The 51,874-nt window shown below is 71.7% G+C and carries 42 protein-coding genes, 1 tRNA gene and 1 pseudogene (1 of these 44 only partly in view); 25 read left to right on the forward strand and 19 right to left on the reverse strand.

The features are described from left to right. Window positions 1-60: the final stretch of a flavin reductase gene (locus ACLQ29_RS28830; RefSeq protein WP_393362624.1), read on the forward strand. The gene continues 195 nt to the left of window position 1, outside the view; only the last 60 of its 255 coding nucleotides appear in the window; its start codon lies beyond the left edge, outside the window; its stop codon occupies window positions 58-60. Window positions 61-76: 16 nt separating this feature from the next. Here ACLQ29_RS28830 and ACLQ29_RS28835 read toward each other — a convergent pair whose 3' ends face one another. The 4 genes from ACLQ29_RS28835 to ACLQ29_RS28850 are packed head-to-tail and all read right to left on the reverse strand — an operon-like array spanning window position 77 to window position 1,920. Beyond that, window positions 77-475: a hypothetical protein gene (locus ACLQ29_RS28835; protein ID WP_425774567.1), complete on the reverse strand. Its 399-nt coding sequence runs from the start codon at window positions 473-475 to the stop codon at window positions 77-79. Further along, entirely contained in the window at window positions 472-795 is a 324-nt protein-coding gene (locus ACLQ29_RS28840) for a hypothetical protein (RefSeq protein ID WP_425774568.1), read from the reverse strand. The genes ACLQ29_RS28835 and ACLQ29_RS28840 overlap by 4 nt, the downstream gene beginning before the upstream one ends. A 48-nt stretch (window positions 796-843) precedes the next feature. Beyond that, complete coding sequence (locus ACLQ29_RS28845; RefSeq protein WP_425774569.1) at window positions 844-1,539, reverse strand: hypothetical protein; 696 nt, start codon at window positions 1,537-1,539, stop codon at window positions 844-846. 3 nt (window positions 1,540-1,542) lie between these two features. Beyond that, a complete protein-coding gene (locus ACLQ29_RS28850; RefSeq protein WP_425774570.1) occupies window positions 1,543-1,920 on the reverse strand; it encodes a PadR family transcriptional regulator in 378 nt (125 codons plus the stop codon). 215 nt (window positions 1,921-2,135) lie between these two features. On the opposite strand from ACLQ29_RS28850, the gene ACLQ29_RS28855 reads away from it, so the two are divergent. From ACLQ29_RS28855 to malQ, 5 genes are all read left to right on the forward strand, one after another. Next, window positions 2,136-3,422, forward strand: coding sequence for an ABC transporter substrate-binding protein (locus ACLQ29_RS28855; protein WP_425774571.1), 1,287 nt, complete (start codon window positions 2,136-2,138; stop codon window positions 3,420-3,422). A 114-nt stretch (window positions 3,423-3,536) separates the two neighbouring features. Then, window positions 3,537-4,520, forward strand: a complete 984-nt coding sequence (locus ACLQ29_RS28860; protein ID WP_425774572.1) for a carbohydrate ABC transporter permease — start codon at window positions 3,537-3,539, stop codon at window positions 4,518-4,520. Between the two features lies 1 nt (window position 4,521). Continuing rightward, complete coding sequence (locus ACLQ29_RS28865) at window positions 4,522-5,358, forward strand: carbohydrate ABC transporter permease (protein ID WP_425774573.1); 837 nt, start codon at window positions 4,522-4,524, stop codon at window positions 5,356-5,358. A 10-nt stretch (window positions 5,359-5,368) separates the two neighbouring features. Beyond that, window positions 5,369-6,577: an ABC transporter ATP-binding protein gene (locus ACLQ29_RS28870; RefSeq protein WP_425774574.1), complete on the forward strand. Its 1,209-nt coding sequence runs from the start codon at window positions 5,369-5,371 to the stop codon at window positions 6,575-6,577. A 179-nt stretch (window positions 6,578-6,756) separates the two neighbouring features. Then, complete coding sequence (malQ, locus tag ACLQ29_RS28875; RefSeq protein ID WP_425774575.1) at window positions 6,757-8,958, forward strand: 4-alpha-glucanotransferase; 2,202 nt, start codon at window positions 6,757-6,759, stop codon at window positions 8,956-8,958. Window positions 8,959-8,961: 3 nt separating this feature from the next. Here the strand turns inward: malQ and ACLQ29_RS28880 are convergent, their stop codons facing one another. After that, the gene (locus ACLQ29_RS28880) at window positions 8,962-10,071 is read right to left on the reverse strand and encodes a winged helix DNA-binding domain-containing protein (RefSeq protein ID WP_425774576.1); all 1,110 of its coding nucleotides are present in this window, start codon (window positions 10,069-10,071) and stop codon (window positions 8,962-8,964) included. A gap of 126 nt (window positions 10,072-10,197) precedes the next feature. Between ACLQ29_RS28880 and ACLQ29_RS28885 the strand changes: the two genes are divergently transcribed. The 4 genes from ACLQ29_RS28885 (at window position 10,198) to wrbA (ending at window position 12,691) form a co-directional block, all read left to right on the forward strand. Continuing rightward, complete coding sequence (locus tag ACLQ29_RS28885) at window positions 10,198-10,590, forward strand: hypothetical protein (protein ID WP_425774577.1); 393 nt, start codon at window positions 10,198-10,200, stop codon at window positions 10,588-10,590. Window positions 10,591-10,669: 79 nt separating this feature from the next. Further along, window positions 10,670-11,428 carry a HipA family kinase gene (locus ACLQ29_RS28890; RefSeq protein WP_425774578.1) on the forward strand — a complete coding sequence of 253 codons (759 nt, stop codon included), beginning with the start codon at window positions 10,670-10,672 and terminating at the stop codon, window positions 11,426-11,428. Then, on the forward strand, window positions 11,425-11,793 hold the full coding sequence (locus ACLQ29_RS28895; protein WP_393362588.1) for a DUF3037 domain-containing protein: 369 nt from the start codon (window positions 11,425-11,427) through the stop codon (window positions 11,791-11,793). The genes ACLQ29_RS28890 and ACLQ29_RS28895 overlap by 4 nt, the downstream gene beginning before the upstream one ends. Window positions 11,794-12,073: 280 nt before the next feature. Further along, window positions 12,074-12,691 (forward strand): NAD(P)H:quinone oxidoreductase, encoded by a 618-nt coding sequence (gene wrbA / locus ACLQ29_RS28900; RefSeq protein ID WP_393362585.1) that lies wholly within the window; start codon window positions 12,074-12,076, stop codon window positions 12,689-12,691. An 87-nt stretch (window positions 12,692-12,778) separates the two neighbouring features. On the opposite strand, the gene ACLQ29_RS28905 is transcribed toward wrbA, so the two are convergent. Next, complete coding sequence (locus tag ACLQ29_RS28905; protein ID WP_425774579.1) at window positions 12,779-14,698, reverse strand: anthranilate synthase family protein; 1,920 nt, start codon at window positions 14,696-14,698, stop codon at window positions 12,779-12,781. Between the two features lie 207 nt (window positions 14,699-14,905). On the opposite strand from ACLQ29_RS28905, the gene ACLQ29_RS28910 reads away from it, so the two are divergent. The 3 genes from ACLQ29_RS28910 to ACLQ29_RS28920 all read left to right on the forward strand — a co-directional run bounded on the left by ACLQ29_RS28910 (window position 14,906) and on the right by ACLQ29_RS28920 (window position 19,365). Further along, a complete protein-coding gene (locus tag ACLQ29_RS28910; protein ID WP_425774580.1) occupies window positions 14,906-16,318 on the forward strand; it encodes an FGGY family carbohydrate kinase in 1,413 nt (470 codons plus the stop codon). Between the two features lie 99 nt (window positions 16,319-16,417). Continuing rightward, window positions 16,418-18,946 carry a sensor histidine kinase gene (locus ACLQ29_RS28915; protein WP_425774581.1) on the forward strand — a complete coding sequence of 843 codons (2,529 nt, stop codon included), beginning with the start codon at window positions 16,418-16,420 and terminating at the stop codon, window positions 18,944-18,946. Further along, window positions 18,943-19,365 (forward strand): roadblock/LC7 domain-containing protein, encoded by a 423-nt coding sequence (locus ACLQ29_RS28920; protein WP_425759934.1) that lies wholly within the window; start codon window positions 18,943-18,945, stop codon window positions 19,363-19,365. Before ACLQ29_RS28915 ends, ACLQ29_RS28920 begins: the two co-directional genes overlap by 4 nt. An 80-nt stretch (window positions 19,366-19,445) precedes the next feature. Here ACLQ29_RS28920 and ACLQ29_RS28925 read toward each other — a convergent pair whose 3' ends face one another. Further along, complete coding sequence (locus ACLQ29_RS28925; RefSeq protein ID WP_425774582.1) at window positions 19,446-20,789, reverse strand: GH1 family beta-glucosidase; 1,344 nt, start codon at window positions 20,787-20,789, stop codon at window positions 19,446-19,448. 845 nt (window positions 20,790-21,634) lie between these two features. Here ACLQ29_RS28925 and ACLQ29_RS28930 point away from each other — a divergent pair. Beyond that, a complete protein-coding gene (locus ACLQ29_RS28930) occupies window positions 21,635-24,541 on the forward strand; it encodes a glycoside hydrolase family 48 protein (protein ID WP_425774583.1) in 2,907 nt (968 codons plus the stop codon). 316 nt (window positions 24,542-24,857) lie between these two features. Here the strand turns inward: ACLQ29_RS28930 and ACLQ29_RS28935 are convergent, their stop codons facing one another. Further along, window positions 24,858-25,580, reverse strand: coding sequence for a DUF3159 domain-containing protein (locus tag ACLQ29_RS28935; RefSeq protein ID WP_425774584.1), 723 nt, complete (start codon window positions 25,578-25,580; stop codon window positions 24,858-24,860). A gap of 82 nt (window positions 25,581-25,662) precedes the next feature. On the opposite strand from ACLQ29_RS28935, the gene ACLQ29_RS28940 reads away from it, so the two are divergent. After that, a complete protein-coding gene (locus tag ACLQ29_RS28940) occupies window positions 25,663-26,550 on the forward strand; it encodes a phosphatase PAP2 family protein (RefSeq protein ID WP_425774608.1) in 888 nt (295 codons plus the stop codon). 8 nt (window positions 26,551-26,558) lie between these two features. After that, entirely contained in the window at window positions 26,559-27,227 is a 669-nt protein-coding gene (locus tag ACLQ29_RS28945) for a maleylpyruvate isomerase N-terminal domain-containing protein (protein ID WP_425774585.1), read from the forward strand. 42 nt (window positions 27,228-27,269) lie between these two features. On the opposite strand, the gene ACLQ29_RS28950 is transcribed toward ACLQ29_RS28945, so the two are convergent. Beyond that, a complete protein-coding gene (locus ACLQ29_RS28950; protein WP_425774586.1) occupies window positions 27,270-28,133 on the reverse strand; it encodes a DUF1028 domain-containing protein in 864 nt (287 codons plus the stop codon). A 39-nt stretch (window positions 28,134-28,172) separates the two neighbouring features. Then, window positions 28,173-29,387, reverse strand: coding sequence for a low temperature requirement protein A (locus ACLQ29_RS28955; protein ID WP_425774587.1), 1,215 nt, complete (start codon window positions 29,385-29,387; stop codon window positions 28,173-28,175). A gap of 153 nt (window positions 29,388-29,540) precedes the next feature. Between ACLQ29_RS28955 and ACLQ29_RS28960 the strand changes: the two genes are divergently transcribed. Continuing rightward, the gene (locus ACLQ29_RS28960; RefSeq protein ID WP_425760046.1) at window positions 29,541-30,524 is read left to right on the forward strand and encodes an LLM class F420-dependent oxidoreductase; all 984 of its coding nucleotides are present in this window, start codon (window positions 29,541-29,543) and stop codon (window positions 30,522-30,524) included. Then, complete coding sequence (locus tag ACLQ29_RS28965) at window positions 30,521-31,312, forward strand: SDR family oxidoreductase (RefSeq protein ID WP_425774588.1); 792 nt, start codon at window positions 30,521-30,523, stop codon at window positions 31,310-31,312. The genes ACLQ29_RS28960 and ACLQ29_RS28965 overlap by 4 nt, the downstream gene beginning before the upstream one ends. Here ACLQ29_RS28965 and ACLQ29_RS28970 read toward each other — a convergent pair. The 6 genes and pseudogenes from ACLQ29_RS28970 to ACLQ29_RS28995 all read right to left on the reverse strand — a co-directional run. Next, window positions 31,309-32,112 carry a class I SAM-dependent methyltransferase gene (locus tag ACLQ29_RS28970; protein ID WP_425774589.1) on the reverse strand — a complete coding sequence of 268 codons (804 nt, stop codon included), beginning with the start codon at window positions 32,110-32,112 and terminating at the stop codon, window positions 31,309-31,311. The genes ACLQ29_RS28965 and ACLQ29_RS28970 overlap by 4 nt on opposite strands. A gap of 117 nt (window positions 32,113-32,229) precedes the next feature. Continuing rightward, window positions 32,230-34,545, reverse strand: a complete 2,316-nt coding sequence (locus ACLQ29_RS28975; protein WP_425774590.1) for a transglutaminaseTgpA domain-containing protein — start codon at window positions 34,543-34,545, stop codon at window positions 32,230-32,232. Next, window positions 34,542-35,711, reverse strand: coding sequence for a DUF58 domain-containing protein (locus ACLQ29_RS28980; protein WP_425774591.1), 1,170 nt, complete (start codon window positions 35,709-35,711; stop codon window positions 34,542-34,544). The genes ACLQ29_RS28975 and ACLQ29_RS28980 overlap by 4 nt, the downstream gene beginning before the upstream one ends. 14 nt (window positions 35,712-35,725) lie before the next feature. Further along, window positions 35,726-36,721 carry an AAA family ATPase gene (locus ACLQ29_RS28985; RefSeq protein WP_425774592.1) on the reverse strand — a complete coding sequence of 332 codons (996 nt, stop codon included), beginning with the start codon at window positions 36,719-36,721 and terminating at the stop codon, window positions 35,726-35,728. Window positions 36,722-36,748: 27 nt separating this feature from the next. After that, a complete protein-coding gene (locus tag ACLQ29_RS28990) occupies window positions 36,749-39,373 on the reverse strand; it encodes a fibronectin type III domain-containing protein (RefSeq protein ID WP_425774593.1) in 2,625 nt (874 codons plus the stop codon). A 2,476-nt stretch (window positions 39,374-41,849) separates the two neighbouring features. Continuing rightward, a pseudogene (locus tag ACLQ29_RS28995) lies at window positions 41,850-42,279 on the reverse strand (tetratricopeptide repeat protein); the annotation flags it as partial. 230 nt (window positions 42,280-42,509) lie between these two features. Between ACLQ29_RS28995 and ACLQ29_RS29000 the strand changes: the two are divergent. Then, window positions 42,510-42,596: transfer RNA gene (locus tag ACLQ29_RS29000), tRNA-Leu, on the forward strand. A gap of 187 nt (window positions 42,597-42,783) precedes the next feature. Here ACLQ29_RS29000 and ACLQ29_RS29005 read toward each other — a convergent pair. From ACLQ29_RS29005 to ACLQ29_RS29015, 3 genes are all read right to left on the reverse strand, one after another. Continuing rightward, the gene (locus ACLQ29_RS29005) at window positions 42,784-43,911 is read right to left on the reverse strand and encodes a Fic family protein (RefSeq protein ID WP_425774594.1); all 1,128 of its coding nucleotides are present in this window, start codon (window positions 43,909-43,911) and stop codon (window positions 42,784-42,786) included. 491 nt (window positions 43,912-44,402) lie between these two features. After that, the gene (locus ACLQ29_RS29010) at window positions 44,403-45,542 is read right to left on the reverse strand and encodes a zinc-binding alcohol dehydrogenase family protein (RefSeq protein WP_425774595.1); all 1,140 of its coding nucleotides are present in this window, start codon (window positions 45,540-45,542) and stop codon (window positions 44,403-44,405) included. A gap of 355 nt (window positions 45,543-45,897) precedes the next feature. Continuing rightward, on the reverse strand, window positions 45,898-46,704 hold the full coding sequence (locus ACLQ29_RS29015) for an alpha/beta fold hydrolase (RefSeq protein WP_425774596.1): 807 nt from the start codon (window positions 46,702-46,704) through the stop codon (window positions 45,898-45,900). A 165-nt stretch (window positions 46,705-46,869) separates the two neighbouring features. Between ACLQ29_RS29015 and ACLQ29_RS29020 the strand changes: the two genes are divergently transcribed. The 6 genes from ACLQ29_RS29020 to ACLQ29_RS29045 all read left to right on the forward strand — a co-directional run bounded on the left by ACLQ29_RS29020 (window position 46,870) and on the right by ACLQ29_RS29045 (window position 51,801). Beyond that, window positions 46,870-47,343 carry a MarR family winged helix-turn-helix transcriptional regulator gene (locus ACLQ29_RS29020; protein ID WP_425774597.1) on the forward strand — a complete coding sequence of 158 codons (474 nt, stop codon included), beginning with the start codon at window positions 46,870-46,872 and terminating at the stop codon, window positions 47,341-47,343. 318 nt (window positions 47,344-47,661) lie between these two features. After that, window positions 47,662-48,204, forward strand: a complete 543-nt coding sequence (locus ACLQ29_RS29025; RefSeq protein ID WP_245722773.1) for an RNA polymerase sigma factor — start codon at window positions 47,662-47,664, stop codon at window positions 48,202-48,204. After that, entirely contained in the window at window positions 48,201-48,989 is a 789-nt protein-coding gene (locus ACLQ29_RS29030; RefSeq protein WP_425774598.1) for a zf-HC2 domain-containing protein, read from the forward strand. The genes ACLQ29_RS29025 and ACLQ29_RS29030 overlap by 4 nt, the downstream gene beginning before the upstream one ends. A gap of 66 nt (window positions 48,990-49,055) precedes the next feature. Beyond that, a complete protein-coding gene (locus ACLQ29_RS29035) occupies window positions 49,056-49,862 on the forward strand; it encodes an ABC transporter ATP-binding protein (protein WP_425759952.1) in 807 nt (268 codons plus the stop codon). Beyond that, window positions 49,859-51,190 carry an ABC transporter permease gene (locus ACLQ29_RS29040; protein WP_425774599.1) on the forward strand — a complete coding sequence of 444 codons (1,332 nt, stop codon included), beginning with the start codon at window positions 49,859-49,861 and terminating at the stop codon, window positions 51,188-51,190. The genes ACLQ29_RS29035 and ACLQ29_RS29040 overlap by 4 nt, the downstream gene beginning before the upstream one ends. 44 nt (window positions 51,191-51,234) lie before the next feature. Next, on the forward strand, window positions 51,235-51,801 hold the full coding sequence (locus ACLQ29_RS29045; protein ID WP_425774600.1) for a hypothetical protein: 567 nt from the start codon (window positions 51,235-51,237) through the stop codon (window positions 51,799-51,801). Window positions 51,802-51,874: the final 73 nt, after the last annotated feature.

Here is a 51,874-nt window from a genome sequence, read left to right on the forward strand (position 1 = left end):
GACCACCCGCCGGCCCGGATGACCGAGCGCTTCCTCTCCTGGGCGAGAGCCCGGGGCTGACGTTGCCCGCCGTCGGTCATCCCGGGAAGTGGATCAGCGGCACCCCGTCGGAGTATTCGGGACCTTCACTTGTCAGCACCGCGGAGTCATGGGTCAGGCCCGCCACGGCTGCGGCGGCCAGGTCGAAGCGGCGGGTCCTGCGCTGCCAGAAGGTCAGCTCCGGCAGATCCTCCGACCGCTCCGGCAGCAGCGCGCAGGAGGGCAGGGCCAGCAGCTTGTGCAGCAGCGCCAGGTCCTTGCCGGTCGTGATGGTCAACGCTTCGGTCGCTGCCACCACCGGCACCCCGAAACCCACCCCGTCCTCAATCACCTCGTGGACGGGCTCGCCCATGTGCACCGTCCGGAGGACGGCGTAGCCCAGCAGAGCCGACCGGTCCAGGATCAGCCGGACCGGTGGCGTCGTCTCCGAGGTCATGCGGCGTCGGCGCGGGGAGCGTCGTCGTCGCCGTCCATCTCGGCCGCCATGGCGGCGCGGATCTTGGCGCGCTCCGCCTCGAACCGCTCCGGGGACCACTCGGCGTCCACGCCCAGGCGACGGGCCCGCGCCTCGGCCACACCCTGCTCGGTGACGTGGATGCCGGAGGCGAGCAACAGCTCCTTGTGCTGTTCCACGCGCCTGCGCCGACGCACCGACTCGGTGACGTAGGCGCTGGCCATGCGGTTGCCCTGGCTCTCCAGGATCTGACTCACGTCCGGGGGGACCGAGATCGTGAAGCGACGCTGAGGCTCTGTCATACGGGCAGCTTACCCCTGTCATACTCCAAGCTGGCGCTGCTCGTACCGTCAGGCGGGTTTGATTCTGGTGGCCTCCGGGTGCGAGGTGTCGGCGGCGGTCCGGCCCTCGCGCAGTGACAGGCGACGCGCCAGTGCCGTGGCGCCCGCGAGCGCGGTCAGCACCATAGCGATCTCCGTGAGCACCACTGACGGGGCCAGGCTGTAGTCGGTGGCCCAGGCGAAGCCGACGGTGATCGGCGTGATGACGATGCCGGCCACCGGCACGAGGACGCTCATCAACCGGGCCGTCCGGCGGATCTCGGGCAGGTCGCGGAGCCGGGTCCGCACCGCGGCGACGGCTCCCGCGGCGACCACGGCGGCCGGTATGCCGTAGTAGACGGCGACGGCGAGCTGGACCGGTACGTCGATCGAGCGGGGTATGTCGACCATGCGGACGAAGGCCGGGTTGGCCGCCATCAGGAAGCCGTAGCCGAGCACGACACCGAGCAGCGCGCCGATCAGCGCGGTGCCGAGAACGCGGCCGTAGTCGCCGCGCACCCGTCGGACGCCAGCCTCGTCGGCGAGTCGGCGCGCGAAGCCGGCCACGTCATCGCCGATCAACTGCGCGGGATCGCCCCCGTCGGCTGCCGCGGCCCGCAGATCGAGGCGCAGGTCCGCGGCGAGTGCCGCCCGATCGGCCGAGCCCACCCCGTACCCGCGCCACGCCTGGTCGGCCTCACCCAGCAGGCGGTCGATGGTGTCCATGGGTCAACTCCTCGTGGGTGTGTGGTCGAGCGGGGTGAGCACGGCGTCGACGGTGTCGGTGAAGCGGTCCCACTGTTTCTGCCAGGCGTTTAGGTGGATCCGACCGGACCCGGTCAGCGCGTAGACCTTTCGGGGCGGGCCGGTCGGGCTGACCTGCTGTTCGTGAGCGACAAGGCCAAGTCGGCGCATGCGAGTCAGCAGGGGATAGATGGTGCCGTAGCTGATGGCGCCGAAACCGGCCGTCTCCATCCGCCGCACCAACTCGTAGCCGTGCGCGGGCTCGCGTGCCAGCAGCGCCAGCAGGCACATGTCCAGCGCGCCCCGCAGGAGTTGGGTCTGCCGGTCGTTGTCGTCGATGGACTGGCTCTCCGCCGCTACCATGCGACACATACTACCTCGCTAATTGGTCTCGCGATATACCGGAACGAGCTTCCGCTGTGACAGCCAGGTTTCGCGACGTCGCGGGTGGGGCAGAGTAGCCGCACAGAGCATCCGGGCCGGAGCGTTGTCGCAGCCCATCCAACCTGGACACGACTCGCCGTGCGCCGGGGCACGGACGCCCTCCCCGGTCTTTCGCCGAGGAGAGGGGGAGGGCGATGACGGACCCTGAAACGGCACCACACCGACGCCGATCGATTGTTCGGCTGGGCGCGGCGGCTGCCGCGCTGGCGCTTGTCGCACCGCTTGCCGCGTGCGGCGCGGACGACGATGGCGGCCCGCCGACGATCAACCTGTACTACCCGCCCGAGCAGAACCTGCAGAAGGTCGTCGACGACTGCAACGCGCAGGCGCAGGGGCGGTACGAGATCTCCTACCAGGTGCTGCCCCGACAGGCCGACGACCAGCGGGTGCAGATGGTGCGCCGGCTGGCCGCCCAGGACAGCGGAATGGACCTGCTCGGGCTGGACGTCACCTGGACCCAGGAGTTCGCCAGCGCCGACTGGATCCGCGAGTGGACCGGCCAGGACAAGGCCGAGGTCGAGCAGGGCACCCTCGCCGGGCCGCTGGCCACCGCCCGCTACGAGGACAAGCTGTACGCGGCGCCGAAGAACACGAACGTCCAGTTGCTCTGGTACCGCAAGGACCTGGTGCCGCAGCCGCCGACCACCTGGGACCAGATGATCAGCGCGGCACAGCAGCTCAGGGACCAGGGCAAGCCGTACCAGGTGCTCACCATGGGCGCCCAGTACGAGGGCCTGGTCGTCCTCTACAACACCCTGGCCGAGAGCGCCGGAGGAAAGATCCTCAACGACGACGGCACGAAGGCCGTGATGGACGACGGCACGGTCCGGGCGTTGGAGCAACTGAAGAAGTTCGCCACGTCGGGCGTGACCTCGCCGTCGTTCAGCAACGCCACCGAGGACCCGGTCCGGCTGGAGTTCCAGTCCGGCTCGGGCGCGTTCCAGGTGAACTGGCCGTTCGTCTACCCGGCCCTGCAGGAGGCCAACCCGGACCTGGCCAAGCAGGTCGGCTGGGCCCGGATCCCCGGCATCGACGAGGGCACCCCCAGCAAGGTCACCATCGGCGGGGTCAACCTGGCCGTCAGCTCCTACTCCACGCACCCGGAGATGTCCTTCGAGGCGGCCCGGTGCATCCGCAGCGCCGAGCACCAGAAGTTCTCCGCCATCAAGGACGGCGTGCCACCCACCATCGAGGCGGTCTTCGACGACCCGGAGATGACCGAGGCGTACCCGATGAAGGACACCATCCTGGAAGAGCTGAAGGAACCGGCGACCCGCCCCCTGACCCCGGCCTACCAGAGCATCTCCACGGTGATGTCGGCGATCCTGTCGCCCCCGTCGGCGATCCGTCCCCAGCAGACCGCGGACGAGTTGCGCGACGCCATCGCCGATGCCCTCCAGTCGAAGGGGGTCCTCCCGTGAGCGCGAGGAGTGAGCCGGTCCTGCGAGCCCCGCAGTCGCGAAAGAAGGTGGCACCGTGAGCGCGAGGAGTGAGCCGGTCCTGCGAGCCCCGCAGTCGCGAAAGAAGGTGGCACCGTGAGCATCAACGCCACGCCGACCGGCGCGGACGTCGCCGCGGAGGAGACCCGAGCGCCCGCCGCCGTGCCCACCCAACGCGGTGGTCGCCGTAAGCCGCAACTGAGCGCGAACAAGAAATCCGAACGCAGGCTGGGCTGGTTGCTCTGCGCCCCCGCCGCGCTGGTCATGATCCTGGTGACCGCGTACCCGATCATCTACTCGGTCTGGCTGTCGTTGCAGCGCTACGACCTGCGCTTCCCCGACCAGCGCGAGTTCATCGGTCTGGAAAACTACGTCACGGTGCTCACCAACGAGTTCTGGTGGACCGCGTTCGGGGTGACCGCGCTGATCACTGTGGTCACCGTGGCCGTCGAGCTGGTGCTCGGCATGGGTCTGGCGATCATCATGCACCGCACCCTGGTCGGGCGGGGCATCGTCCGCACGTCGGCGCTCATCCCGTACGGGATCGTCACCGTGGTCGCGGCGTTCTCCTGGCGGTACGCCTGGACGCCCGGCACCGGCTACCTGGCCGACGTGTTCAGCGACGGCGCGCCGCTCACCGAACGGGCCAGCTCCCTGGCGATCGTCATGCTCGCGGAGATCTGGAAGACCACCCCGTTCATGGCGCTGCTGCTGATGGCCGGGCTGGCGCTGGTGCCGGAGGATCTGCTCAAGGCGGCGTCCACCGACGGCGCCACCGCCTGGCAGAAGTTCACGAAGGTGATGCTGCCGGTGATGAAGCCGGCGATCCTGGTCGCGCTGCTGTTCCGCACCCTGGACGCCTTCCGGGTCTTCGACAACATCTTCGTGCTGACCTCCGGGGCCAACGAGACCTCGTCGGTGTCGATGCTCGCCTACAACAACCTGATCCGGGGGCTCAACCTCGGGATCGGCTCGACGATGTCGGTGCTGATCTTCATCAGCGTGGCGATCATCGCGTTCGTCTTCGTGAAGCTGTTCGGCACCGCTGCCCCCGGCAGCGACGACGGGGAGAGGCGCTGACATGGCTGTCGAAACCACCACCCGGGCCAAACTGCGCTGGGGGCTGCTGGACGTCGTCGTGGTCGTCTTCGCGCTCGTCCCGGTGCTGTGGATCGCCTCGCTGTCGTTCAAGACGCCGGCCACCCTCACCGACGGAAACTTCATTCCGCGGGAGTGGACGCTCGACAACTACAAGACGATCTTCGACACCGACCAGTTCGTCCGGGCACTCGTCAACTCGATCGGCATCGCCCTGATCGCCACGCTGATCGCGGTGGTGCTCGGCGCGATGGCCGCGTACGCCATCAGTCGGCTGGACTTCCCCGGCAAGAAGGTGCTCGTCGGCGTCTCCCTGCTGATCGCGATGTTCCCGCAGGTGTCGCTGGTGTCACCGCTGTTCGAGATCGAGCGGACGATCGGCATCTTCGACACCTGGCTCGGGCTGATCGCCCCGTACATCACCTTCGCGCTGCCGCTGGCGATCTACACGCTGTCGGCGTTCTTCAAGCAGATCCCCTGGGACCTGGAGAAGGCGGCCAAGATGGACGGCGCCACGCAGGCCCAGGCGTTCCGCCGGGTGATCGCCCCGCTGGCCGCCCCCGGGCTGTTCACCACGGCGATCCTGGTGTTCATCTTCTGCTGGAACGACTTCCTGTTCGCCATCTCGCTGACCTCCACCGAGCGGTCCCGCACGGTGCCGGCGGCGCTGTCGTTCTTCACCGGCGCGTCGCAGTTCGAGGACCCCACCGGGGCGATCTGCGCCGCGGCCGTCGTGATCACCGTACCGATCATCCTGTTCGTCCTCTTCTTCCAGCGCCGCATCGTGTCCGGCCTGACCTCCGGCGCAGTCAAGGGATAGGTGAGTAGTCATGGCTGACATCGTGCTCGACAAGGTGAGCAAGAGTTTCCCGGACGGGACCGTCGCCGTGCAGGACGTCGACCTGGAGATCGCCGACGGCGAGTTCGTGATCCTGGTCGGCCCCTCGGGCTGCGGAAAGTCCACCACCCTCAACATGATCGCCGGCCTGGAGGACATCAGCTCCGGCGAGCTGCGCATCGGCGGCCAGCGGGTGAACGACAAGGCCCCCCGGGACCGGGACATCGCCATGGTCTTCCAGTCGTACGCCCTGTACCCGAACATGACCGTGCGGGAGAACATGGCGTTCCCACTGCGGCTGGCGAAGCTGGACAAGGAGACCATCAACTCCAAGGTCGACGAGGCGGCCAAGGTGCTGGAGTTGACCACCCTGCTGGACCGCAAGCCGGCAAACCTCTCCGGTGGGCAGCGGCAGCGGGTCGCGATGGGCCGGGCGATCGTCCGCCAGCCCAAGGCGTTCCTGATGGACGAGCCGCTGTCCAACCTCGACGCCAAGCTGCGGGTGCAGATGCGCACGGTGGTGTCCCGGTTGCAGAAGCAGCTCGGCACGACCACCGTCTACGTCACCCACGACCAGACCGAGGCGATGACCCTCGGCGACCGGGTGGTGATCATGCGCGGCGGCGCGGTGCAGCAGGTCGGTCCTCCCCAGGAGCTCTACGACCACCCGCGCAACCTCTTCGTGGCCGGCTTCATCGGCTCGCCGTCGATGAACTTCCTGCACGCCGCCGTACAGGACGGCGGCCTGCACACCGCGCTGGGTGACGTGCCGCTCGGCGACCGCGTCCGCCGTGAGCTGGAGGCTGCCGACGCACCCCGGGAGCTGATCCTCGGCATCCGCCCCGAGCACTTCGAGGACGCCGAACTCGTCGACGACGACACCCGCCGCCGGGGCATGGAGTTCGAGGCGCCCGTCGACATCGTCGAGTCGATGGGCTCCGACAAGTACGTCTACTTCACCGTGGAGGGCGAGAAGGCCAGCGCCGCCGAGCTGGAGGAGTTGGCCGCCGACGCCGGCGCGGCCGACTTCGCCGGCGCCGGCGGCAACCTGGTGACCCGGCTGTCCGCGGAGTCACCGGTGGCCGAGGGACAGTCGCGCCGGGTCTGGTTCAACCTGGAGAAGATCCACCTGTTCGACCCCGCCACCGGCCGCAACCTGACCCTGCACGAGGGACGGGCCTCCGGCGCGCTCGCCGACTGACAACGCCACATCCCGTCGATCTTGCACTTTCTGTCGCCGATATAGGGCGGAATGCGCCCATTTGCCGGGACAGAAAGTGCAAGATCGACGTGCGCGGGGCGGGGGCGGGGGTGTGTTCTGCGGGTTGGGGTTGGTCGTGGCAAGGTGGTCGGAGGTCGCGTCGTGAGGCGGGGGGCGGGATGGACCGACAACTGGCCGCGCTGGCGAAGGCGCACGGGGTGTCCACCTGGTACGAGGACTGGCGGCACCGCCGCGTCGAGGTCGCGCCGGAGACCGTGGTGGGCGTGCTCGGCCTGCTCGATGTGGACGCCACCAGCCCGGCGGCCATCGCCGACGGTCTCGCCGCCGCTCGCGCGGTCGACCGGAGTGCGTTGCCGGAGACGGTCGTGCTCACCCACGGCGCCACCCGGGCGCTGCCCGGCCCCGGGGTGGTGATCCTGGAGGACGGCGGCCGGCGCGCGGTCGACAGCGAGCTGCCCGGAGACCTGCCGCTGGGCTGGCACCGGCTGGCCTGCGCCGGCCGCGAGGTGACGCTCGTGGTGGTGCCCCGCCGGCTGCCCGCGCCGCCGCGCACCTGGGGTTGGCTGCTCCAGCTCTACGCGCTCACCTCGGACCGCTCGTGGGGCATGGGCGACCTCGGCGACCTCGCCGATTTCACCGGCTGGGCCGGTGCCACGGGTGCGGGTCTGGTGCTGCTCAACCCGCTGCACGCGGTCGGGCCCGCGCACCCGGTCGCTGCCTCGCCCTACTCGCCCGCCAGTCGACGCTTCGTCAACCCGCTCTACCTGCGAGTGAGCGACACCGCCGCGTTCCGGGCGGCGGACCCGGCGATCCGGGCCGTGGTCGACGCCCTGCGCCCCGACCGTGGTGACCTGATCGACTACGACGAGGTGTGGACGGCCAAGCGGCACGCCCTGGAGCTGCTACACCCGTACGCCCAGCCGGTCGACCTCGCCGCGGACCCGGCGCTGGCGAGCTTCGCCACCTGGTGCGCCCTGGCCGAGCGGCACGGCAACGACTGGCGGGCCTGGCCGGCGGAGCTGCAGCACCCGGACGCCCCGGCGGTCGCCGAGCAGCGCCGCCAGCTCGCCGACCGGGTGGCCTTCCACGCCTGGCTGCAACACCTCTGCGACGAGCAGCTCGACGCCGTCACGGCGGCGGCGCGCGCGGCCGGGATGCCGGTCGGCGTGGTGCACGACCTGGCCGTCGGCATCGACCCGGGTGGCGCCGACGGCTGGCAGCTCGCCGACGTGCTGGCCCAGGGCGTGCGGGTCGGGGCCCCACCCGACGACTTCAACCAGCTCGGCCAGGACTGGGGGCTCGCCGCGTGGCGCCCGGACCGGCTCGCCGCGTCCGGCTATGCGGCATACCGGGACATGCTGCGCCGGACCCTGCGGCACGCGGGCGGCCTGCGGGTCGACCACGTCGCCGGCCTGTGGCGGCTGTGGTGGGTGCCGCCGGGTGGTGGGGCCGCCGAGGGCACCTACGTCCGCTACGACGCCGAGGCGATGCTCGGCATCCTCGCGCTGGAGGCGCAGCGGGCCGGCGCGGTCGTGGTCGGTGAGGATCTCGGGACCGTCCAACCCGCGGTGACCCGAGGGCTGCGCGGGCGCAACATGCTCGGCTCGACGGTGCTGTGGTTCGCACGCGACGACGAGGGTGACTTCATCCCACCGGCCCGGTGGCCGCGCAACGCTCTCGCCACGATCTCCACCCACGACCTGCCGACCGCGCCGGGCTTCCTGACCGGCGAGCACGTGCGGGTACGCGACGACCTGAAGCTGCTCGACACCGACGTGGCGGTGGAGCGGGTCCGCGCCGTCGCCGACCGGGAGCGCCTGCTCGCGATGCTGCGGGCCGAGAGCCTGCTGCCTGATGCGGCGCTGGTCGATGCGGCGCTGGTCGATGCGGCGCTGGTCGATGCGGCGCTGGTCGATGCGGCGCTGCCCGACCCGGCCGCGACACCCGACGCGGCGCTGCCCGCCCCGGCGTTGCTCGATCCGGCCGCGACACCCCACCCGGTATTGCCCGACCCGGCCGCGACACCCGACCCGGCGCTGGGCCGGCCGGCCGCGACATCACACGACGGCGAGGTGGTGGTGGCGATGCACGCCGCGCTCGCGGCAAGTCCGGCCCGGCTGCTCGGCGTCTCCCTCTACGACGTGCTGGGCGAGGTGCGCCAGCCCAACCTGCCGGGCACTGTCGACGAATATCCGAACTGGCGGTTGCCGCTGCCGGCCACCGTGGCGCAGATCCAAGCGGACCCCCGCGTGGGCCGGGTCGTCCACCTGCTCAACACGGCACGCCCACGATCGGGTGACGCGCGGCCGGCACGCCCACGATCGGGTGACGCGCGGCCGGCGCGCCCGACCGAGGACTGACGCTCAGGCTGGCCAGTCGAAGCGGGGCGGCAAGCCGAGGTAGTCGGCGTACCGCTGTAGTGCCTGCTCGACGCGGGTCCGCTCGTCGGCGGGCATCGGGGTGAGGGGCTGGATCGTGATGGTGACCGCGGCCCGACCCACCTTGCGCTTCCACACGCCCACGACCCGGCCGGCGCGGACCACGGTGGCCTGGAAGATGCCGTTGTTGCCCGGCACCACGGCCGCCTGGTGCGCCGGGTCGAGCATCAGTGTGCGGTCGCGGTAGCCGAGCAGGTACTCGTCGAAGCCGGGCAGCACCAGCACGTCGTCCAGTGCGCCGCGCGGTGCGTCGGCCAGCGCCGCGTCGACGTACATCGGCTCGCCGTCGACCCGGACCGGGCTCAGCAGGTCGCCGGCGGCGGTCAGCCCGCGCCGGGCGTCGGTCAGGGTGAGGCCGGTCCAGCCGGCGAACTCGCGGTCGGTGACCGGCCCGTGCCCCCGGACGTAGCGGTGGGCGAGCAGGGTCAGCGCCTCGTCCCGTTCCAGCCGACGTTGCGCGGGCGCCCACTCGTCGAGCAGGACGAAGGTCTGGTCGGTGCCGACGTTCGGTGCCACACAGGTCACCCCGCGCACGCTGGCGAACCAGAGCAGGTGGTAGCCGCGTTGACCGTCGGTGCCCAGGCCGGCGTCGCGCAGGGTCGCCAGGCACTCCGCGCGGGTGAGCCGGCCGCCGCCGGCCAACGCGGCGCCGAGGACGTCCACCGCCCGATCCGCGTCGGTGACCGTCAGCCCGAGCTGTGCCCGGCGGGTCGCCGCGCCGGCAAGCGAGCGAACGCCGGTCAGCTCCAGCATCCAGCGGGCGTCGGCGGGTGGGACGAGGTGCACGGTGCCCCGCATCGGCCAGGTGCGCAGCGCCTCACGCCGTTCCAGGGCCGCCTGCACGTCGGGGACGGTCCGGCCGGGCAGGCGCGCGCCCAGTGACCACAGCCCGCTGGCCAGGTCCTGTGCCTGCATCGCGCCGAACCACTCGACGATGTCGGCGACACCAGCGGGTCGGGCGCTCGGATGCGGGCGCAGCAGCAGGCTGGTCATCCGCAGCGCCAACGCGTCGGCCGCGCTGAGGTCGACAGGCATCGGGCGGTCCTCTCGTCGCTGGACGACCAGCCTAGGACACCCCCGCAGATCGGAGGCGTAACGGTGGTGGTCGGGGGAAAGCGGCTCGCCGGAAGTGCGCGCGCCGCGCGTACGGAAGGGACTCTCATGACTGCCGCAAGTGAGCCGGTACGGGGTGCCGGCGCACCGGCCGGATCCCGGAGCCATCGAGGGGACGCCCGCGCGAAGACGAGCGCCGCCGCGACCTTCGCCCTGGTGTTCGGGGTGGCCGGTTTCTTCAGCGTGTTGACGGCGATCCTCTTCTGGCTGGGGCTGGTGCTCGGCATCATCGGGATCATCCTCGGCATCGTCGGCCTCAAGATGGCGCGCCGACCCGGGGTCACCGGTCGTGGTGTGTCGATCGGCGGCCTGGTGTTGAGCATCCTGGCCGTGCTGATCGGCCTCGGGCTGGCCGCGGGCATCTCCACGTTCGTCAACAACGAGAACGCGGTGGACCGGCTCCAGACCCAGGTCGACAAGCTGCGCGACAAGCTCGACTGACACCGGCCCGGCACGCGCGTAGGGCCGAGTCGGCGGCACACGTGCCGGTCGCGGCCGGGACCCCAGTAGGGTGGGCGGCGTGCTCCGCCAGGTCACCGCGATCCGCTACGTCACCCCGCTGCGCGAGGGTGGGTCGCTGCCGGGCGTGGTGGAGGCCGACGACCTGGGCACGTACGTGGCGAAGTTCCGCGGCGCCGGGCAGGGGCCCAAGGCGCTGATCGCCGAGGTGATCTGCGGTGAGCTGGCCCGCCGTCTGGAGCTGCGGGTGCCCCCGCTGGTCGTGCTCGACATCGACCCGGTCATCGGGCGGGCCGAGCCCGACCAGGAGGTGCAGGAGCTGCTGCGCAACAGCGGCGGGGCCAACCTGGGGATGGACTTCCTGCCCGGGGCGCTGGGCTTCGACCCGCTCGCGCACCCCGTCGACGAGGTGCTGGCCTCCCGGGTGCTCTGGTTCGACGCGTACGTGGAGAACGTCGACAGGAGTTGGCGCAACCCCAACCTGCTGGTCTGGCACCGGGAGTTGTGGCTGATCGACCATGGGGCCGCGCTGTACTTCCACCACAACTGGCCGCGAGCCGGGGCGGCCGTGCACCGTGCCTACCGAGCTGACGACCACGTGCTCGCGCCGTACGCCTCCCGGCTGGCCGACGCCGACGCCGAGCTGGCTCCCCGGATCACCCCGGAGCTGCTCGGCGAGGTGTTGGCGCTGGTGCCGGGGGAGTGGCTGACCGCCGCCGACTTCGAGACGGCCGACGACGCTCGTGCCGCGTACCTGGACCATCTGTCCCGCCGGGTCGCCCGCACCGCCGACTGGCTGCCGCAGGGGAGCGCCGCATGAGGCAGCCCTTCGAGTACGCGCTGATCCGGCTGGTGCCCCGCATCGAGCGCGGCGAGCAGATAAACGTCGGGGTGTTGCTCTACTGCCAACAGCGTGACTTCCTGGCGGCGCGTACGCACCTGGACGCCGACCGGGTCCGCGCGCTGGCGCCGGACGTCGATCTGCCGGCGGTGGCCGCGGTGCTCTCCTCCTGGGACCGGACCTGCTCCGGTGACGGGCCGGCGACCCGGATGCGACTCGGTGAGCGGTTCCACTGGCTCGCCGCTCCGCGGAGCACGATGATCCAGACCGGGCCCGTGCACACCGGGCTCACCGCCGATCCGGCGGCCGAGTTGGAACGGCTGATGGCGGCCCTGGTCCGCTGAGCGGCGGCAGCCGGGACACCCCCTGATCGCGCTACGCCAGCTCCGTTGCTGGCGGAGCGCGATCCCCCGTTCAGGTGCTCGGTGCGGGGCGACGGTTGTTTCCCGCCGGCACCGGTGACATCAGGATCGCCGTCCGTAGGGGTCGTGGGGCCGAAACAGTCGGGAAGTTGCGGAAAATTTGAGCCGGCGGTCCGGAACAGGGGTCCGCGGGCCCTGCCGTTAGAGGTCGCGCCCACCGGGTAGTCGCGGGAGCTGACCCGAGACGAGAAGGGGACATCTGATGGCTGCCCAGACCAAGGTAGCGGTGATCTACTACAGCGCCACCAGCATCACGTACCAGATGGCGCAGGCCGTCTGCGAGGCCGCCGGAGACGCGGGCGCCGACGTGCGCCTGCGCAAGGTTCGCGAGCTGGCGCCGGACGAGGCGATCCGCTCGAACTCCGGCTGGCAGGCACACCATCTGGAGACCCAGGACGTGCCCGAGGCGATGGTCGACGACCTGGCCTGGGCCGATGTGGTGATCATGGGCGCCCCGACCCGGTACGGCATGATCGCGGCCCAGTTGAAGCAGTTCATCGACACCACGGGTCCGCTGTGGGCACAGGGTGCGCTGGCCAACAAGGTCTACGCCGCCTTCACCTCGACGGCGACCGCGCACGGCGGTCAGGAGACCACGCTGACCTCGCTGTTCAACGTCTTCTACCACTGGGGTGGCGTCGTGGTCGCCCCCGGTTACACCGACACCAGCCAGTTCATCGCCGGCAACCCGTACGGCGCCTCGCACACGAGCAACAACGGGGAGATCGCCCCGGACGCCGTGGCGCTCGGGGCCTGCGCGCTCACCGCCCGACGTGCGGTGCTGCTCGGGACCGCGCTGAAGGCGGGCATGGCCGGCTGACGACGGCTGACGACCGGTGGCGCGGGCGGGGGCTCTCGGCCCGTCCACGCCACCGGTCGGCTTCGGCCGTACCCGGCGACGGGACGGCTATGCGCGCCCGCCCGTGGCGGACAGCTCGTCGGCGCGCGGCGCCGGCAGCAGATCGGTCAGCAGCTCGGTCAGCACCGCGAGCCCGTCCGGGCTGAGCACCGACTCCGGGTGGAACTGCACCCCGGCGAAGCCGCGCCCCCGCAGGGCGTGCACCGCGCCGTCGCCCGCGTCGCGGGCCAGCTCCACCGGCCCGTACGCGCTGGTCAGCCGGTCCGCGTCCGCGCGCGCCGTGAACGTGGAGTAGAACCCCACCCGGCGGACCCGGCCGAACAGCGACACCTCCCGCTGCGTGCCCTGGTAGGGCGCCTCCCGGCGGTGCAGGGCCAGCCCCAGCAGCCCGGCCAGCACCTGATGGCCGAGGCAGACCGCGAGGGTGGGCCGCCCGGTCGCCAGCAGTTCGGTCAGCAGCTCCCGCAGCGCCACCATCTTCGGCTCGTCCCGGCTGCCCGGGTCGCCCGGCCCGGGACCGACCACCACCAGGTCGTAGCCGTCGACGGGGCCTCCCGCGTGCCACGGCCGCAGGCTCACCGCGAGGCCCAGCGCGCCCAGTTGGTGGGCCAGCATCGCGGTGAAGGTGTCCTCGGCGTCCACGATCAACACCTGGCGGCCGACCAGACCGGGCAACCCGGCCGCGTTCGGTGCACGCTGGTCCAGCCAGAACCGCGCCAGCGGCGTGTTGCGTGCGGCCAGCGCGTCGCGTACCTCCGGGTCGTCGGCCAGCCGCGCGACCGGGCCGGCGCCGCCGGACGCCGCCGGCCCGAGACCGAGCGCGGCCAGCACGCCGGCGGCCTTGGCGTGCGTCTCCGCGACCTCGCCGGCCGCCGTCGAGTGCCGGACCAGGGTGGCGCCCACCGGCACCCGCAGGTGGCCGGTGGGGGAGATCTCGGCGGTACGGATCAGGATCGGCGCGTCGAGCGTCTGCCGACCGGCCTCGTCATGGCCGAGCAGGGCCAGCACACCTGCGTAGTAGCTCCGGCCGCGGCCCTCGTGTCGGGCGATCACCCGGCAGGCGTTCTCCATCGGGCTGCCGGTCACCGTCGGGGCGAACATCGTCTCGCGCAACACCTCCCGGACGTCGCGGGTGCCCCGCCCGGCCAGCAGGTACTCGGTGTGCGCCAGGTGCGACATCTCCTTCAGGTACGGGCCGATCACCTGACCGCCGTCCTCGGCGACGGTGGCCATCATCTTCAGTTCCTCGTCGAGCACCATGTACAGCTCCTCGACCTCTTTCGGGTCGGCGAGGAAGCGCAGCAGCGCCGCCCGGTCCGGGGTGCCACCGCCGGACCGGAAGGTGCCGCTGATCGGGTTCATCATGACCAGCCCGTCGTCGACGCTCACGTGCCGTTCCGGGCTGGCGCCGACGAGCGTCCGGGTGCCGGTGTGCACGACGAACGTCCAGTAGGCGCCGCGTTCGGCGACCAGCAACCGGCGTAGCGCGGCCAGCGCGGCCACCAGCGGTCGGCCCTGCACGGTGGCGTGCAGGGTGCGGTGGATGACGAAGTTCGCGCCCTCGCCGCGGCCGATCTCCTCGGTGAGCACCCGCTGCACCGTCTCGGCGTACTCCTCGTCGCTGACGTCGAAGGCGGCGTCGGTGGTGCGGACCGGTTCGTCGGGAAGCGTGGCCAGGGCGTCGGCCAGCGCGATCCGCCGATGCTCGCGGACCTGGAGGCACTCCAGCGGAGCGCCGTCGTCGACGCAGGCGAAGCCACGTTCGGTGATCTGGCGGTACGGCACCAGGGCCAGCGTCCGCGCCCCGGGCGTGCCCGGCGGCAGCGGGATGTCGGCCAGACGCTCGACGGTGTCGACGGGGCCGGTGAACAACTCCAGCTCGTCCGCGCCGTCGCGGCGCAGCAGCGCGAAGGGGCCCGGGTCGACGCCGCTGGTCACGGCGGTGAGCAGGTCGGTCAGGTGGGTCATCGAGGTCTCCGTGGGGCCGGGCGCCGCCGGTCGGGGCGGCCATCCGGGCCGGGAGAACCGGCGGCCGCCTCGATGGCGGCCGCGTGGATGGAGCTACGCGCGGAGGGTGGCCGCCGGGTCGGCGGGCCACCAGCAGGTCAGATGCGCGAGCATGTGATCCACCCTACGCGCCCGGCGCCCGCCTGGCACCGGGTAACTTGACCGGCGATGAACATTCTCGCGCTCGATCTGGGTACCTCCTCGGTACGCGGGCTCGTGCTGGACTCCGACAGCCGTCCGTTGCCCGGCGCCCTGGCCCGGCGCAAGGTCGACCTCGCCATCGGCGACGACGGCACCGGCACGCTGTCCGGCCCCGGCTACCTCGCCTGTCTGATCGAGTGCCTCGACGAGTTGGCCGACGCGGGGCACCTGCACGAGGTGGACCTGGTGGCGGTCTCCGCCCAGTGGCACTCGGTGCTGCCGCTCGACCGCGACGGCGCCCCGATCGGCCCGGTGGTCACCTGGCTGGACACCCGGCCCGCGCCGGTCGGCGGCACGGCCGGCCCCGCCGACCCGGACGGCTTCCATCAGCGCACCGGCTGCTGGTGGCACCGCTCGTACTGGTCGATGCGGTTGCCCTGGCTGCGCGAGCAGTCCGGCAGCCCGATCGCCCGGTTCGTCGGCCTGCCCGAGTACGTGCTGGGCGAGCTGCTCGACGACGCGCCCATGTCGGTGTCCCAGGCCTCCGGGACCGGTCTGCTTGACCTGCGCACCCTGCGCTGGGACGAGGAGGCGCTGACCCTTGCCGGCGCACGGCCAGGGGACCTGCCGGCCCTCGGCGGGTTGGACTGGCACGGCCGGCTCCGGGCCGAGAAGGCCCGCCGGTGGCCGCAGCTGGCGCAGGCCCGCTGGTCACCGCCGGTGGGCGATGGCGGGGCGTCGAACGTCGGCTCGGGCTGCGTCGATCCGAGCCGGGCCGCGGTCACCGTGGGCACCTCGGCGGCCGTACGGCTGATGCAGCGGATCCCGGCCGGCGAACCGATGCCCCGGCTCCCCGAGCGTCTGTGGCGCTACCGGGTCGACCACGACCACGTGGTCACCGGCGCCGCGTACGCCTGCGGCGGCAACCTGTTCGCCTGGGCGAATAGGGAGCTGCGGTTGCCGCAGGGCGCCGAGCTGGACGCGGCGCTGGCGCTGGTGCCGGTGGGCGGTGGCCGACCGGCCGACCCCCGCTTCGGTGGCGACCGGCCGCCCGGCCTGCTGCCGGCGGGCAGCGGACAGCTCCGCGACCTCAGCTTCAGCACCACCGCGGTGGACATCCTGGCCGGGCTGATGCAGGGGCTGTGTGAGCTGGTCGCCGAGGATCTCGCGGTGCTGGAGTCCACGATCGACAAACCGGTGGGTGTGGTGCTGGGCGGTGGCGCGGTGGCCGCCTCGGTGTGGTGGCGGCAGGCCTTCGCCGCCGCGCTGGCGCCGCGTCCGGTGTCGCACCAGCGCAACCCGGAGATCGGTGCCACCGGCGCGGCGCTCGTGGCGTTGGGTCGGTTCGGAGACGCGATCGGGCTCGCCGACATCGGCCGGACGGACGAGCTGGTCTTGCCGACCACGGCAGGACGTTCCCACCCGCAGTATCCTTCCTGAACCTCCGCGTCGCCCGGGCCGTTGACAGAGCTCCCGAGCCTGGTTGGATGGACTGCGCTCCCCGGACCGCGGTGGACGCGGTAGGACCGAGGAGGCAGGGTGGCGGTGGGTTCCGGCCCGGCGAACGGCACGGTGTCGAACCACCGCCGACGCCGCTTCGACGTCCGAGTCGTACCGCATCGACGGCGGTCGCCGTTCCGGCTGCGGGACTGGCGGATGAGCACGAAGCTCGCGACCGTGCTGATGGTGCCGTCGATGGCGTTCCTGGTGCTCGCCGGAGTGCAGACCAGCGCGCTGGTGGGGCGGACGACGGCGTTGAACGACTTCTCCCGCCAGGTCGGCATCGGCCGGCAGATCACCGCCGCGGTGCACCAGCTCCAGCAGGAGCGCGACCGCTCGGCGGGGGAGTTGGGTGACCGGCGCGGGGGTGGCGACCGGGACAACACGGTGACCAACCTGAAGCCGCTGCAGACGGCGACCGACCGGGCGATCGTGGACCTGCGTCGGGCCGCCGAGCCGCTCGCGGACGCCGACGCGTCCTGGCGGGTCGCCTTCTCCGAGGCGATGGAGGCGTACGACCAGGTTGTCGACATCCGAGCGGCGATCCAGCCGGCGGTGCTCAGCAGCGAGACAATCCTGAGCAACTACCACCGGGCGGTCGGCGCGATGCTCGACCTGCTGGCGGAGCCGAACCCCGGTCAGGACCAGCCCGCGTTGAACAACGCGGTCCTGCGCTACGTGCAGCTCGCCCGGGTCAAGGAGCTGTCCTCCCGGCTCCGCGCCCAGCTCTACGCCGCCTCCCGCGCGGGCGGGTACGGCACCGAGGACCGGGTGCTCCTCGCGGATCTGCGCGGCCAACAGTTGACCGCGCTCGGCGCGTTCCGGGTGGCCGCGACCGACGACCAGATCCGCCGCTACGACCAGACCACCGTGACTCCGGAGTTCGTGGTCGCCACGCGGCTGGAGGAACGCAGCCTGCCGGCCAGCGACGCGGCGCCGAAGGTGCTGCCGTCGGAGCAGTGGTGGGCGGCCAGCCAGCAGCGCCAGGACCTGTTGCGCCAGCTTGAGGCGGGGGTGCTCGACGACGCGGTCCGGCAGGCCGACGACGCCAGCAGCGGTCAGCTACGGGCCACCCTGCTCGTCGTCGGCGGAGTCGTGGTGGTCCTGCTGGTGGCCCTGCTGATCTCGTTGCTCATCGGGCGGTCGGTGGCCCGTTCGATGCGGTTGCTGCGGAGTCAGGCGTTGCGGATCGCGCAGGTCGAGCTGCCGGAGGCGCTGGACCGGCTGAAGACCGTCACCGGTGGGGTGCCCGCCATCGACGTCGCGCCGGCGGTGGTCCGTTCGCTCGACGAGATCGGCGAGCTGGCGGAGGCGTTCGTGGCGGTGCACCGCAGCGCCGTCACCGTCGCCGTCGAGCAGGCGCTCATGCGGCGCAACGTCAACGCGATGTTCGTCAACCTCGCCCGCCGCAGCCAGGTGCTCGTGGAACGGCAACTGGAGCTGCTGGACGACCTGGAGCGTGAGGAGGGCGACCCGGACCAGTTGGAGAACCTGTTCAAGCTCGACCACCTGGCCGCCCGCATGCGCCGCAACGACGAGAGTCTGCTGGTGCTCGCCGGCACCGATTCGACGCGGCGGTGGAACCGGCCGGTCGGCATCGGTTCGATGCTGCTGGCCGCCGCCGCGGAGATCGAGCAGTACCAGCGGGTCCGCATCGAGTCGGTGGCCGACGTGTATGTGGTCGGGCACGCCGTCGGCGAGCTGGTGCACCTGTTGGCCGAGTTGTTGGAGAACGCCACGGCCTTCTCCCGCCCGGACACCCTCGTGGTGGTGACCGCCAAGGTCGAGGCCGCGACCACCCTGATCGAGATAGTCGACAGTGGTCTCGGCATGAGCCCGACCGCCTTGGCCGAGGCGAACGCGGTGCTGGCCAGTCCCCCGGCCGCGGACGTCGCGGCGGTGGAACGGATGGGTCTGTTCGTGGTCAGCCACCTGGCCGCCCGGCTGGGCGTCTCGGTGCGCCTGCACGGGGGCCAGGACGGCCTGGTCGCCCGGCTCGTGCTGCCCGCCACGCTGTTGGCGCCGGCGGGCGCGGTGGAGCTGGATTCGCCCGCGCCGGCCCGGATGCTGGCGACGAGCGCCGCGCGGGGAGTGGCCGCGCCGTCCGAGGGTGCCCGGGAGGCAGAGGCGCCGGGGCCGGGCTTCGACGCCAGGGAGCTGCCGGTGGCCGGCCGGCGGCCGGGAGTGGCCGTGCCGCGTCCGGCCCGTCCGGCGCGCTCCGCGGATGTGTTGGCCCCGGCCGCCCCCGGCGGCGGTGCGGGCTGGTGGTCGCGGCAGGGTCCGTCCGCGCCGGCGGTGCCCGCGGCGGCGATGCCGCCGGCCATTCCGGTGACCGCCGGCACGAACGAGCGGGGGCTGCCGGTGCGGGTGCCGATGGCGCAGTTGAGCGCGGTCACCCGTACGGCGCAACCGACCTCGACGCCGACCCGCGTCGACCTGGACCCGGAAGCGGTCGGCGGCATGCTGTCCCGGCTCTACAGCGGGGTGCGGCGTGCCGAGGCCGAGGACACCACCGAGATACCCGTGCCACCGTCCGGGGGGCACGACGAAGGGGGACGAGGACAGTGACGACGTTGAGCCAGGAGGCGCGTGACCTGAGCTGGCTGGTGAGCGCGTTCGCGGACCGGGTGCCGGGCGTGGCGCACGCGGTGGTGGTCTCCTCGGACGGGTTGTTGGTGGCGATCTCCGACCATCTGCCCCGCGACAACGCGGACAAGCTCGCGGCGGTGACCTCCGGGCTGATGAGCATCACGGCGGGCGCGGCCTCGATGTTCGACGGCGATATCGTCAAGCAGACCGTGGTCGAGATGGGCCGCGGCTACTTCCTGGTGATGCAGATCCGCGACGGTTCGATCCTGGCCACGCTGGCGGCCGGGGACGCGGACATCGGCGTCGTGGGTTACGAGATGGCCCGGCTGGCCAAGCAGGCGGGGGAGATGCTCACCCCGGCGCTGCGAGCGGAGTTGCAGCAGGCGCTGCCCCGCTGACCTGCCGGTCCGGAACCCGGACGGTCACCGGCTCACCCGAGCCGAGCCGTCCGGGCCCGGCATTCCGGGTGGCGGCCGGCTCAGAAGCCGCCGTCGGTGATGACGGAGCGGTACCAGGTGGCGCTGCTCTTGAGCACGCGCCGCTGGGTCGGGTAGTCCACGTAGACAAGGCCCCAGCGCTGGTCGTATCCCGCGTCCCACTCGAAGTTGTCAAGCAGCGACCAGACGTGGAAGCTCTCCAGCGGCACCCCGGCGGCGATGGCCCGGTGCACGGCGGTGAGGTGGTCGCGCAGGAAGCTGATCCGGCCCGCGTCGTGGACGGTGTCGTCCGCCGTCAGGGTGTCCGCTGTGGGCAGGCCGTTCTCGGTGATGGTGAGGGGGATCGGGCCGTAGTCGCGGGTGACCCGGGTCAGCAGGTCGTACATCCCCTCGGGGTAGATCTGCTGCCACTCGGCCTCGGTGGTCGCCCAACGTCGCACCGTGCTGCCGTCGCCGGTGACGTAGATCGGTGTGTAGTACTGCACGGCGAGCAGGTCGATCGGCGCCGAGATGATCTTCAGGTCGCCGTCGCGGATGCCCCGGACCATCCGGCTCTGCGGGCCCAGGTCGGCCAGCAGGTCCTCCGGGTAGCTGCCCCGGAGCACGGAGTCGAGGTAGAGGCGGTTCTCGTAGCCGTCGTAGAGGTGGGCCGCGGCGGCCGCCTGGGCGGAGTCGTCGGCGGGGTAGCAGGGGTGCAGGTTGAGCGCGGGGCCGATCCGGCTGTCGCTGCCGCTGGCCCGCAGCGTGCCGACGGCCAGCCCGTGCGCGAGCTGCAGGTGGTGGGCGACCAGGTAGGCGGCGTCCGGGTCCTGTCGGCCGGGGGCGTGGTGGCCGGTGAGGTAGCCGTTCTGCACCACGGTCTTGGGTTCGTTGATGGTGAGCCACGCCGGCACCCGGTCGCCCAGGGCGCGGAAGACCACGTCGGCGTAGTCGGCGAAGCGGTGGGCGGTGTCGCGCGACTCCCAGCCGCCGGCGTCCTGCAGCGCCTGCGGGAGGTCCCAGTGGAACAGGGTGGCCATCGGGGCGATGCCGCGCTCGTGCAGGCCGTCGATGAGCCGGCGGTAGAAGTCGAGCCCGCGCTGGTTGGGCAGGCCGCTGCCGTCGGGCTGGATCCGTGGCCAGGAGATGGAGAAGCGGTAGCTGCGCAGCCCGAGGTCGCGCATGAGGTCGAGGTCCTCGGCGTACCTGTGGTAGTGGTCGGCGGCCACGTCGCCGGTGTCGCCGTTACGGGTGCTGCCCGGGACGCGACTGAAGGTGTCCCAGACGGATTCGCCGCGCCCGTCCTCCTTGGCGGCGCCCTCGATCTGGTACGCCGAGGTGGCCGCGCCCCAACCGAAGTTGTCGGGGAAGCGCAGTGGGCCGGCGGGCCCGGTAGGTATCGACATGGATTCTCCTCGTGGATACGGGGCCACCGCCGAGATTCGGGAGCGCTCCCAGAATAGGCCAGGGGCGGCCGGCCCGGTCAGCTGACCGTCATGGCGGCCGGCGATGGCGGGTCGAGGCGGTTGGGGGCCCCAGACAGCGAACGAGGCCGCCGGGCGGCGCGGCGCGCCTGTCCCGTCGGCCTCTTTTCCCATCGTGTACGGGGGTTTAGTGTGGGGACGGGGGAGGGCAACCCCCGTCCCCACCGTAACTGCACACACACGGGCGAGATTTGGGTCCTGCCGTGCGTGTCGCGCGGGAGCCGGGCCACGCGAGTGGCTCTGGTTCCACCTCCCTCCGTAAGGCGGGACGATGGCTGACGACGGCGTCCGGGCTGGCCCGTCGTCGGCCCTCGGGCTGGTTCGCCAGGCCCGTCAGAAACGACCCTAGCGATCTTCTTGTTGGAACCTTGTCGATGGAAGCGCTCCCATCGACCGATGTTGCGACTGTAACGCCCGTCACGGCTTTGTGAAAGACCCAAAACGAGATCGAAACAACGAGCTGAACGAGTGGCGTCTGCGCTTGTTGTGGGAGCGCTTCCATGGCAGACTGTCGATTCAACGCGACAGGAGCCACATCGCGTGAGCGCGGGTTCACCGAGGGCAGCCGGCAGCACCATCCCGGTCACGGTCACCCCGATCGCAGCCGGCGGGACCCCCTCCCGTGCGGGCCGCACACCGCCCTACCCCGGCCGGGCCCGGGGGAGACCACCTTCCCGGCGCCTCGAATCTCCCGCGGACCACCACCCTCGCGGGCAGGCGCCTTCGCCGGGGACCGTCCCGGCCTGGTCCGAGGAGACACCGCGCACATGAGACAACTGGCAAGACGCCGTCGCGTGGCGATCATCGCTGCCGTCGCGCTCGCCGCCGGCGGGGTGACCCTGCCCGCCGGCGCCGCACAGGCCGCGCCCGCCTGCGACGTGGTCTACGCGACCAACGACTGGAACACCGGCTTCACCGCCAACGTGACGATCAAGAACCTGGGCGACGCGGTCAGCAACTGGACGCTCAAGTGGACCTTCCCGAACAGCAGCCAGCGGGTCACCCAGGGCTGGTCGGCCAGGTTCAGCCAGTCCGGCAGCGCGGTCACCGCGACGAACGAGTCGTACAACGGCAACCTCGCCACCGGTGCCTCCACCACCATCGGCTTCAACGGCTCCCACGCGGGCAGCAACCCGAAGCCCACCTCGTTCACGCTCAACGGCACCCCGTGCAACGGCACCCCGGCGAACCAGCCGCCGACGGTCTCCCTCGGCCTGCCGAGCGGGCCGTTCACCGCGCCGGCCGACGTGCCGCTGACCGCCACCGCCAGTGACCCGGACGGGACGATCAGCAAGGTCGAGTTCTACCGCAACGGCCTGCTGATCAACACCGACACCTCCGCGCCGTACGCGTACACGCAGGAGGACCTGCCGGCCGGCAGCTACACCGTCCAGGCCAAGGCATACGACAACGCCAACGGCATCGGGGTCGACGAGAAGGCGTTCACCGTCGGCGCCGCCAGCGGCCCGACACTCGTCGCCACGCCGTCCGCGGTGAGCGTCAGCGAGGGTGGCACCTCCACCTTCAACCTGAAGCTCAGCGCCGCGCCGACGGCCAACGTGCCGGTCACCCTCACCCCCACCGGTGACGCCGACATCACCGTCTCGCCGGCCACCGCCACGCTGACCCCGAGCAACTGGAACACCGGGGTCACCGTCACGGTCGCCGCGGCGGAGGACACCGACACCCTGGGCGGCGCCGCCACCATCACCGCCGCCGCCACCGGTCTCGCCTCGCTGGCGGTCACCGCCACCGAGATCGACAACGACACCCCAGGTGGCGACAACACCTACATCGCGAAGTTCCTCGAGCAGTACGGCAAGATCAAGAACTCGGGCTACTTCAGCCCCGAGGGCGTGCCGTACCACTCGGTGGAGACGCTCATCGTCGAGGCGCCCGACCACGGGCACGAGACGACCTCCGAGGCGTTCAGCTTCTGGCTCTGGCTGGAGGCGAACTACGGGCGCGTCACCCAGAACTGGGCGCCGTTCAACAACGCCTGGACGGTGATGGAGAAGTACATCATCCCGACGCACGCCGACCAGCCGACCGCCGGCTCCGCGGGCACCCCGCAGTACGCGGCGGAGTACAACCTGCCCAGCCAGTACCCCTCGGCGCTGAACCCGAACATCTCGGTCGGGCAGGACCCGCTCCGCTCGGAGCTGCAGTCGACCTACGGCACCGGTGACATCTACGGCATGCACTGGCTGATGGACGTCGACAACACCTACGGCTTCGGTCGCTGCGGCGACGGCACCACCAAGCCGGCCTACATCAACACCTTCCAGCGGGGCACCCAGGAGTCGGTGTGGGAGACCATCCCGCAGCCCTCCTGCGACACCTTCAAGCACGGCGGTCAGTACGGCTACCTCGACCTGTTCGTCAAGGACACCGGCGCCCCCGCCAAGCAGTGGAAGTACACGAACGCCCCGGACGCCGACGCCCGCGCCGTGCAGGCCGCATACTGGGCGCTGACCTGGGCCAAGGCGCAGAACAAGCAGGCTGACGTCGCGGCGACCATCACCAAGGCCGCCAAGATGGGCGACTACCTGCGGTACGCGATGTTCGACAAGTACTTCAAGAAGATCGGCAACTGCGTCGGGGCCAGCACCTGCCCCGCCGGCACCGGCCGGGACTCGGCCCACTACCTGCTGTCCTGGTACTACGCCTGGGGCGGCGCGTACGACGCCAGCCAGAACTGGTCCTGGCGGATCGGCTCCAGCCACAACCACTTCGGCTACCAGAACCCGTTCGCGGCCTGGGCGCTGACGAACACCCCGGAGCTCAAGCCGCAGTCGTCGACCGCGGTCTCCGACTGGACCAAGAGCTTCGAGCGGCAGCTGGAGTTCTACACCTGGTTGCAGTCCGCCGAGGGCGGCATCGCCGGTGGCGCCACCAACAGCTGGGACGGCAGTTACGCCCAGCCGCCGGCCGGCACCAGCACCTTCTACGGCATGTTCTACGACGTCGACCCGGTCTACAACGACCCGCCGTCCAACCAGTGGTTCGGCATGCAGGCCTGGTCGATGCAGCGGATCGCCGAGCTGTACCTGCAGACCGGCAACGCGAAGGCCAAGGCGCTGCTGGACAAGTGGGTGCCGTGGGCGATCGCCAACACCACGCTCGGCACCAACTGGTCGATCCCGTCGGACATGGCGTGGACCGGTCAGCCGACCACCTGGAACCCGTCCAGCCCGCAGCCCAACACCAACCTGCACGTCGAGGTGATCAGCAAGGGCCAGGACGTCGGCGTCGCCGCCGCCTACGCCCGGATCCTGATCGCGTACGCCTCCAAGTCGGGCAACGCGGCGGCCAAGACCACCGCCAAGGGTCTGCTCGACGGGCTGTCCGCCGCCGCCGACGCCAAGGGTGTCTCCACCACCGAGAAGCGTGGCGACTACCGGCGCTTCGACGACACCTACAACGCCTCCACCGGGCAGGGCGTCTACGTCCCGCCGGGCTGGACCGGGAAGATGCCGAACGGCGACACCATCGCCGCCGGCAAGAGCTTCCTGGACCTCCGGTCCTTCTACAAGAACGACCCGGACTGGCCGAAGGTGCAGGCGTACCTGGACGGTGGCGCGGAGCCCAGCTTCAACTACCACCGGTTCTGGGCACAGGCTGACGTCGCCATGGCGTACGCCGACTACGGCAGCCTGTTCCCGAACGGCTGACGACGACCCGGGATGGGCGGCGTGGACCGCCCATCCCGGGATCCGGCCCGGGGTCCGAGGAACGACGGACCCCGGCCGGCGGACGGCCTGACACCCACGGTCAGGCCGGGGTGGGCCGGCCATCTGGCCGACGCAGCGGATCGGCTGGCCCACCCCACCGCCCGGACTGGAGCCAACCGCGAAAAAGCCCAGAAATTCGGGCCGTCACGGGATCACGCCGAGGTCCGGAACGGAGTAACGTACGTCACCGGAGAGGCCGCTCCCCCCGTGGCGGCCTCTCCACTTTTTGCCCGCAGCGCCCCTGCTCGGCCCTGGTTCAGCCCGGCGGCGCCGGCGTCTCCGCGCCGACCGGATGACGCAGACCGGGGTGCCCGGCCGGCAACGACCGCCGCAACACCACCCAGCTCACCGCCAGCGCCGCGGCGACCAGCGGCCAGGTCAAGGCCACCCGGGCCACCACCAGCGCGAGCACCTGCCCACCCAGGTACAGCGGCACGAACACCGCCAGCCGCACCAGGTAGGTCGCCGTCCACACCCAACTCGCCCGGCCGTAGCCGCGCAGCAGCGCCCGGTCGCGCCGCCACCGGGTGCGCTGGCCCAGCACCCCACCGACCACCACACCGAGCAGCGGCCAGCGCACCACGATGCTGACCGCCCAGGCGAGAGCGCTGGCGGCGTTGGACAGCACCTGAATGAGGAAGAAGTCCTCGGCCCGGCCGGTGCGCACCGCGATCAGCGCCGCGACGCAGACGGCCAGCAGACCGACGAGCACCGAGCGCGGCCGGTCACCCCGGCGCAGCCGTACGCCGGCCACCGTCGCGCCCACGGCCAGCGCCGCGCCGATCCCACCCCACAGCGACTCGCCGCCCAGCAGCCAGCCCGCCGCGAACGCGAGCGGTGGCAGGGTGGCGTCGACGGCCCCGCCCCGCCCGCCCAACAGGTCCGCGAGCGACTCGGCGCGCGCCCGCCCGTCGGGGCCCATCCGCTGGTCCGGACCGGGTGTGGCCTGGCCACCGCCGTGCTCGGGTGTTCCGCCCATCGCCGCCTCCTCGCTCTGGCACAACCTAACCGTCGGCGGGCGGCGGGCCACCGGTCGGCAGTCCGACACCTGCCGCTACGGTGTGCGGATGCGCGCGACGGCACGGGGTTGGACCGCGGTCTGGTTGGTCGTTCTGGCCCTTGTCCAGACGGCCGCTTTCCTCGCCGTGTGGCGGGTGGCCCTGCACACCGAGATCGGCCAGTGGGTGGACACCGTCGCCCTCACCGGCAACCGGATCGGGCAGGACACCATCGAGGGTCCCGTCGACCGGATCCTCAACGCGATGTCGGTGGTCTCCCTCCTCGCCGCCACCGCGATGATCGGGTTCATCGCGCTGATCCGCGGACGGATCGCCCTGGCGATCACCGCGACCCTCCTGATCGCCGGGGCGAACGTCTCGACCCAACTGCTGAAGTACGGGCTGAACCGGCCCGACTACGGCGTCGACCCCGAGCGCGCCGGGGTGGGCAACAGCCTGCCCAGCGGGCACACCACGGTGGCCGCGGCGGTGGCTGTCGCGCTGGTGCTCGTGTTGCCGGCCAAGGTGCGGGCGGTCGGTGCCTTCCTCGCCGCGGCCTATGCCGCCACCGCCGGCGTCGCCACCCTCTCCGCCGGCTGGCACCGACCCAGTGACGCGATCGCCGCGTACCTGGTGGTGGGTGTCTGGGCGGCGCTGGCCGGGCTGGTCCTGCTGATCACCCAGCGGGAGCAGGCCGAGGTCGCTCCCGGCGACGCGCACCGTACGGTCGCGCTGGTGCTCGGGGGGGCCGGGGTGCTCGCCCTGGTCGCCTGCGGGCTGTGCCTCACCTGGCTCGTCGGCCTGCGCGACACCGGCCCGGACGAGTTGAGCCGCCAACCCCTGTTCGTCGCGTACGCGGGCAGCGCCACCGGGATCGCCGGCACGATGGCGGTGGTGATGGCGTTGGTGCTCACCGTCGTGCACCGGCTGGTGCCCAGGGTCAAGGGCTGAGCGGACCGATGGACCCGGTCGGCAGGGCGTTCGTCGCGGAGTGCGCGCGGCTCACCGAGATCCTCGCCGAGCTTGTCGACGCCGACCTGGACCGGCCCACCGACTGCCCACCGTGGACGGTCCGGGAGCTGGTCGCACATGTTCGCACCGGAGTCGGCCGGCTGACCGACATGCTCGCCGCGCCGGCCCCGCCCCGCGCCGAGGTCGACGCCGCCGGTTATTTCGGCCTGGCGAGGTTCACCCCGCCTGTCGACGCCGACCGGATCGCCGGAGCCCGCCGCGACGCGCTGCCGGTAGACCGGGCGGCGCTGGCGACCGAGTTCGACAGCGCCTGGCGGGCCACCGACGCCGCGGTCGCCGCCGCGCCGCCCGGCCGCGTCGTACGGACCCGGCACGGCGACGCGATGGGCGTCACCGAGTTCCTGCGGACCCGGGTCGTCGAGGTGGGCGTGCACGGCCTGGACCTGGCCGCCGCGCTGGGCCGGCCGGCCTGGCTCACCCCACCGGCGGCCGAGGTGATCGCCGACCTGCTCACCGGGGGCAGACCGGCGCCCGCCGGGCTGCGCTGGGACCAGCTGACCCTGATCCGCAAGACCACCGGACGGGCGGCGCTGACCGTCCCGGAGCGGTCCGCGATCGACGCCGCAGGCTTCCGCTGGCTCACCTTCGGCCGCTGACCCGCCCACCGGGGGCATCGGTCACCGTTCGTGCGGTGCCGGTCAGCTCGCGGCGCGGGGTGCGGGGACGTGCGGGGCAACGCCGCGCAGGTGGGTCAGCACCACCGGGTCGATCCGCCCCGGCACCAGCCGCTCCTCCAGGTTCTCCAGCCCCGCCCAGGAGACCAACGCCGCCTCCGTGCCGCCGTCGGCCACCGGATGGCCCAGCGCGGCGAGCAACGCCGCCACCTCGTCGGCGACCGCGCCGCTGAGGTCGAGCAGGGTGGCCGGGTCGGGCCGGCTGAACAGCATGGTGTGCACGGCGAGCAACCGACCCAGCTCGGCGACCGGGTCCGGGTGATCGTCCACCCGAAGGTCGACGAGCACGTCGCTGGTGCCGCCGTACCCGCCGCCGCGCTCGACCACCAGCAGCCCGGCGCTCTGCCGGCCCCGCCGGTCGCCGCCGGCCTCGTCGCCGGCCCGCAACGCGGCGACCAGCCGCTCGGCGAACGGCAGCGCCGACCCGGCCAGCCAGGCGTCGCCAAGCGCGTCGACGACCTCCGGGCCGGTGAGCACGTTGCCCTGCGCGGCCCAACCGTCGCCGGTCCGCCCACCCGCCCACGGGTGGCAGGCCGGCCCGGTCCACGTGGCGCCCGGTCCCTCGACGCCCACCACGCCGAGCTGGCGGTGCTCCCGCTCGGGGTCGGCGGCGACCAGCCCGGCCACCACGTCGGCCGGGGTCACCCCGGTGCGCAGCAGGGTGAGGCCCTGCGGACGGTACGCGAGGTTGACGTGCGCCTGGGTGGCAAGCGCGCCGACCTCGGCGGCGGCAGCCGGCACCAGCGCCCCGGCGGCGAGGAACTTGCTGGCGACGACGACGCCGTGCAGGCGGGCGTCGGCGGAACGGGCGACGAGCGAGAAGGTCACCCGCCGAGCCTAGGGCGTGTGTCGTCGGGCCGTGCTGGCTCAGAAGGGTGGCGCGGCGGCCTCCGGTGGGGCGCCGTGCGCCCGGCGGGCGTCGACGACCACGACGACGGCCAACACCAGCACCCCGACCGCGCTCGCCGCCACACCGGGCAGGAACAGCAGTGGCACCGCCGACGCCGCCAACACCAGCAGTGCGATCCACCGGGACGGGGACACGCGCGCGAACACCTCGTACTCCAGGCGGGCCCGCCCGGCCAGGAACAGGGCCGGGCCACCGAGCGCCATGGCCAGCCACGGCCCCGGGATCTGTTCCAGCGGATGCTGGATGATCAGCTCGTAGCCGATCGCGGTGGCCGCGAGACCGACCACCATCACCAGGTGGGTGTCGGCCGCCGACCGGCCGATGGTGGCGGGGTGCCGGGCCTTCACCACCGCCTCGCCCAGAATCCGCCCGGCCCGCTGCACGTAGATACGCCACAGCAGGATCGAGGTGGCCAACGCGAGCGCGAACGCCCACACGTGCCCCGACTCGTACGGTCCCTCGCTGTACGCGAAACCCGCCACCAGGATCGTCTCGCCGAGCGCGACGAGGAAGAACTGCTGGTACCGCTCCGCCAGGTGTTCCCCGGCGATCTCCCACTTGGAGATCGTCGAGCGACCCAGCCCCGGCACCGGCCAGCCACACCGGGCGGCCAGGTACTCGAGGAACAGCGCCGCCGTCCAGAGCGTGACCTGCATGTTGGTGGGCAGCAGCGCCCCGGTGATCCAGAGGACCCCGCTGACGGAGAACACCACGGCCATGCGGACCTTCAGCCGGCGGTACGGGTGGGCCCCCAACGCGAGCGACAGGATCACCGGTCGGGCCACCTGCGCGACCACGTACGCCACCGCGAACATCAGCGCGGTCTCGCTGAACGCCCGGGGGATCGCCACCCCGAGCAGCATGCTGCACACCAACGCGGTGATCACCACGGTCTGCAGCGGCACCCGGTAGGGGTCGTAGCGGCTCGTCGTCCACGCGGTGCCCTGCCAGACCGACCAGAGTGCGAGCAGCAGCAGCAACGTCTTGCCGCTCCCGGTGATCGCCGCCATGACGTGCTCCCGAGCCGGCCCGTCGGTCAGGTCCTCGAACGCGCGCGCCGAGATCCGGGTGAGCGCGAAGACGTACACCAGGTCGAAGAAGAGTTCGAGGAAGGTCGCCCGGCCCGGGTCGCGTTTGGCCGGCTCCAGGTGCCCCGCTGCCCCGGAACCCATGGTCAGCGGCCTGCGCCGTTGGTCCGGTCCACCTCGAAGTCGTAGCATCCGCGCCGGCACGGGCGACCGGAAACCGGCGATTCTGCCCAACCCGGGGATCTTGCCCGTACCCCCGTCAACGGGCACGATCGATCGGTGACGAATCGATGGGGCATGACGGTGCCGCTGGGCGGGCTCGCCCTGGCGCACCACGACGCGGCCTATGCGGCCCTCGACGAGGCCGGGTTCACCGACGTCTGGTCGTCCGAGGTCGCCGGGACCGACGCGTTCACCCCGCTGGCGCTCGCCGCGGCCTGGCAGCCGGGCCTGCGACTGGGCACCGCGATCGCGCCGGCCTTCACCCGGGGCCCCGGGCTGCTGGCGATGAGCGCGGCGGCGCTGGCCGAGGCCGCGCCGGGCCGGTTCGCCCTCGGCATCGGCGCGTCCTCACCCGTGCTCGTGCGGGACTGGAACGCCGTGCCGTTCGACGAGCCGTTCCGCCGCACCCGCGACGTGCTGCGCTTCCTGCGCGCCGCGCTGCGCGGCGAGACCGTCGACGAGGCCTACGACACGTTCACCATCCGCCGGTTCACGCTCGAACAACCGCCGGCGGTGCCCCCGCCGATCCTGCTGGCCGCGCTGCGCCCGGGGATGCTCCGGCTGGCCGGTGCGGAGGCCGACGGTGTCATCCTCAACTGGCTCAGCGCCGACGACGTGCCGCGGGCCCTCGCCGAGTTGGGCGAGCGGCGCGCCGGATTCGAGGTCGCCGCCCGGATCTTCGTCTGCCCCACCGAGGACGCCGCGTACGCCCGAGCGCTGGGCCGCCGGCTCATCACCAGCTACCTCACCGTCGGAGCGTACGCCGAGTTCCACCGCTGGCTCGGCCGGGACGAGGCGCTCGGGCCCATGTGGGCGGCCTGGGCCGCCGGTGACCGGCGCGGCGCCAACGCGGCGGTGCCCGACGACGTGGTCGACGCGTTGGTGTTGCACGGCGCACCGGAGCGGTGCCGCGCCGAGGTGCGCCGTTACGCCGACGCCGGTGTCGACGTGCCGATCATGGCGCTGCTGCCCACCCCGGAGATCACCGCCGGCGGCGCGACCGCGCTGCTCAACCTCATCGCCCAGTTGGGGGCCGACACCGTGGGAGCGTCCGCGTGAACCTCACCGACCGGATCGTGGTGGTCACCGGCGGGGCCGGCGGCATCGGCGCGGCGCTGTCCCGCCGCTTCGCCGCGGAGGGGGCCGCCGCCGTGGTGGTCGCCGACCTGGACGCGGCCGCGGCGGACGCGGTGGCCGAGGGCATCGGCCCGGTCGCGCACGCCATCGCCCTCGACGTCACCGACGAGGAGCAGGTACGCGACCTGGTGGCCGACACCGAGGAGCGCTACGGCCGGATCGACCTGTTCTGCGCCAACGCGGGAGTGACCACCGGCGGGGGAGTGGAGGTCGACGACGCCGGCTGGGACCGGGCGTGGCGGGTGAACGTGCTCGCCCACGTCTACTCGGCCCGCGCGGTGTTGCCCGGGATGCTCGCCCGGGGTGGCGGTCACCTGCTGCACACCTGCTCGGCGGCGGGCGTGCTGACCGCGGTGGGCGATGCCGCCTACACCGCGACGAAGCACGCCTCGGTGGGGTTCGCCGAGTGGCTCGCCATCACCTACCGGGACCGGGGCATCCGGGTCAGCGCGCTCTGCCCGCAGGGGGTGGACACTCCGATGCTCACCGACGGGATCGTCAGCGGTCATCTCGGTGCCCGGGTGGTCGCCGCGTCCGGGGCGGTCCTCACGCCCGACCAGGTCGCCGAGGCGGCGATCGCCGGGCTGGCCGAGGAACGTTTCCTGATCCTGCCGCACCCGGAGGTCGCCGACTACGCCCGCCGCCGCGCCGAAGACCCGGACGGCTGGCAGGCCGGCATGCGCAAACTCATCCGCCGCCTGACGCGTTAGGGCAGTGGGACGCGTCCGGCGGCGAGGAGATGGGCACTCGAACTGATCAGCGCCGGCTCGCTGCTGTAGAGCCGGGCGAGCTCCAACGCCGCGGCGAAGACCGTGTCCGGTGCCGGTCCGCCCACCGCCGCCTCCGCCGCGGTCCACGCCGGCCCCTCCACCCCGTGTACGACGACGTCGGTCAGCCCGGCGGCCGAACACTCGTCGGTGATCTCCTCGATGCGATGGAAATAGGCATGGGTGAAACCGATCCGTGCGTCGTTGACGCCGTCGGTGAGCAGCGCCCTGGCCTCGTCGAGCAGCCTCCGGTCCAGTCGCCCGGTGGCCGCGAAGTCCAGCGGGCCGGCGAAGCGTGAGATGACAGCGGCCACGACGTGACCGCCGGGACGCGTGACCCGGACGGCCTCCCGTAGAGCCTGTAGTCGATCGACGCGGCGCACCAGGTGGTAGAGGGGGCCCAGGAGCAGCGCGGCGTCGTACACCCCGTCGGCATCGGGCAGCGCACGAGCGTCGCCGACCTCCGCCTCGACCGGAGGCTGTCCGGCGCGGGCCTGCGCCACGTGGCTCGGCACCAGGTCGACCAGGCGGACCTGGTGGCCGGCGTCCACCAGAGCCCGCGCGTACTCGCCGGTGCCCCCACCGATGTCCAGCACCCGGGCACCCGGGCCGGGCAGGAGATCCCGCAGCAGCTCAATCGTGCGGATCCACTCCAGTCGGGCCTGCGGCCGGGCGGACAGGCGCAGGTCCTCGCGGTAGCGCACCGTGTAGTAGTCGACGATGTCGCTCGTGTGCTGATCCACCCCCTGATCCTCAGCGTCGCGGGATCAGACCGCCACCGTGTTTCGGCCTCCGGGACCCGCGCCGGTGATCAAGAAGTTCGCGTCAGGTTCGGGCCGCAGTCGACGCACAGCTCGTGATCACCGCGGGGACCGGCGGGCGCGGCGCAGGGGAGTGGGGTGCACCGACCAGAGGAGGCGACGCCACCAGGGACGCGCGGAGCGAAGGGTGTGCACGTAGGCCATCGCCACCTCGGCGGCGCGGGCGGCCTGGTCGGGCGTCGCGGCGCCCGGGGCGAAGCCCACCTGGTTGAGCAGGGCCGCCAGATCGTCGACGGCCGGCCCGTCGGTCGTACCGTCTGCGGTCGTGCTGTCGGCGGTCATCCCCGCACGGGCGTCGGCGAGGGTCTGGCGGGCGTGTCCGGCGACCTCGGTGGCGGCCAGGTCGTCCCCGACCGGGCGGCCGGCCAGCCGGAGCGCGTCGGTGACCTCCCGCCAGGCGCCGGCGATGCGTTGGCCGGGGTCGCCCCGACCGAGCCGGGCGCGGGTGAGCGAGCGGCGCATCGCCAGCAGGGTGAGCAGCAGCGCCCCCACCAGCAGCACCAGGCCACCGCTGCCGCCAGCGACAAGCAGCGGCGTGGACACACCAGCCCGGCCGGGCGGTCCGTCACCGGCGGCGACCGGCTCCGGTGACGCGCTCGGCTCCACGGTCGGCGCGGGCGCCTCCGACGGCGGTGGATCCGCAGGTGCCGGGCGGAAATCCTCCTCCACCGGCCTCGGCTCCTCGTTCGGGCGGGGCAGCGGGTGGAACGGCACCCAACCCAGCCCGTCGAAGAGCACCTCCGGCCAGGCGAACGCGTCACCGGCGAGCACCGGCCCCTGCTTGCCGGCCCGGAAACCCACCACGACCCGGGTCGGCAGCCCGGACAGGCGGCCGAGCACCGCGAACGCAGCCGCGAACTGCTCCGACGTGCCCTCCTGCCCGCCGCCGGTCCGGGGACCGAAGAGGAAGAAACCCAGATTCGGGTACGCGTGCCCGCTCGGCGCGTCCGCCACCACCCGGTAGTGCTCGGCCAGGAACTGCTCGATCGCCTGCGCCCGCGCGTACGGCGCGCCGTTCTCCTCGGCGAGCTGCGCGGCCAGCCGGCGCATCGGGTCGGGCACCCCGTCGGCCACCCGCAGCACCCGGGCCACCTCCGCACCGGCGGGCACGTTCGCACTTGTCAACAGGTTGGGGTCCGGCCGCTCCTCGGCGGAGGTCACCGCGTACCGCAGCCCCGGCGTCAACCCCTCCGGCCGGATCAACGTCCCGCTCGCCGGGTCGTACGCCACCCGCGCGCCGCTGACCTCCCGGGGCGTCGCCACCGCGGGCAGCAGCCGACCGCTCAACTCCGCCACGGTGATCTGCTGGCGGACCGTCTCCACAGTGCTGTCGCGGGACGGGGCGGCGGCCGGCAGGATGCGCCCAGCGTTGCGGTACGTCGCGCCGACCCGCCAGGTCACCCCGTCGTAGTCGCTGAGCACGGCCAACCGGATCCGCGCACCGCCACCGGCGTCGCCGGCCGGCTCGGCCCCCGGCGGGACGCCATCGGACACCTGAGGTGAGACACCGGCGCGCTCGGTGCTCACGTCGAGGAGCTTCTGCTCCGGGCGCAGCGCCCAGCCGGAGATCCGGATCAGCGGGTTCTCGTCGAGTGTCTGCACCTGCGGCGGCTCCACGTACCGGCGCGGGTCCACCGGCCGCCCGTCGACCTGGTCGGCGACCGTCGGTCCGAGCAGCGCGACCAGCCCGACCACGAGCGCCACCCCGAGCGCCGCGCTGGTGGCCAGCCGCAGCCGCACCGCCGCGCGTACCCGAGGGGCCAGCTCGGCGGGAGCCGACGCCGCACCGGTGGGGGCCGCCAGACCGACAGCCGCGACCGCGACGAACGCCACCGTCACCCCGACCGCCGGGGCGGCATTCGGGCCCACCACGTAGAGGGCGGCGGCGTAGAGCCCCGCCGCCGGCAGGTAGCCCAGCAGCACCCGGCCGGTGCGCAGCGCGACCTCCGCGCCGGCCAGCCCGGCCAGCCAGGCGGCGACCACGGGCACCAGCACCGTGTCCGGGGTGGGCTCCACCGGGATCATCGCGGTCAGCAGCCGCGGAATACCGTTGCGCGCGGCGTCGCCGGTGATCTCCAGCAGACCGCCCGGAAGCGCGGCCCGGTCGGCGGCCAGCCGCAGCGACCACAGTGTCCAGCCGACCATCGCGGCCACCGACACCGGTGCCACCAGCCAGGACGGCAACCGACGGGCGGCCACGCTGACCAGCACCGAACCGGCCGCCGCACCGACGACCAACCCGGTCAGCAGGCCCCCCGCGTACACCCGGCCCAGCACCACCCCGGCGAGCGCGGTCAACCCGATCAGCGCCAGCGGGACCACCGCCGCCCGCAGCACCCGAACGGCGCCCGTCACCACCGGCGTACCCCGTCCCACTCGGCGGCGAACTGCGCGCCGTCCGCCGCGTCGACCACCACCAGGCCGGCCGCGCCCGGCGGCGTCGGCTCGGCCGCGCCGAACACCCCGACCACCACCGACGGGTACGCCCCCCGCAGCGCCCCGACGTGCCCCAGGTCGTCCCGCCCACCCGGCCCGGTCAGGAAGATCAACGTGTCACCGAGCCGGTCCTGGCGCAGCCGGGTGGTTGCCGCGCGGACCGCGTCGTCGGCGTCGGCGAGTTCGGCGGCGGCGAGCCGGTCCAGCGGACCCAGCGCCGAGCCACCCTCCGGCACCCCGCCCGGCGCGGCCGGCTCCCCGCTGGCGAACAGCAACACCACCGGTAGGTCGGCGCGGTGCGCGGCGCTGACGATCGACGCCGCCGCCTCACAGGCCGACTCGAACGACTCCGCCACCTGACCCACCCGCTGCGGGTGCGCGGCGGCGCGGTTGTCCACGAGCACGATCAGGTGCGGCAGGCTGGTGTCCACGTTCTCCCGTACCATCAGCTCACCCACCCGGGCGCTGGTCCGCCAGTGCACCCGACGCAGCTCGTCGCCGACCACGTACTCCCGCAGCGAGTCGAACGTGATCGAACCGTGCGGCACCCCGTCCACCCGGCCGTCGAGGCTGCGCCCGGCACCGCGTGGCACCGCCGTCAGCGGGTGCACCCGGGGGTAGACCCAGACCGGCACCGCCGCGCCGTACGGGCGGGCCAACGCCACCAACCCCAGCGGATCGCGCCGGGTCACCCGCAGCGGCCCCACCGGCACCACCCCACGCCTGTGGGTCGGCACGTCGTAGCGGACCTCGGTGTCCCGGCCGGGCCGCAGACGCAACACCGGCACCGGCACGCCGCGCTCCCCGCACCGGTCCTCGGCCAACAGGTTCGCCGACCGCAGCCGGCCCGCGTTGCGCACGGTCAACGTCATGCTCGCCGGCTCGCCACGCGCCACCCGGTCCGGATCGGCGTGGCGGGTCACCGTCAGCCGGGGCCGCCAGGCCGCGACCAGCGCGGCGTAGCCGACGGCCGCCCCGGCCGCCGCGCCCAGCAACGTCAACTCGGGGTACGCGAACCGGAAACCCGTCCCCAGCAGCACCACGGCGGCGACGAGCAGCCCGATCCCACGGGCGGTGATCCCCATCGCGCTGCTGCCGGTCAGCCCTGCACCGGAGCGGGCTGCCCCGACGGCAGGGGCACCGGCACCGAGGCGACGGCCTGACGCAGCACCTCGGCGGCGGTCATCCCGCGCACCTGGGCGTCCGGCGTCAACAGCAACCGATGCGCGAACACCGCCTCGACGAGCGCCTTCAGATCCTCCGGCATGATCCAACCCCGCCCGTCGATGAGCGCGTACGCGCACGCCGCACGGGTCAACGCGATCACACCCCGGGGACTGACCCCGACCCGCACCTGCGGGTGGGTACGGGTCGCGGCGGCCAACCGGACCGCGTACGCGTAGAGCGGCTCGGCGATGTGCACCCGGCGTGCCATCCGGACCATCTCCCCGACGGTGGCGGTGTCGGTGACCGGGGCGAGCGCCTCCGGGGAACGCACCGTCGCGCCGCGCAGCACCTCCACCTCGACCGCCTCGTCCGGGTAGCCGACGGACAGCTTCACCAGGAAACGGTCCAACTGCGCCTCGGGCAACCGGTAGGTGCCGTCCATCTCCACCGGGTTCTGCGTGGCCACCACCAGGAACGGCGACGGCACCGGGTGCCGGACCCCGTCCACGGTGACCGTGCGTTCCTCCATCACCTCCAGCAGCGCCGACTGGGTCTTCGGCGACGCCCGGTTGATCTCGTCGGCGATGACGATGTTGGCGAAGACCGGCCCCGGATGAAACTCGAAGTCCCGGCTCGCCTGGTTGAAGATGGTCACCCCGGACACGTCCGACGGGAGCAGGTCGGGCGTGAACTGGATACGCCGCCACTCACCCTTCACCGTGGCGGCGATGGCCCGCGCCAGGGTCGTCTTACCGACCCCCGGCACGTCCTCCAGGAGCACGTGACCCTGCGCGAACAGCGCGGTCAGCGCCAGCCGCACCACCTGCGGTTTGCCGAGCACCACCGCGTTGACGTTCTCGGCCAGCCGGGCGGCCAGGGCGGCGAAGCCCTGCACCTCCGGCTGGGTGAGCGGCTCGTGGGTGTTCACGGTCGGCGGTGCTCCTTGGCTGGTGGTTCAGCAGGTGGGCAGGACGTTTATGTCGTCGCCGCCCTCCAGGTTGAGCCAGGCCCAGGGAATGTAGTTCTTCCCGCTGTACTCGACCTGCACCCACCATGTGCTGTGCTTCTGGTTGTTGTAGATCCACGAGTCGACGTCCTCGCCGGTCTTCTTGCAGTACGCCTTCAACCGGGTGCCGGGCTCCGCCCAGCCGGCCTGCTTGTCGTTGTCCTGCTCGGCGACCTTGAAGATCTCGTTGCCGTTGCGGCCGTCGACCTCCCTGTTGCAGTAGGTGCGCTGGGCGCCGTCAGGCCCGTTGTTGCAGGTCGCGATCCCGTACAGCGCGGGTGTGGCCTGGTCCCTCGTCGCCGTGCCCCTGCCGGCGGCGTTGGTCGCCGTCACCGTGAACGTGTAATCCGTGCCCGGCGTCAGGCCCGTCATCGTGATGCTGGAGCACGCTCCGGCCTTCGTCGGCTCACCCGGCGTGCTCACCGCGCAGGTGGCCTGCCCACCGCCCGCGTCCACAGTGAACGTCACGGTCGCCCCGACGGCCGTCGCCGACGAGCCGGTCACCGTGACCCGTGGCTCGGCGACCGTGCGGGCGGTGGCGGTGGCCTCCGGACCCGGTCCGGCCTCGTTCACCGCCCTCACCTTCACCGCCACGTTCTGGCCGTTGCCCAACCCGGTGACCGTCGTGCGGGTGTCGGCCACCTCGCTGACCCGCCCACCGACGTCCACCAGGTATTTCGTCACCGGACGACCGTTGGCCTCGGCCGGCGCCCACTGCACCGTGACCGCGCCCGGCTGGTTGGCGACAGTGCCGGCCCGCAGGTCGAGCGGCGCACCGGGCACCGCGAACGGCACCACCGTGTTGCTGACCGGCGACGCCGCCGAACCGGCGCCCTTGTCGTTGACCGCGACAACCGTGAACGCGTACTGGGTGCCGAACTCCAACTCACCGGCGGGCACCACCAGCTCCGTCTTCGTCGACTCACCGACCGGCGCGTTCGTCCCCGCCGAACTGGCCGTCACGGCGTACCGGGCGATGGTGTTGCCCTGGCCGTTCGCGGCCGGCCACTTCACCAGCACCGTGCCGTCCGGTCGCTCCTGGGCGGTCACGCTCGCCGGCGGGTCGGGCACCGCGGCCGTCGGGGTCACCGGGTTGCTGTTGCGCGGCGGACCGTCGCCCTTGGCGTTGACGGCGTGCACCGCGAACCGGTAAGTCTCGCCGTTGGTCAGACCCTTGACCTCCACCGCGCGTTGGTTGGCACCCACCTCCAGGCGCTGGCCGGCACCCTCCACCACGTACTTGATGATCTCGGCGCCGTTCGCGGCGGCCGGCCGCCAGCTCACCCGCGCCTGGGCGTTGCCGGCGGCGGCGGTGACACTGCGCGGCGCGCTCGGCTTGCCCACCCGGGGCTTCTTCGGCGGGGGCGGCGGCGGGGCAACAGGTGGCGGATCGCCGCCGAGCACGTCGTTTGCGTACTTGTCGACCTCGCGCACCTGGTGCTTGTCGTCCACCACCCGGGCTGTCGACGCGTCGGGAGAGTTGATGAACAGGTGATTCTCCCGGACCTCCAGCTCCAGCGGCCCGTTCGCCCGCCCGCTGATCGTCTCGACCAGCTGACCACCCGTGTCGAAGGCGTAGATCTTGCCGGTGGCCTCGTCGGCGCAGTAGAACCGGTCCGCCCAGGCCACCGCCGCACGGAGCCGGTCGCCCTCGCCCGGCACCGTGAAGGCCCGCTCCTCCCCACCGTCACCCACCACCAGCACCCGCCGCTCGGCGGGCACGGTGACCGGGACCCGCTGCCCGCTGGTGCGGGTGGGCATCGCCGCCGCACCGGACAACGTCAACGGCGTCGGGTGAACCTTGCCCTGCTGCACCCGGACCAGCTTGCCGGCCGTGCGGTCGAGCACTGCCACCCCCTCGTCCAGGGTGGACACCACAAGCTCGTGGCTGGCCTCGGCGACGTCGTACGACTCGATTTGCTTCGGGCTGAGCCCGGCACCGGCGGGCGCGGCCGAGGCCGGCGCGGACGGCAACGTGGCGGCGGTGATCGCCGAGACGGTGCCCTGGCTCGGCACCGCGACCCAGAGCCGGCCCTCACCGTCGAACGTCCCGCCGGTGATGCCCGGGGGATAGTGCACCGGCTCGCCGACCGGGGTCAGCGACCGCGGGTCGAGCTGCCGCACGATGCCCTGCACGGCGTCGACGACGAACGCCGAATCTTCGTGCAGAGCGACACTCACACCCAGGCCGGGGGTGGTCCGGGTGGTCGCGGTGAGCTGGAGGGTGGCCAGGTCCAGTGAGCTGACCTGCCCCGTGTGCAGGTCACGCAGGACCAGCAGTCGGTCGGTCTGGGTGATCTGCATCGGGTGCCGGACGGCGCCGGGGATCTCGGTGCGGGTGTCCACCCGGGCGGTGACCCCGTTGACCCGGGCCAGCTCGCTGCGCGCCGCGCTCCACAACCACGAACTCGCGTCGTAGTTGGCCACCGCGTTGTCGGCCGCGCCGAGCCCGAGGACGGTCAGCCCCATGGCCGCCAGCAGCGCGGCCACCGTGCCAACGGTCACCAGCCCGCCGCGCAGCCGGGACCGGGAACGGGGGGCGTCGGTCGGTACGGCGTCTTCGATGCTGGCCACAGCCGGCTGCCTCCCGTGAGTCGTGGCAGGTGGCGCGCCTCGCGGCCACCCCTCCCCTGAGCCGGGTGCCATCATATGGGGCTGCTGGTGGCGGGGGAACCCGCACCGTCACCCCTGTGGATACCGAGCGTGTGCGCAGTGGACGCCCAGCTCAGCTCGGTGCGGCCCGGCACGCCTCAGCTCGGCGACGGTCGGACCGAGGGCCCGCCGCTCGGCGGGGTGGCGCGCTCCCGCGTCGTACAGACCTGTCCGGAGGTCGCGAAGCTGTCGGTGGAGTAGACCGCCAACACGGTGAAGCAGTGATCCACCCGCGAGTTCAGCCCGTTGACCGTGTAGCTCGTCCGCCCCGGGTCCACGGTGGCCATCACCCCCAGGGGCTGCCCGGCCCGACCGGCGGCGACCATGAACGGCACCGCCCCGCCGGACGGGTCCGTCCAGGTCAGCGTGATCGTGGTCGCGTCGTCGCGGAGCTGCAGATCGCCGGGAGGTGGCCCGACCGTCGCCCGTGCCGTGGCAGTCGGCGTACTCCCCGCGGGCGGCGGGTCGTCGCGGGTCAGCACCACCACACCCAGGCCGGCCACCGCCACGACGGCCACCCCGGCCGCCACCGCCGCGCCGATCAGCGTCGCCCGGTTGCGCCCCGACCCGCCCTCATCGGTGTACGACGGTCGGTAGTCGGGCAGCGGGTGGTACTGCAGACCCGGGTACGGCGCCTGCGTCTGCTGGTGCTCCCGAAGTGGGTACTGATCGTGGCCCGGGTACTGGGTGTGAGTCGGGTATTGGCCCTGGGCCGGGTACTGGGTGTGGGTCGGGTACTGGTCAGGGTGCTGCGGCGCCGATCGCGATGCGGTCGGCAGCGGCCCCGTCGCCCCCGCGCCTGCGTCCGTCGGTCCTGCCGCTCCCGCGCCTACGTCCGTCGGTCCCGTCGCCCCCGCGCCGACGTCCGTCGACCACGCTGCCGGAGGCGGTTCGGCCGACGGCACGACCACGCTCGACTGCGCGGCGGCGACCAGGGGCGACCCGGCGTCGCCCCTGGTCGGGTCGCTGTCGGGCTGGACGGACGGGATCACCTCGGTCTGGTCGGACATCGCGGGCGGGGTCCGCTGTGCCGGCACCACCGGGGCGTCGCCACCCAACCCGAACCCATCGTCCGCGCCACCGTCGTCCACGTCCGTCGGGGACCCCGCGGCGGAGCCGGCACCGGGAGTCGGCAGGGGTTGCGGTGGGGCGTTGCGGCTCCACGGCGGTGCGGTCATCCCCCACGGCGGTACGGGCGGCGCACTCACCGGAGGCGCGGAGACAGGGTGCCCGAAGCCGGGTGGTGCGGAGACGGGGTATGCGTGGCCGGGTGGCGCGGAGATGGGTTGTCCGTGGTCGGGTGGCGCGGAGACGGGGTATGCGTGGCCGGGTGGGGCGGAGATGGGTTGTCCGTGGCCGGGTGGCGCGGAGACGGGGTATGCGTGGCCGGGTGGCGCGGACGCGGGTTGTCCGTGACTGGGTGGGGCCGAGACCGGGTGGGGGTGGGCTGGTGGTGCGGACGTCGGAGAAAGGTGCGCCGGTGGCCCGGAGACCGGGTACCGGTGGCCGGGCGGCGTCCCGACCGGTGGCCCACTGACCGGGTGGGCGGGTGGTCCGCTCACCGGCTGCGCCGGCCCTGGCTGCCCAGCGGCTGGGGACGGTCGGCCCGACGATGTCGCGTCGATGGCGGACGCGTCGCCCGGTCCGGCCGCTCCGGCTGGTCCGGCTGCGGCTCGTTCAGCCTCCTCGGCGAGGAGCGGCTCGATCTGTCGTACCTGGATCGTGGGGTTGTCCCACGGAGGTGCCGGCGTCCCCGGCGCTGGCGTGGTGACGACCGGCGTCGGGGCGGGTGGGGTCGACGGCCGGTGCGGCACGTTGGCCGCCGGGTGGGTCGCCTGGTCGCCTACCCGCTGCCGGGGCGCCGCGGTTGTCCCGGCCGTCGGTCGAGGTGGCGGCCGGTCGCCAGACGGCGGTGGCTGGCTTTCAGCCCTTGGCCGGGGTGGTTGGCCCTGGGCGCTCGGCTGGGTTGGCGGGCCCTCCGCTCCCCATCGGAGCGGCTGGCTCTCCGGCACCGGCCGGGATGATTGGCTGACCGCTGGCCGGGCGGACCCGAGCGGTTGCTCGTCGACGCGTTGGTGGGGCGCCACCGCGGGTGCTCGGCTGGGCTGTGGCGGCGTGTTTGGGGAAGGGCCTGGCGTACGCCGAGAAGAAGCCGGCGCTGCGGCGGTGTGGCCGGGTGGGTGGGGTGCGGCGGTGTCGCGTACCCCGGGAGGGGTTGCTCGGGGTGTGGCCGGCGGTGGCGGAGCCCAGGGGGAGTTGGTGGGCGTCGGGCCATCGGCGGAGGGACGCATCGCGGCCAGCGTCGCCATCGACAGGGTCGGGCCGGACAGCGCCGACCGGATGCCCGACTCCGCCGACGCGGCGACCGGGTCCGGCCCGTGCTGCTCGGTGGGCGTTGACGCGGACGGGCCGAGGTAGGCGCGGGCGGCGCGTACCGCCGGGTGGTGCTCCCCGAGGGTGGCCGGCCCGGCGGTGGCGACGCGGGTGTAGTTGCGCCGGGCCTCGTGCCGGTTGCCCAGTTCCTCGGCGACCTCGGCGAGTTCGAAGGCGAGTGCGAGCATCACGGGGTCGGAGTGCTCCCAACGCCGCTCGCCCGCCGCGAACGCCTCCTCCAACACCCGGCGGGCGGCGAGCGGATCGTCCGCCTCGCGCTGCAGCCGCGCCAGTAGGTGCGCGGTGTGCAGCATCTCAGGATGATCGTCACCGTACGGCGGGGGAGCGGCTTCGACGGCCTCCGCGAGTAGCTGCCGGGCGGCCCTGAGGTCGCCCGTGGCGCGCAGGGCGAGGGCCCGGTGCTGGGCGGCTGCTAGGGGAGAGGGATGGGACACGTGGCAATGCTGCCGTCAGAGGGCCGCCGGACGCTACCCGGGCGGCGAGTCGACGGGTGTACGCGGCCCGTGAGCGGGCCTCTGAGCAGCGGCGGAAGTGCCGGGAGAGGAGCGCCGGAAGGCGATGTGCATGATCCACGGACGGCGTGTACAGTAACTCCCCGTGCGGCCCGCCGTACCGACATCGGGTGGAAAGATCATCTGGTCGGCAGGGTAGGCTTAACGTGTAGGTCCGGGTGGCGGAATGGCAGACGCGCTAGCTTGAGGTGCTAGTGCCCGTATAGGGCGTGGGGGTTCAAGTCCCCCCTCGGACACCAGATTTCGTGGAAAATCACGATGAATTGGACAGGTTGACTGTCCCGTTTGGGCCTATTTAGGCTCAATGCTGTGAGCCTGGAGTGCCTTCTGGTATGTCCGGCGCACGGGTCCAATTCGGTAGACAGGAAATGGCGGCCGTTCGCGGCGCGCTGACCGTCCGAGATTTGTAGTGCCGGGGCCCGCGGCTCACCTTCGGTACGGGTCGATGATTTCCTTTGGGCGCAGCGCGGGGGCGGCGAGGTCGCGCAGCGTCGGCGAGGTGAGGTAGAACCTGCCTCGTGTCTCACCGTGCTGTTCGAGCATGTCCGCCCGGACCAGGGCGCGTAGGTCGCGGGTTGCCTGGTCGTCGGTGAGGTTCTCGTCGCGTTGATAGAGGGTTCGGCGCACTCGACCGCCGGTGGCGGCGAGGTGTAGGGCGCTGATGACCCGTTCGGGTAGCCCAGCGTGCCGGACCCAGGTGTCGAGCAGTTCCCAGAGATGCGCTGCTTGGTCGAGGCGTTGCCGGACCAGTTGGGCTTGTTGGTGGTGGGCGCTGAGGCAGAATCGGATCCATTGGCTGGTGTCGTTGTCGGGCTGCCAGGTTGGGCCGCCGACCTCGCCGAGCGCGTCGTAGTAGGCGTAGGTGTTTCGGCCGACGCCGAGCCACTCCTCGATCGAGGAGAACTCGGGGGCGAGGACGCCGTCGCGGGCGAGTACGAGGGTGTGTAGGCAGCGCGACATTCGGCCGTTTCCGTCCCGCCAGGGATGGATCTTTACCAGGTTCAGGTGGGCCATGGAGGCTCGGACGAGCAGCGGGGTCTCCGGTTCGCCGTCGGCCAGCCAGTCGATCAGCTCGGAGATCAGCGACGGGACGTCGTCGGCGTCTGGCCCGGTGTAGACGCGTCGGCCGGTGTGCGCCTCGTCGATGTGGATGTCTCCCGGGCGGTAGCGGCCCGGCCACTTGCTGAGGTCGTGCCGGAGCATCATGAAGTGCAGTGCGTTGAGCAGCATGTGCTGCCAGGTGAACTCGCGTGAGCGGGCGAGTTGTTGCACGTAGGTCAGGGCGTCGCGGTAGCCGGTGATGACCTCCCAGGTTTGCGGGTTCGTCTCTACCGGTTCGTCGCCGGCGACGGCGGCGGCTGCGTCGTCCAGGGACACCTGGTAGCCCTCGATCGAATTTGAGCCCTGGATGGCGTGGGCGATCAGGGTTCGTCGGAGTTGCCCTGTCCAGCGGTGCGGCTCAGCGATTTGATACCGCAGGTTGTCCCGCATGGTGTCCAGTTCGCCGAGCACGCGCTTGTCGTCATCGGCGAGCACGGGAGTCTGATAGAGCATGCGCTAATCATACAATGCTTTCTGCTGAATCCCAGATTTATTTCCGCATTACGCCGATGAAGGGCATGAGGCCGCCCCTGACGTGTCGCGCCTCATCGCTGAATGAGGTTGTTCGGTCATGACACGACCTATCCGACCGAAGGAACACCTCGTCGGTCCACTCGTACCCGCTGTCCTGCTCGCGCGTCCCCGCCCAGGCGTGATGCCGATGCCAGCTCTACCTGCCCGAGTCTGCCCACCGGCGATCACCGACGTCAGCCTGGTGCTGGGCATGGCTCTTCCGGCACGCTGTGGCCGGGTGAGCGCGCAGCACCTCCTGCGCGCGCTGGGGTGGCCCCCGCACCACCGCCTAGGTGAGGGCTTGAGCAGCTGAGGAGATCTTGCCCAGGTGTAGACGACTGGTGAGTTCGAAGCGGATGGCCACGACGATGTACTCGTGGCTGTTTTCAAGACTGGTAAGTGCAGTCCATGGAAGGGTGGGCATCGACGGCTCAGCTGACTTGGTCGAGCGAGACAACCAGTTTCGTTGCCGATACGCCGGCTCGCTGGAGGTCCATTGCATGCTGGAAGTCGCCCACGGTGTGCCCGACAATGGCTGGCTTCGGTGTTGCGGTGTAGCTGCCCTCGACCAGCGCAGCGGGAAGAAAATCGCTGAAGATCGCGGTGCTGACCTTGTTGTTTTTGATGTTCGTGCCGAAGATGTACTTCAGTCCGATACCGTGCGGGCGGGCCGAGAATTGCAGTGCAATGTTTGCGGCGATGAGTCGGGCGGTCACGCGCGCGCGTTCCAGCCTGCCGCGCAACGGATCCGCGAGGCTCGCAAAGTCGACCGGCGGTGTGGCGATCGCGACGAATTTCTTGCCGCGGGCTTTGGCCAAGATCTTCACGCAGGCGGGCGCTCCGGTAGTGCCGAAGGAAACCGCGCCGGCAACCGTTCGATCGGCGAGTGCCGTAATGATGTCCTGGATCACGGTCGTGCTGTTGTAGTCGAACACCTGCGACGCGCCCAGAGATTTAACATAGTCGAAGTTCTTCGGCGACGCCGTGGTGATGACGTCGTAGCCGGCGGCGGCAGCAAGCTGGATGGCGTTACTGCCAACGCTGGTTGAGCCGCCCCATACGAGAATGGTCTCACCGGTGGGACGAGCTCCGGCGGAGGGAAGCTGCAGACCGAGGTAATCATCCTGGAACAGCCCTGCCGCGGCTGTGGATACGGCCATCGGAAGCACGGAGGCCTCCTCGAAGCTCATCCGGTCGGGTATCGGTGAGCTCAACCGCTCGCGCACGACGGTGTATTGCTGGAACGCGCCTTCTGCGCCGGTGTTGGTATCCTTGTCTGTCCCGACGGCGAGTGCGAATACTCGGTCGCCAACGCTGAACCTCGTGACTCCTTCACCAAGTTCGACGACTTCCCCCGAAACGTCGGTCCCCAGCACAGTGGGGTACTTGAGCCAGCCGTACAGCAAATTGCCCTCGACCTGAATGATCCAGTCCAGCGGGTTGATCGCGACAGCATGGTTACGCACGACGATCTGGCCCGGACCCGGATGGGTGTATGGAGCCGATTCGACGGCTAGCTGTCCATGCTTGCTCTGAATTCGCGCGGCGAGGTTGGCAGGTTGGAGGGACATAAGAAAGCCTCCTGGGCTTGACCCGTTCTGACGAACAGGGTCGATGTGTTGATCTTATTAAGGCGGCTTGAGGTGCTGGCAGCGGGCCATCGTCGTGGTGGACCGCCCGCGCCGCCACCCTGCGCATCGCCGCCGACTGGCTCTGGACCGACCATTTCATCCGAGCCTTCGAACTTCTCGCCGCACTACCCAAACCCGTTACCTGGCAACGTATCCGCCGCCCCAACGACCAGGACCCACGGAGAAACCCGGCCTTCGGCCGGGCGACACCGCCTACCCGGCCAACCAACGTCGGCACCGATCCCTCGTCCAGCAACGACCGAGACAATCAGTCGCTGCTTGCTGGAAACGGAGGTTAGGCGGCGTCGACGTTTGCGGTGAAGTCGAGGATGGCCTTCGCCAGCTCTTCGGGGGCTTCCATCGCGGCGTAGTGGCCGACGCCGTCGAGTGTTACTGAGCTGACTTCGGTCGTCGTGGCCTGGGACATGGTGCCGGCGGTGAACGGGCCGCCGCCTGCGCCGACCGCGAGCACGGGCGCCTTCAGCCCGCGGGTCTGTGCGAGGGTCTTGATTTCGGGGCCTTCCTGCAGCATCGACTTGTAGAGGCCGGTCGCTCCGCGCCAGCCATCAGGGCGGGCGTAGGTGCGGACGAACTCGTCGATGTCGGTGTCGGTGATGGCCCCCGGGGTGGCACTCATGGCCGGAAAGGCGAATTGGCCGAGGAACTCGCGTTCGCGGCCGGCGAGCAGCATCTCGGGGATGCCGGGCGTGGCGAGAACACCGATGTGCCAGGCGCCGCCGTGGGTGATGTCGGCCAGCGCTTCCAGGCCGAACCCGGGCAGGCCCATCTCGATGGCGGTGAAGCTGCGCACATCCTGTGGATGGGTGGTGGCCAGACGAAAGACCGTCGCTCCGCTGATGTCCTGGCCGGTGAGGTGGACGGGGCCAACGCCGAGTTGTTCGATCAGCAGGTGCAGGTCTTCGGCCGAGGTCTTGCTGTCGTACTCGCCCGGCTCGTTGTCCGAGTCGCCGAAGCCGCGCAGGTCGACGGCGAAGACGCGGTGGTTGACCGCGAGCAGCGGGATGAGCTTGTGGAATGTCCACCAGGTCTCGGGGAACCCGTGCACCAGCAGGATCGGCGATCCGCTGGTTCCCGCGGCCACGTAGTGCAGGGTGGTTCCGTTGACCTCGGCGCGGTGGTGGGTGATCCCCGACACCGTGGGACCAGCTGGTGCGACTGTCATGCCTCTCCCTAAATCGACAACTTAGGTGTCCAATAATAGTCACCCAGGTTGTCTTTTGTCTAGGCGCTGCCGTAACCTGCTCTCATGTCTCGCTCGGGTGCCAGTCTCGCTTTGCTGCTGCTCGGAGGCTTCCGTACGTTCGTCGACGCGGTGGTCGTCGAGCTGGCCCGGCGCGGCTACGACGACGTACGTCCCGTTCATGCCTTCGCCATGCGGGCCATCGCCTCGGGAGCCGACAGCGCGTCAGAACTGGGCCGCCGGCTGTCGATCTCCAAGCAGTCCGCGGCGAAGACCATCGCGGTGTTGCAGGAGCGCGGCTACGTGGCCCGTGAGGCAGACCCCCACGACGCCCGCCGCAAACGCCTCCACGTCACCACACTCGGCCTGGACGTGCTGCGAAGCGGCGAAGCGGTCTTCGACGAGCTGCGCGTTCAATGGGAGCAACAGATTGGTGCCAGCGAGGTTGCGGCCTTCGAGATGCACCTGACCGCACTGGTGGGCGCGCTGCCCGTGCGCTCCGATGCCCCCGGCTGGGTTGCCCGAGACCTCGGCGAGTAGGTATCGGCGACTGATAGCCCTTCGTCCGTCGCGGTGGGCCGGATGCTCGACGGGGGTTGTTCGGCCTGGATCAGGGCAGCTCACACGGCCCGACCTCACGAAGATCGTGCGGCCTCAGCGGTACGTTCAATGCTGCGGTTTCTCTCGCCAGCGACGGTCCAATCGCCTGTCAGTGGCCGGCAACGTGGGGTGATCTCAGCTCGGCGCCTCGTAATCCATTGGACAGCCGATGTGCGGGCATTCATGGAGGCTTGTGTATGTGTCTCGGGTCACACTGCTTTCGCTATCCACCGGGCGGTCGGCGCCGTCCTACAGAGCGTGGGTGATCAGGAAGCGGTGACCGAGGTGCAGCTGGTTCGCCGCTGCGCACGCGGTGAGCATGCCGCTTTCGACGAGTTGTACCGGCGTACGGCGCCGTGGCTGGCGACCCGGTTACGGCGCCGGTGTTCCGACGACGAGATCGTGGCCGAGGTTCTGCAGGAGACCTTCATGGCGGTGTGGCGGTCGGCAGGGTCGTTCACCGGCTCGGCGCAGAGTGGTGCGACGGGCTGGATCTGGACGATTGCGGCACGCCGGCTGGTGGACGCCTTCCGGCACCGTGCCCGCGCGGCGGAACTTCCGCTTGCGATAGCCGCGGCGCCGGCGCCCGCCGCCGAGGACGAGGTGCTGGCTGGCCGGGTCGATGCGGATCTGCTGCGGGCCTTGCACACCTTGGCTCCGGAGGTCCGGCGTGTGCTGCAGGCGATGGTTCTGGACGGGCTCTCGGTACGCGACACCTCAGCTTTGCTCGGAGTGCCGGAGAGCACTGTGAAGTTGCGCGCCAGAATGGCCCGCATCCGCCTTCGGGAGGCGCTGTCATGAATTCGCACATCGACGACGACCTGCTGGCGCGCTATGCCGGGATCAGCGAGAGCCTGCCGGATGCCGCGGTGTGGGGCGTGGAGATGCACCTGGACTCCTGTTCCGGCTGCCGTAGTCGGCTCGGCGAGGTCGTTCACCCCGACACGGCGACGATGGTCGCCGGCGTCGGTGGAGAGCTCACCGGGTCGTTGCCCGCGGTGGTGCCGTACCGGCGGTTCGGGGTGGTGCGGCGGTGGTCGACGTGGTCGTTGCTGCCACGGTTGATGGTCAGCGTCGGCGCGCTGGTGGCTGCACTACTGCTGGAGGTGGTCAATCCGCACTATCCGTCACCGGTGCTGTTGATCGCCCCGGTCGTGCCGCTGTTCGGTGTCGCGGCGGCGTGCTCACGCCGCGACGATCCGGCGTGGGAACTGGTCGCCGCCTCCCCTCAGGGAGGTGCTCTGATGGTGCTGCGCCGCACCGTCACGGTGCTTGCGGCGCTTCTGCCGGTTCTCGCGGTGGTCGGCTGGGCCGCCGGGACGTCGGTGGCGTTGTGGCTGCTGCCCTGCCTGACCGTCACCTCGGCCACGATCGCGCTGGGCAGTCTGCTCGGCGTACGACGGGCTGCCGGTGTCGTCGCCGCTGCCTGGGTCGCCGGGGTGGCGGCACCGGCGATGCTGACCCATCAGCTGCCCGTCGTGCTGGAGGCCGACAAGGCCCCGGTCTGGGCAATGACCGGACTGGTACTGGCTGCCCTGGCCTGGACCCGCGCTGACGCCTTCCAACGGCTCGCCAGTCGTAACTGATCAACGGCCCACGCACAGTTTCCCGCTGCCTACCAGCGGCTGATGATCCCTGTCCAAGGAGCGATGATGGTACGAAGTTTGTCCGAGGCCGAGTTGAGGCCGACCACGTGGGAACACGCGGTGCAGGCGCACGGCTTGCAGGTCCGGGCGGGCCGGCATCTGGCAGTGACCGGCCTCGACCTGCGCATCGGTGTAGGCGTCCACGGCCTGCTGGGTCCCAACGGCGCCGGGAAGACCACGCTGATGCGCGCGCTGGCCACCGTGCTCAGGCCGGCCGCCGGCAGCCTGAACCTTCTGGGTCGGCCTGTGCACGAGCGTCGGGCCGATCTACGGCCGATCCGGCGCATGACGGGCTACCTGCCGCAGGAGTTCGGCTACTACCCGAAGTTCACCGTCCACGAGTTCGTCGAGTACATGGCCTGGCTCAAAGAAGTCCCCACGGCCGGCATCACCGTGGCCGCCGAACGGGCGATCGCCCGGGTCGGACTCACCGAGCGGGCCGGCAGCAAGTTGAAACAGTTGTCCGGTGGGATGCTGCGCCGTGCCGGTGTGGCCCAGGCCATCGTCAACGACCCGGCGTTGCTACTGCTTGACGAGCCCACCGTGGGTCTCGACCCGGAGCAGCGGTTGACCTTCCGCGAGCTGCTACGTGACCTCGGCGCCGACACCTGCGTACTGGTCTCTACCCACCTGGTCGAGGACGTGGTGGCCTCGTGCACCGATGTGGTCATCGTGCATGCCGGCCGGGTGGTGTGGCAGGGCACGCCCGCGGAATTGGCCGAACGCGGCGGCACCGGTGACCCCGGTGACAGCGCCGCTGAACGGGGCTACGCCGCGGTGATCCGCCAGGCCCGGCGGGAGGCCGGCGCATGATCCGCGCGCTTGCCATCGACCTGCGCCGTAGCGCTGCGGCCGGCGCCGGCCTGATCGTGCTCCTACTCGGCCTCACCGGAATGTATCTGCTCTTCGGGCAGGACGCGTGGAGCAGCCGATGGTCCCCGCTGGCAACTACGCTACGCACCGCACTGGCCTTCACCTGGCCGCTCACCCTGGCCGCCGGGGCGTGGCTGACCGACCGCGACCGCCGCGGACGCGTCGGCGAGTTGTTCACCAGCACTGCCCGGCCCGCCTGGCAACGCGCCGCGTCACCGGCCCTCGCGCTGAGTCTGACCGTCACCGTCGCCTACCTGCTGACCGTGGCCGCATGCCTGCCGCTGGTAGCCGGCTCGGCGACCTACTTCAACCCCGCCGCGATCGCCGTCATCGCCACCGGGCTGCCTCTGCTACTCGCCGCGGGGCTGCTTGGCATGGGCCTGGGCGCCGTCGTACCGTCGCGGTTCACCGCGCCGGCTCTGGCCATGGCCGGACTGATCCTGGCCAGCGCCCCCGGCCTGCTGTCCGCCTACTCCGTCGCCGGCCGTATCCAGCAGAGCGTTGCTCTGCTGTCGCCGGTGCTCGGCCAGAGCGGTGACTTCCTCATCGTGCCGGCCCGGCTGAGTCTGGCCCAGTCCATCTGGGCGCTCGCCCTGGCCACCACCGGATTCCTGCTGCTGTCGGCCACCAACGTCCGCGCCCGCACGGCTGCCGCCCTACCAGCCGTGTTCGGTGCCGTGACCGCGCTGCTTCTGCTGGCGTCGGGCGGCCCGGCCAACAGCATGGACGCCGTCGACGCCGGTGCCCGAGAGCTGGTCTGCGCCGACGGAACACCCCGCGTCTGCGTCCGCCGGGTACACGCCGCCATCCTCCCCGACACCGTCGCACCCGCCCGCGACGCCCTGCACCGCCTCAGCCGCCTACCGAATCCCCCCACCGCCGTCGAAGAAGGGATCCAGGACATCAGCGGTAACCCCGACGAACAGGACACCCCGTCAGCGCAGACCACCCGCTTCTACATCGAAACCGGACAGGCCGCGGACATCGACGTCGAACAGGTCGCGCTGCAACTTCTGACCGGCGCCGGGGTCATCAGCTGCGGAGACACCAGCAACTGGCAGACGTACGGCGCCGCCCGGCTCGCCGCCGCGTACTGGCTGCTCGAAACACCGCCACCGGACACCAATCACAAAGCGGTCGAGGCGTGGCAACGGCTGACCTCACTGCCCGCAGCCGAACAACTGGCACGCATCGCCGCGCTCCGCGACGCCGGCCTCGCCTGCAACGCCGACGCCCAGTGGGACATCCTGACGGGCGGCCTACGATGAAAGGGCTCGCCCACCACCTCCGAGCGCGCCGGATACCCGCCGCCATGCTCGGCACCGCGGCGGTGGTCTGGGGCCTCTGGGCGATCTGGACCGCAATCTCGCCACCCGACACCCTGCCGGCTCCCCTGTCCATGGCCGCCACCGGCTTCGCCGCCATCGCCGCCGGCACCACTCTCACCGGTCCCGACCCCGACCTGGACCGCACCGCTGCACTTCCCTGGCCGACTCGGCGGGCACTGCACCTGACCCTCGCCGCTCTGGTCGTCCTCGGTCTGCTGCTGTCGGTAGCCGGCACGACGCACGGATACGGCGAGCCGGCCGCCCTCGCGCGCAACTGCGCCGGCGCGCTCGGTCTGATCAGTCTTGGCGCCGCCACCCTCGGTAGCGCGCGCTCGTGGTTCTATCTGGTCCCCTTCATCACCATTCCGCCGTTCCTGCCGATCAGCCGCACCACCGGCGACAGCGTCCTCGGCCAAATCGTCAGCTGGCCTCTGCAGCCAGCCGAATCCACAACAGCCGGCACTACCGCAGCCGTACTACTCGTCCTCGGCGCAGCCGACTACATCCTGCGAGGATCACGACTGAACACATCAGCACGGGCCGCCGCCTAGGGGCTGTGTCGAAGTCGGCTGCAGGTGCCCGAGGGTGAGGAAGTTTCGGCGTGGCGGTGATCGATAAGTAGCG

The sequence above is a fragment of the Micromonospora sp. DT228 genome, from assembly GCF_049841595.1.
GTDB lineage: Bacteria > Actinomycetota > Actinomycetes > Mycobacteriales > Micromonosporaceae > Micromonospora.

Excerpts from the sequence above, each read along its gene's own strand:
- ACLQ29_RS28835 (WP_425774567.1), bottom strand. The coding sequence starts at position 475 with ATGACCTCGGAGACGACGCCACCGGTCCGGCTGATCCTGGACCGGTCG.
- ACLQ29_RS28840 (WP_425774568.1), bottom strand. The coding sequence starts at position 795 with ATGACAGAGCCTCAGCGTCGCTTCACGATCTCGGTCCCCCCGGACGTG.
- ACLQ29_RS28845 (WP_425774569.1), bottom strand. The coding sequence starts at position 1,539 with ATGGACACCATCGACCGCCTGCTGGGTGAGGCCGACCAGGCGTGGCGC.
- ACLQ29_RS28850 (WP_425774570.1), bottom strand. The coding sequence starts at position 1,920 with ATGGTAGCGGCGGAGAGCCAGTCCATCGACGACAACGACCGGCAGACC.
- ACLQ29_RS28855 (WP_425774571.1), top strand. The coding sequence starts at position 2,136 with ATGACGGACCCTGAAACGGCACCACACCGACGCCGATCGATTGTTCGG.
- ACLQ29_RS28865 (WP_425774573.1), top strand. The coding sequence starts at position 4,522 with ATGGCTGTCGAAACCACCACCCGGGCCAAACTGCGCTGGGGGCTGCTG.
- ACLQ29_RS28870 (WP_425774574.1), top strand. The coding sequence starts at position 5,369 with ATGGCTGACATCGTGCTCGACAAGGTGAGCAAGAGTTTCCCGGACGGG.
- malQ (WP_425774575.1), top strand. The coding sequence starts at position 6,757 with ATGGACCGACAACTGGCCGCGCTGGCGAAGGCGCACGGGGTGTCCACC.
- ACLQ29_RS28880 (WP_425774576.1), bottom strand. The coding sequence starts at position 10,071 with ATGCCTGTCGACCTCAGCGCGGCCGACGCGTTGGCGCTGCGGATGACC.
- ACLQ29_RS28885 (WP_425774577.1), top strand. The coding sequence starts at position 10,198 with ATGACTGCCGCAAGTGAGCCGGTACGGGGTGCCGGCGCACCGGCCGGA.
- ACLQ29_RS28895 (WP_393362588.1), top strand. The coding sequence starts at position 11,425 with ATGAGGCAGCCCTTCGAGTACGCGCTGATCCGGCTGGTGCCCCGCATC.
- wrbA (WP_393362585.1), top strand. The coding sequence starts at position 12,074 with ATGGCTGCCCAGACCAAGGTAGCGGTGATCTACTACAGCGCCACCAGC.
- ACLQ29_RS28905 (WP_425774579.1), bottom strand. The coding sequence starts at position 14,698 with ATGACCCACCTGACCGACCTGCTCACCGCCGTGACCAGCGGCGTCGAC.
- ACLQ29_RS28910 (WP_425774580.1), top strand. The coding sequence starts at position 14,906 with ATGAACATTCTCGCGCTCGATCTGGGTACCTCCTCGGTACGCGGGCTC.
- ACLQ29_RS28925 (WP_425774582.1), bottom strand. The coding sequence starts at position 20,789 with ATGTCGATACCTACCGGGCCCGCCGGCCCACTGCGCTTCCCCGACAAC.
- ACLQ29_RS28930 (WP_425774583.1), top strand. The coding sequence starts at position 21,635 with ATGAGACAACTGGCAAGACGCCGTCGCGTGGCGATCATCGCTGCCGTC.
- ACLQ29_RS28935 (WP_425774584.1), bottom strand. The coding sequence starts at position 25,580 with ATGGGCGGAACACCCGAGCACGGCGGTGGCCAGGCCACACCCGGTCCG.
- ACLQ29_RS28945 (WP_425774585.1), top strand. The coding sequence starts at position 26,559 with ATGGACCCGGTCGGCAGGGCGTTCGTCGCGGAGTGCGCGCGGCTCACC.
- ACLQ29_RS28955 (WP_425774587.1), bottom strand. The coding sequence starts at position 29,387 with ATGGGTTCCGGGGCAGCGGGGCACCTGGAGCCGGCCAAACGCGACCCG.
- ACLQ29_RS28960 (WP_425760046.1), top strand. The coding sequence starts at position 29,541 with ATGACGGTGCCGCTGGGCGGGCTCGCCCTGGCGCACCACGACGCGGCC.
- ACLQ29_RS28980 (WP_425774591.1), bottom strand. The coding sequence starts at position 35,711 with ATGGGGATCACCGCCCGTGGGATCGGGCTGCTCGTCGCCGCCGTGGTG.
- ACLQ29_RS29005 (WP_425774594.1), bottom strand. The coding sequence starts at position 43,911 with ATGCTCTATCAGACTCCCGTGCTCGCCGATGACGACAAGCGCGTGCTC.
- ACLQ29_RS29010 (WP_425774595.1), bottom strand. The coding sequence starts at position 45,542 with ATGTCCCTCCAACCTGCCAACCTCGCCGCGCGAATTCAGAGCAAGCAT.
- ACLQ29_RS29020 (WP_425774597.1), top strand. The coding sequence starts at position 46,870 with ATGTCTCGCTCGGGTGCCAGTCTCGCTTTGCTGCTGCTCGGAGGCTTC.
- ACLQ29_RS29030 (WP_425774598.1), top strand. The coding sequence starts at position 48,201 with ATGAATTCGCACATCGACGACGACCTGCTGGCGCGCTATGCCGGGATC.
- ACLQ29_RS29035 (WP_425759952.1), top strand. The coding sequence starts at position 49,056 with ATGGTACGAAGTTTGTCCGAGGCCGAGTTGAGGCCGACCACGTGGGAA.
- ACLQ29_RS29040 (WP_425774599.1), top strand. The coding sequence starts at position 49,859 with ATGATCCGCGCGCTTGCCATCGACCTGCGCCGTAGCGCTGCGGCCGGC.
- ACLQ29_RS29045 (WP_425774600.1), top strand. The coding sequence starts at position 51,235 with ATGCTCGGCACCGCGGCGGTGGTCTGGGGCCTCTGGGCGATCTGGACC.